This is a genomic window from Microbulbifer agarilyticus, from assembly GCF_001999945.1.
GTDB lineage: Bacteria > Pseudomonadota > Gammaproteobacteria > Pseudomonadales > Cellvibrionaceae > Microbulbifer > Microbulbifer agarilyticus_A.
Window position 1 is genome coordinate 1,153,428 of sequence record NZ_CP019650.1, and the last position, 57,671, is coordinate 1,211,098.

The 57,671-nt window shown below is 53.2% G+C and carries 45 protein-coding genes (1 of these 45 only partly in view); 27 read left to right on the forward strand and 18 right to left on the reverse strand.

What is annotated here, in order from left to right; genetic code table 11:
* The first annotated feature begins 3 nt into the window (after positions 1-3).
* The 6 genes from Mag101_RS04695 to Mag101_RS04720 all read left to right on the forward strand — a co-directional run bounded on the left by Mag101_RS04695 (position 4) and on the right by Mag101_RS04720 (position 4,990).
* Entirely contained in the window at positions 4-906 is a 903-nt protein-coding gene (locus Mag101_RS04695; protein ID WP_077401500.1) for a septal ring lytic transglycosylase RlpA family protein, read from the forward strand.
* A 97-nt stretch (positions 907-1,003) separates the two neighbouring features.
* The gene (locus Mag101_RS04700) at positions 1,004-2,152 is read left to right on the forward strand and encodes a D-alanyl-D-alanine carboxypeptidase family protein (RefSeq protein ID WP_077401503.1); all 1,149 of its coding nucleotides are present in this window, start codon (positions 1,004-1,006) and stop codon (positions 2,150-2,152) included.
* Between the two features lie 187 nt (positions 2,153-2,339).
* On the forward strand, positions 2,340-2,621 hold the full coding sequence (locus Mag101_RS04705; protein WP_077401506.1) for a YbeD family protein: 282 nt from the start codon (positions 2,340-2,342) through the stop codon (positions 2,619-2,621).
* Complete coding sequence (gene lipB, locus Mag101_RS04710; RefSeq protein WP_077401510.1) at positions 2,621-3,343, forward strand: lipoyl(octanoyl) transferase LipB; 723 nt, start codon at positions 2,621-2,623, stop codon at positions 3,341-3,343. The genes Mag101_RS04705 and lipB overlap by 1 nt, the downstream gene beginning before the upstream one ends.
* Positions 3,336-4,403 (forward strand): lipoyl synthase, encoded by a 1,068-nt coding sequence (gene lipA, locus Mag101_RS04715; protein WP_232325135.1) that lies wholly within the window; start codon positions 3,336-3,338, stop codon positions 4,401-4,403. Before lipB ends, lipA begins: the two co-directional genes overlap by 8 nt.
* Positions 4,404-4,471: 68 nt before the next feature.
* Positions 4,472-4,990 (forward strand): Lrp/AsnC family transcriptional regulator, encoded by a 519-nt coding sequence (locus Mag101_RS04720; RefSeq protein ID WP_077401514.1) that lies wholly within the window; start codon positions 4,472-4,474, stop codon positions 4,988-4,990.
* On the opposite strand, the gene Mag101_RS04725 is transcribed toward Mag101_RS04720, so the two are convergent.
* Entirely contained in the window at positions 4,987-6,306 is a 1,320-nt protein-coding gene (locus tag Mag101_RS04725; RefSeq protein ID WP_077401517.1) for a purine-cytosine permease family protein, read from the reverse strand. The genes Mag101_RS04720 and Mag101_RS04725 overlap by 4 nt on opposite strands.
* A gap of 285 nt (positions 6,307-6,591) precedes the next feature.
* On the opposite strand from Mag101_RS04725, the gene Mag101_RS04730 reads away from it, so the two are divergent.
* From Mag101_RS04730 to Mag101_RS04745, 4 genes are all read left to right on the forward strand, one after another.
* On the forward strand, positions 6,592-8,733 hold the full coding sequence (locus Mag101_RS04730) for a TonB-dependent receptor (protein WP_077401521.1): 2,142 nt from the start codon (positions 6,592-6,594) through the stop codon (positions 8,731-8,733).
* A 77-nt stretch (positions 8,734-8,810) separates the two neighbouring features.
* Positions 8,811-9,911 carry a DUF917 domain-containing protein gene (locus Mag101_RS04735; RefSeq protein WP_077401524.1) on the forward strand — a complete coding sequence of 367 codons (1,101 nt, stop codon included), beginning with the start codon at positions 8,811-8,813 and terminating at the stop codon, positions 9,909-9,911.
* Between the two features lie 659 nt (positions 9,912-10,570).
* The gene (locus Mag101_RS04740) at positions 10,571-13,045 is read left to right on the forward strand and encodes a PKD domain-containing protein (RefSeq protein ID WP_157520166.1); all 2,475 of its coding nucleotides are present in this window, start codon (positions 10,571-10,573) and stop codon (positions 13,043-13,045) included.
* Between the two features lie 447 nt (positions 13,046-13,492).
* Positions 13,493-14,761: a sugar MFS transporter gene (locus tag Mag101_RS04745; RefSeq protein WP_232325136.1), complete on the forward strand. Its 1,269-nt coding sequence runs from the start codon at positions 13,493-13,495 to the stop codon at positions 14,759-14,761.
* On the opposite strand, the gene Mag101_RS04750 is transcribed toward Mag101_RS04745, so the two are convergent.
* Positions 14,736-15,026 carry a DUF1540 domain-containing protein gene (locus Mag101_RS04750; protein WP_077401530.1) on the reverse strand — a complete coding sequence of 97 codons (291 nt, stop codon included), beginning with the start codon at positions 15,024-15,026 and terminating at the stop codon, positions 14,736-14,738. The two genes, Mag101_RS04745 and Mag101_RS04750, sit on opposite strands and share 26 nt — an antisense overlap.
* A 218-nt stretch (positions 15,027-15,244) precedes the next feature.
* Between Mag101_RS04750 and Mag101_RS04755 the strand changes: the two genes are divergently transcribed.
* Complete coding sequence (locus Mag101_RS04755; RefSeq protein ID WP_077401533.1) at positions 15,245-15,595, forward strand: DUF4212 domain-containing protein; 351 nt, start codon at positions 15,245-15,247, stop codon at positions 15,593-15,595.
* Between the two features lie 2 nt (positions 15,596-15,597).
* Positions 15,598-17,298 (forward strand): sodium:solute symporter family protein, encoded by a 1,701-nt coding sequence (locus Mag101_RS04760; RefSeq protein WP_077401536.1) that lies wholly within the window; start codon positions 15,598-15,600, stop codon positions 17,296-17,298.
* A gap of 39 nt (positions 17,299-17,337) precedes the next feature.
* Here Mag101_RS04760 and Mag101_RS04765 read toward each other — a convergent pair whose 3' ends face one another.
* From Mag101_RS04765 to Mag101_RS04775, 3 genes are all read right to left on the reverse strand, one after another.
* A complete protein-coding gene (locus Mag101_RS04765) occupies positions 17,338-17,886 on the reverse strand; it encodes a GNAT family N-acetyltransferase (RefSeq protein ID WP_232325137.1) in 549 nt (182 codons plus the stop codon).
* 108 nt (positions 17,887-17,994) lie between these two features.
* Positions 17,995-20,367, reverse strand: a complete 2,373-nt coding sequence (locus tag Mag101_RS04770) for an autotransporter outer membrane beta-barrel domain-containing protein (RefSeq protein ID WP_077401539.1) — start codon at positions 20,365-20,367, stop codon at positions 17,995-17,997.
* A 235-nt stretch (positions 20,368-20,602) separates the two neighbouring features.
* The gene (locus Mag101_RS04775) at positions 20,603-22,588 is read right to left on the reverse strand and encodes a BCCT family transporter (RefSeq protein ID WP_077401542.1); all 1,986 of its coding nucleotides are present in this window, start codon (positions 22,586-22,588) and stop codon (positions 20,603-20,605) included.
* 146 nt (positions 22,589-22,734) lie between these two features.
* Here Mag101_RS04775 and arfB point away from each other — a divergent pair, with 146 nt between their 5' ends.
* The 3 genes from arfB to Mag101_RS04790 all read left to right on the forward strand — a co-directional run bounded on the left by arfB (position 22,735) and on the right by Mag101_RS04790 (position 25,650).
* Positions 22,735-23,151 carry an alternative ribosome rescue aminoacyl-tRNA hydrolase ArfB gene (gene arfB, locus Mag101_RS04780; protein WP_077401545.1) on the forward strand — a complete coding sequence of 139 codons (417 nt, stop codon included), beginning with the start codon at positions 22,735-22,737 and terminating at the stop codon, positions 23,149-23,151.
* Positions 23,152-23,210: 59 nt separating this feature from the next.
* Positions 23,211-24,263: an Ldh family oxidoreductase gene (locus Mag101_RS04785; protein ID WP_077401549.1), complete on the forward strand. Its 1,053-nt coding sequence runs from the start codon at positions 23,211-23,213 to the stop codon at positions 24,261-24,263.
* A gap of 112 nt (positions 24,264-24,375) precedes the next feature.
* Entirely contained in the window at positions 24,376-25,650 is a 1,275-nt protein-coding gene (locus Mag101_RS04790; RefSeq protein WP_077401552.1) for a purple acid phosphatase family protein, read from the forward strand.
* A 43-nt stretch (positions 25,651-25,693) separates the two neighbouring features.
* On the opposite strand, the gene Mag101_RS04795 is transcribed toward Mag101_RS04790, so the two are convergent.
* The 3 genes from Mag101_RS04795 to imuA are packed head-to-tail and all read right to left on the reverse strand — an operon-like array spanning position 25,694 to position 31,103.
* Positions 25,694-28,792 (reverse strand): error-prone DNA polymerase, encoded by a 3,099-nt coding sequence (locus Mag101_RS04795; RefSeq protein ID WP_077401555.1) that lies wholly within the window; start codon positions 28,790-28,792, stop codon positions 25,694-25,696.
* A 35-nt stretch (positions 28,793-28,827) separates the two neighbouring features.
* Positions 28,828-30,333: a Y-family DNA polymerase gene (locus tag Mag101_RS04800; RefSeq protein ID WP_077401558.1), complete on the reverse strand. Its 1,506-nt coding sequence runs from the start codon at positions 30,331-30,333 to the stop codon at positions 28,828-28,830.
* A gap of 32 nt (positions 30,334-30,365) precedes the next feature.
* Positions 30,366-31,103 carry a translesion DNA synthesis-associated protein ImuA gene (gene imuA / locus Mag101_RS04805; RefSeq protein ID WP_077401561.1) on the reverse strand — a complete coding sequence of 246 codons (738 nt, stop codon included), beginning with the start codon at positions 31,101-31,103 and terminating at the stop codon, positions 30,366-30,368.
* A gap of 195 nt (positions 31,104-31,298) precedes the next feature.
* On the opposite strand from imuA, the gene dcd reads away from it, so the two are divergent.
* The 11 genes from dcd to Mag101_RS04860 all read left to right on the forward strand — a co-directional run bounded on the left by dcd (position 31,299) and on the right by Mag101_RS04860 (position 40,921).
* Positions 31,299-31,868 carry a dCTP deaminase gene (gene dcd / locus Mag101_RS04810; protein WP_077401564.1) on the forward strand — a complete coding sequence of 190 codons (570 nt, stop codon included), beginning with the start codon at positions 31,299-31,301 and terminating at the stop codon, positions 31,866-31,868.
* A gap of 12 nt (positions 31,869-31,880) precedes the next feature.
* On the forward strand, positions 31,881-33,077 hold the full coding sequence (locus tag Mag101_RS04815) for an NAD(P)/FAD-dependent oxidoreductase (protein WP_077401567.1): 1,197 nt from the start codon (positions 31,881-31,883) through the stop codon (positions 33,075-33,077).
* Positions 33,078-33,794: 717 nt separating this feature from the next.
* On the forward strand, positions 33,795-34,013 hold the full coding sequence (locus tag Mag101_RS18280) for an Imm27 family immunity protein (RefSeq protein WP_077401571.1): 219 nt from the start codon (positions 33,795-33,797) through the stop codon (positions 34,011-34,013).
* A 520-nt stretch (positions 34,014-34,533) separates the two neighbouring features.
* Entirely contained in the window at positions 34,534-34,908 is a 375-nt protein-coding gene (locus tag Mag101_RS17765) for a hypothetical protein (RefSeq protein WP_157520169.1), read from the forward strand.
* Positions 34,909-35,353: 445 nt separating this feature from the next.
* Positions 35,354-35,683: a transposase gene (locus Mag101_RS04825; protein ID WP_077401574.1), complete on the forward strand. Its 330-nt coding sequence runs from the start codon at positions 35,354-35,356 to the stop codon at positions 35,681-35,683.
* A 32-nt stretch (positions 35,684-35,715) separates the two neighbouring features.
* Positions 35,716-35,997: an IS3 family transposase gene (locus tag Mag101_RS18285; protein WP_418287762.1), complete on the forward strand. Its 282-nt coding sequence runs from the start codon at positions 35,716-35,718 to the stop codon at positions 35,995-35,997.
* Positions 35,998-36,051: 54 nt separating this feature from the next.
* Positions 36,052-36,522, forward strand: a complete 471-nt coding sequence (locus Mag101_RS18290; protein ID WP_198040092.1) for an IS3 family transposase — start codon at positions 36,052-36,054, stop codon at positions 36,520-36,522.
* 794 nt (positions 36,523-37,316) lie between these two features.
* Positions 37,317-37,721, forward strand: coding sequence for a hypothetical protein (locus tag Mag101_RS04835; protein WP_077401577.1), 405 nt, complete (start codon positions 37,317-37,319; stop codon positions 37,719-37,721).
* Between the two features lie 1,685 nt (positions 37,722-39,406).
* Entirely contained in the window at positions 39,407-39,688 is a 282-nt protein-coding gene (locus Mag101_RS04850; RefSeq protein ID WP_077401585.1) for a hypothetical protein, read from the forward strand.
* 90 nt (positions 39,689-39,778) lie between these two features.
* Positions 39,779-40,219, forward strand: a complete 441-nt coding sequence (locus Mag101_RS04855; protein WP_077401588.1) for a phosphate-starvation-inducible PsiE family protein — start codon at positions 39,779-39,781, stop codon at positions 40,217-40,219.
* Positions 40,220-40,375: 156 nt separating this feature from the next.
* Positions 40,376-40,921 carry a sugar O-acetyltransferase gene (locus Mag101_RS04860; RefSeq protein WP_077401590.1) on the forward strand — a complete coding sequence of 182 codons (546 nt, stop codon included), beginning with the start codon at positions 40,376-40,378 and terminating at the stop codon, positions 40,919-40,921.
* A gap of 120 nt (positions 40,922-41,041) precedes the next feature.
* Here the strand turns inward: Mag101_RS04860 and Mag101_RS04865 are convergent, their stop codons facing one another.
* Positions 41,042-43,030 carry a S9 family peptidase gene (locus tag Mag101_RS04865; RefSeq protein ID WP_077401593.1) on the reverse strand — a complete coding sequence of 663 codons (1,989 nt, stop codon included), beginning with the start codon at positions 43,028-43,030 and terminating at the stop codon, positions 41,042-41,044.
* Positions 43,031-43,624: 594 nt separating this feature from the next.
* Here Mag101_RS04865 and Mag101_RS04870 point away from each other — a divergent pair.
* Positions 43,625-44,374, forward strand: a complete 750-nt coding sequence (locus Mag101_RS04870) for an alpha/beta family hydrolase (protein WP_077401596.1) — start codon at positions 43,625-43,627, stop codon at positions 44,372-44,374.
* Positions 44,375-44,501: 127 nt separating this feature from the next.
* Here Mag101_RS04870 and Mag101_RS04875 read toward each other — a convergent pair whose 3' ends face one another.
* The 9 genes from Mag101_RS04875 to Mag101_RS04915 all read right to left on the reverse strand — a co-directional run.
* Complete coding sequence (locus Mag101_RS04875) at positions 44,502-46,205, reverse strand: protein adenylyltransferase SelO (RefSeq protein ID WP_077401599.1); 1,704 nt, start codon at positions 46,203-46,205, stop codon at positions 44,502-44,504.
* Positions 46,206-46,259: 54 nt separating this feature from the next.
* The gene (locus Mag101_RS04880) at positions 46,260-47,159 is read right to left on the reverse strand and encodes an aspartoacylase (protein WP_077401601.1); all 900 of its coding nucleotides are present in this window, start codon (positions 47,157-47,159) and stop codon (positions 46,260-46,262) included.
* Between the two features lie 271 nt (positions 47,160-47,430).
* On the reverse strand, positions 47,431-50,175 hold the full coding sequence (locus Mag101_RS04885; protein WP_077401604.1) for a nitrate/nitrite transporter: 2,745 nt from the start codon (positions 50,173-50,175) through the stop codon (positions 47,431-47,433).
* Positions 50,176-50,240: 65 nt separating this feature from the next.
* Positions 50,241-50,447, reverse strand: coding sequence for a hypothetical protein (locus tag Mag101_RS04890; protein WP_077401607.1), 207 nt, complete (start codon positions 50,445-50,447; stop codon positions 50,241-50,243).
* A complete protein-coding gene (locus tag Mag101_RS04895; RefSeq protein WP_077401611.1) occupies positions 50,440-51,393 on the reverse strand; it encodes a peptidylprolyl isomerase in 954 nt (317 codons plus the stop codon). The genes Mag101_RS04890 and Mag101_RS04895 overlap by 8 nt, the downstream gene beginning before the upstream one ends.
* A gap of 14 nt (positions 51,394-51,407) precedes the next feature.
* Complete coding sequence (narI, locus tag Mag101_RS04900) at positions 51,408-52,160, reverse strand: respiratory nitrate reductase subunit gamma (protein ID WP_077401614.1); 753 nt, start codon at positions 52,158-52,160, stop codon at positions 51,408-51,410.
* A gap of 22 nt (positions 52,161-52,182) precedes the next feature.
* On the reverse strand, positions 52,183-52,875 hold the full coding sequence (gene narJ, locus Mag101_RS04905) for a nitrate reductase molybdenum cofactor assembly chaperone (protein ID WP_077401617.1): 693 nt from the start codon (positions 52,873-52,875) through the stop codon (positions 52,183-52,185).
* On the reverse strand, positions 52,875-54,401 hold the full coding sequence (gene narH, locus Mag101_RS04910; protein WP_077401620.1) for a nitrate reductase subunit beta: 1,527 nt from the start codon (positions 54,399-54,401) through the stop codon (positions 52,875-52,877). Before narH ends, narJ begins: the two co-directional genes overlap by 1 nt.
* A gap of 102 nt (positions 54,402-54,503) precedes the next feature.
* Positions 54,504-57,671, reverse strand: partial view of a nitrate reductase subunit alpha gene (locus tag Mag101_RS04915; RefSeq protein WP_077401623.1) — the 3' portion only. The gene runs 546 nt beyond the window's last position; only the last 3,168 of its 3,714 coding nucleotides appear in the window; the start codon falls outside the window, past its right edge; its stop codon occupies positions 54,504-54,506.

The following is a 57,671-nucleotide window of genomic DNA, read 5'->3' on the forward strand; positions in this document are numbered from 1 at the left end:
ATCATGATAAAACCACTATCTGGGTGTTCGACCCGAATCGGCGCTGCATGTCTGTTGGCTCTTGCGTCCGCCTGTAGCACGGTTCCCATAGAGCAAAAACGCACATCCAAGGTGGGACCGGGAGATATCCCTTTCGATCAAGTGCGCGATAGCGGCCCCGCGGTACCGGTAGATATGCTGGCCACCCCGGAAGTGACCCCCATGCGTGAACCCATCGGCGTTGCGGGCAATAAGTCCCCATACGTGGTTAACGGCGTAAAGTACCGGGTTCTCGATGGTGTGAAGGGCTATCGCGAACGCGGGCATGCTTCCTGGTATGGCACCAAGTTCCATGGCCGCAAAACTGCCAATGGCGAGGTGTACAACATGTACGCCATGTCTGCCGCGCATAAAACTTTGCCGCTGCCCAGTTACGCGAAGGTCACCAATCTGGATAATGGCCGCAGTATCATCGTACGTGTGAACGACCGCGGTCCGTTTGTGCCCGGGCGCATTATTGATTTGAGCTACACCGCGGCGCAGAAGCTCGGATATATCGACAAGGGGGTTGCCCGCGTCGAGGTAGAAGCACTGGATCCCGCGAGCTTGCCAAGCGCGATGGAGACATTGGCGGTAGAAAAAGACGCTGCTGCGCGCAACGGTTTGCCGGAAGATGCCAGCTTCAAGTTGCCAGACAACACCTTTCTGCAGGTAGGTGCTTATAGCTCATCCTCGCAGGCTGAGCAGATTCGCGCGCAGCTGGCTGCCACATTCGGCTATCCTGTTACCGTAAGCCCGGTAAACCGCGGCGGAAAGATGCTATATAGGGTACGAATTGGGCCAATAGAACAGCAGCGTGCGTTGGTTGCGCTGCGAGAATCCGTTGAACAACAGAATTTCGGTCAACCACAGGTGGTTGTGGATTGAGCCCAGTCATTACGGATTAAGTACAGTTTCGACACTGTATTCTCCCGATGGAAGTCGGGATTTGACACTTTTAGAACGCAAGGAATAAGAGATACCCATGTTCAAACGCTTATTTGCCTGTCTGCTCCTGTTAGTCGGCGCCAACGTCGCCCAGGCCAATAAACCGCTGATTCCCGCGCCGCCGCAACTCGCGGCCTCAGCCTATATCCTGGTCGACGCGCACACCGGCCAGGTGCTGGTGGAGCACGATGCGGACAAGCAGATTCCGCCCGCCAGCTTGACCAAAATGATGACCAGCTACATCGTTTCCGAGGAACTGGAAAAAGGTGTCATTAAAGAGCAAGACATGGTGAACATCTCTGAGAAAGCCTGGCGTAAAGGCGGTTCGAAGATGTTTGTTAAAGTCGGCGACAAGGTGCCGGTGATCGATCTGTTGCGGGGTGTAATTGTCCAGTCCGGTAACGACGCCAGTATCGCGTTGGCCGAGTATGTTTCCGGCAGTGAAGAAGTCTTTGCCGAAGTGATGAACCAGCAGGCCGAGCGTATGGGCATGCAGGACACCAACTTCGTCAATGCCACCGGCTGGCCAGCCGATGGGCACCTCACCACCGCCCGTGACCTGAGCACACTGGCGCGCGCGCTGATTAATGATCACCCAAGCCACTACGCGCTGTACTCTGAAAAGTATTTCCGTTTCAACGGTATTAACCAGCCCAACCGCAACCGCCTGCTGTGGCGCGACCCCGCGGTGGACGGCATCAAGACCGGTCATACTGAAGAAGCTGGCTACTGTCTGGTGGCCTCAGCGGTGAAGCGCGGCATGCGCCTGATCTCTGTGGTGGTTGGCACCGATAGCGATGAGAAGCGTGCGGCGGAGACCCAGAAGCTGCTCGCCTACGGCTTCCGCTACTTCCAGACTCACAAAGTCTACGGCAGTGATGATGTCCTGCAGACCGAACGGGTATGGGGCGGCAAGGCCGACTCCGTGGGTATCGCCGTGTCTCGCGACGTATTCGTTACCATCCCGCGCGGTGGCGAAGAGAACATCAAGGCCGACCTGATTATCGACGGCGAGCTGAAGGCGCCGCTGGCGAAAGGCCAACAGGTGGGTAAAGTGGTCGTGAACCTCGATGGCGAAACAGTCGCGGATGTGCCCGCGGTGGTAGCCGAAGATGTGGAAGAGGCTGGCTTCTTCAAGCGCGTATGGGATTCCATCAAGCGCTTTGTCATGTCGTTCTTCAAGTAAAATCCTGATATGGCCCGGCGAATCTCGTCGCCGGGCTGCTTGAAGGTCCTCCCAAAGCAGTTTCGTCTGCAATCTTTCCTCCCTGTCCAGTGCCCCATCGGCACTGTATAATTCCCGCCCGGCCGCAATCCTCGCCGGGCAGATACCGGCAAATCCACCATCTGACCTGCGGCCATGTGAGCGTGGTATGACCCAGGATTCAGAGCAGCAGCCTCCTAAAATCGAATTTCCGTGCGAAGACTATATGGTCAAAGTGGTGCGAGACGCCGACGACCAGGTGCACGATTTTGTAATGGGTGTGATGCGCCGGCACGCGCCGGGCTTCGATGAAAGCAAGTTGAAGCACAAGCCCAGCCGCAACGGCAAATTTAACTCAGTGACCTTCTACATCCTCGCCACCGGCGAGCCGCAACTGAAAGCACTGTTCGAAGAACTGAAGGCCCACCCGGGCGTGCATATGGTGCTGTGATGGCAGGTTCGAAGCCAGTCATCTGCAACCTGGGCCGGCGCGACTACGAAAGCGTATGGCGCGCCATGGCCCATTACACCGACACCCGCGGCAACGACGCCGTAGACCAGATCTGGTGTGTCGAACATCCTCCCGTATTTACCCAGGGACAGGCCGGCAAGGCCGAGCACCTGCTCAATACCGGTGATATCCCGGTGGTGCAGGTAGATCGCGGCGGCCAGGTGACCTACCACGGTCCCGGCCAATTGGTGGTGTATCCACTGCTGGATCTGCGTCGCAGCAAAATTGGTGTGCGCGATCTGGTGACAGCGCTGGAAGAGGCGACCGTGGCCATGTTGGCGCAATACGGCATCAGTGCCTCGCCCCGTGCCGATGCTCCGGGTGTTTACCTGACCGAGGGCCCGCGCGCGGGTAACAAGATTGCGTCCATTGGCCTGCGTGTGCGCCGTGGGTGCAGTTTCCACGGTATTGCCATCAATATCGATATGGATCTCGGCCCTTTCTTGCGCATCAATCCGTGCGGTTACGCCGGTATGCAGATGGTGCAGATGGCCGAAGTGATTCAACCCACACCCGCGTGGCAGGATGTCGCGGAAAAATTTGTTGCAGCGCTGCAGCAAAAGCTGGGACTGCCGGAAGCCAGCTGGCATCCGCTGGATGAAAACGTATTTGAGGTAGCTGCACAGGCGCAGGCTGCCGAACCAGGAACAAGTAATGTCTGAACGATTTGACGCCGACCAGTCTGAAGTGAAGGCGACTGAAGTAACGCCCGCTGAGGTAAACCCGAGCGAAACCGCTAAACCAGATCTCGTGCCGGTAAAACGCACCCGCCGTTTGCAGCAGGGTGAAAAGCTGCGCGATGGGGAAAAGGTTGAGCGGATTCCGGTGAAGGTGATCGCCAGCGACCAGACCCTGCGCAAGCCAGACTGGATTCGCGTCAAGGTGCCATCGGTAAAGGCCTCCAAGGAAGTGGAGCGCATCAAGAGCATCCTGCGCTCGCAGAAACTGGCCACCGTGTGTGAAGAAGCCAGCTGCCCGAACCTGGGCGAATGCTTCAGCGGTGGTACCGCCACGTTCATGATCATGGGTGAAATCTGTACCCGTCGCTGTCCCTTCTGCGATGTGGGCCACGGCAAGCCCAATCCGCTGGATCCAGACGAGCCGCAGCAACTTGCTGAAGCCATTGCGGCCATGAGCCTGCGCTACGTGGTCATTACCTCCGTAGACCGCGACGACCTGCGCGACGGTGGTGCCGAACACTTTGCCGAATGTATCAAGCAGTCCCGCGCGCTATCTCCCAACCTGCAGGTGGAAATCCTTACCCCGGACTTCCGCGGCCGTATGGACGTGGCACTGGATATCCTGGAAGCCGAGGCGCCAGACGTGTTCAACCACAACCTGGAAACCGTGCCGCGCCTATACCGTGAATCCCGCCCGGGGGCCAACTACAAGTGGTCTCTGAAATTGCTGCAGGAATATAAAAAACGTCGCCCGGACGTCCTGACCAAGTCCGGTCTGATGGTGGGCCTGGGTGAAACCAAGGAAGAGATTTTTGAAGTACTGGACGATATGCGTGCCCACGATATCGACATGCTGACTATCGGCCAGTATCTGCAGCCGAGTAAGGAGCATTTGCCGGTACAGCGTTACGTGCACCCGGACGAGTTCGAAGAGTACCGCGTGTATGCGGAAAAAATTGGCTTCAAGCACGCCGCTTGTGGACCGATGGTGCGCTCTTCTTACCACGCCGACAAGCAGGCCCACGGCGAAGAAGTTAAGTAGTGCTACGTTAGCAGTGGGTGAGGGGAGAGACCCGCTGCTGCTAGTTCCCCGATCGCGAGTATGGATGCATGGACAAGTCGGATTTCAAGTTTGATCGTGTGAGCAAACGGATCATCCAGGAGCTTCAGAAAAATGCGCGTATCAGCAACCGGGACCTGGCGGAAAAGGTCAACCTTTCACCGAGCGCCTGCCTGAAGCGCACCAAAAAGCTGGAAGAGCAGGGGTACATCCGGCACTACACCGTTGAACTGGATCTTAACCGCGTCTGCACCAGCGTAATGGCCATGGCGCAATTGGCTATCGGCGACAACCGCGGGCGCGCAGCGGAAGTGAATATTGAAGCCGCTATTCGCAAGCTGCCCCAAGCGGTAGAGTGCTTTAAAACCAGTGGCGAGTATCAGTATCTCGTACACTTTATTTGCCGCGATCTCGAAGAGTACAACGAGATCAGTAACCGCCTGCTAGAACAGGACCTGGGTATCTCCAGGATTTCCAGTAATTTCGTCCTCTCCACTCCCAAGCCATTTCAGTCCTACCCCCTCGGCGAACTGGAGTGGTTAAACGATATGGACGAGCGCGGTAGTTAGCGCCCGCGCTGCCTCTTCGCTACCTCTCCGAGTTTTACCAGTACTACATATGTCAGTGCCGATGTAATTAGTGCATCGAATGCGGGGATTTGTGTAAGTAGCACTTTTTCCTGGCTGGTAAGAAACGCCACACCCATGCCGGCGAGCCACGCCAGCATCGCCGGCCAAGAGAATCTGGTCGGCCCCTCAATTTGCGATCCTTTTTCTCCAACTAATCGTTCACTTTTCACTTCCAGAATATAGTGTGCGGTATAGATCGCGCCGACCGGCATAAAGATAATTCCGAGCGAAAAAATAAAGTCGATAAAATGATCGGAAATTCCCGCGAAGGCGACGGCGGTTCCGGCAATACCGGAAAAGATTACGATCTGCCACTCTTTAAAGCGCGGCACTATCGCAGCAATACTCAGCCCACAGCCATACAGGTTTACCGCATTGGTAATCGTGCTGGAAAAAATCACGAATACCAGTGCCAAGATACCAAGGCCGGCCGCCTGTAGCATGGCGAGCACATCAGTCTCCGATAGCCACACCGCGGTAGCTGCGCTGATGCAGTACACAAGCGTGGCACTGCCGAGAAATGGCAGGAAAGAAGCGATCGCAGCATCCTTGGTGGATCTGCCGTAGCGCGTGAGGTCCGGCATCACCAGCGCGGAAACGATAAAACTCCCCACGACCGCGGAAACGGCTTCGCCGAGCCCCATACTGGCCGTGCCGCTGGCTAAGAAAATGTCTGTCAGGCTTGCCTGGTCCACGAGTTTGTACAGCAACACACACAGGACGAGCAGCTGTATGGGCACGATGATGGCGGCGAGTTTCTGGATCGACTTGAATCCGAAGATGGCCGATGCGGTCATTAATACACCCCCGCAAACCGGGGTCAGCCATTGGGGCAGGCTGATGTCGCTAATGTCAGCCAGCAGGTACTCCATCGCGGAGCTGAACAGCACAATGTTCACCCCAAACCAGCCAAACATGGACAGGGCAATGCACAAATTGACGATATTCGCCCCGCGGCTGCCGAACGAATCTCTGATCAGCATATAGGAGCTGACACGCTTGCGGACACCCACAATTCCTGTGGCGAAGCCCACAAGGGACAGCGCCAGGCCGCCCAGCAAGAATGCCCACAAAGCGGTCACCATACCCGCTTCTGCGACCACAACAACCCCGGTCATCACACCGGGCAGGGAGAAGGCGAGGGCAGAGTTAACCTCGGAGATCTTGCCTCCGCTGACGCTGATATACGCGGGAACCGGCTCGGTCGCGTAATCCTGAAGCAACTGCTCCAGATCGGTGTTGGGTTGATTGTGCATACGTCGACTACCTTTTCGCCCAGCTTACCCATCTGCTTGTAGAGCCCGATAAGTAGTACTCTGGATTGGCACTTGGCCATTCTTATCATTCAGCCCTAACTATACCTCCAATACCCGGAAACAATGTTTCCCCGAGAGTGGGTAGATGTTCATAAAGTTTCGTCTCGGGTGGTGCCGTCGCGCAAAGGTTTCCCGCCCTGCATGGTAATTTTTTGAGCAGGGTTCGGGGGCAGCTGGTACACGCTCTCCGTCGCTAGATTTCGAATAACGATTAAGGAGCGGAAGATGCCAGAAGGCAAAAAATGGCTGCGGATGTTCAGCTTGTCCATTCTCGGGGCGGCCATCGCGGCCGAAAGCTACGCGGACTACACCATTGAGGAAGTCCAGGTTACTGCGCGCAAGCGTGCCGAAAGCCTGCAGGAAGTGCCGGATTCCATCACTGTGCTGAGTGCTGCACAGATCGAGTCCGCCGGCATCCGGGATTTGAAGGGCGTTGCAGCGCTGACGCCAAACCTGAGCATGGACGACAACTACCGCCCGGGTACTGCACGTATTTCCATCCGGGGCATGATCACCCCACAGGTCGGCGACGCCCCGCTCGCATACGTCGTTGATGGCGTTACTGCCCCAAGCATGGACTTCATTAACCAGGATCTGCACGCGGTCGAGCGCATCGAAGTGATCAAGGGGCCCCAGGGCGCGCTCTATGGTAAGGGGGCTGTGGGTGGAGCGATCAACATCGTCACCCGGGAACCTACCAATGAAACCGAAGGCTCATTCGTGGTTGGCGCAGGCAATGGCGAGAGCGTCAATGCCGAGGGCTTCCTGTCCGGTGCGCTGGTTGAAGACTCACTGTATTACCGCGTGGGCGCCAAACACTCCGATAGTGCGGGCTTTATTGAAAATGAAGTGACCGGGCAAATGGTGGATGCCCGCAAAGTCTCCACGGTATCCGGCCTGCTCTCCTACCAGCTGAGCGATCAGGGCAAAGTAGACCTGCGCGCGCGCTACTCCGACAATCAGGCCGGGGTGGGTTATTACAGCGTGGTTGATTCCCCGTACGCGATCGGAGACGACGTTTGGTCCCGCCAGTCGTCCAATATTCTGGGCGGCAGTAACCGCGAGCTACTGGAATTGTCTGGCAAGTTTGAATGGTCTGCAGACTACGGCGATTTGTTGTTTGTCGCGGGCTACAGTGAAGTAGACGACCTGTCTTTTTCCGACTCGGATTACACCGGAATGCCGAGTGACTTCGACCTGCTGTTCGCCGGTGCGCAGGAAACCCAATACGGTGTAAAAGCCTATACTTCTGAACTGCGTTTCACCGCGCCTGCTGATCACGCAGTGCAGTGGCAGGCCGGTGCTTACTATCAATTGCGAGAAGTCGAATCCACGCTGCATTTGTGGGATGACTTTGACGGTGTAGGTGTACGTACACGGGATAGCTTCGATATTCCCAACGATGAATTTATCGGTAGTAACCTCGACCCGGATTTTTTCACCGAATATCTGTATTCCATCGTAGATTCCAACACCAGCGATGCATGGGCAATTTTTGGCCAGGCGGCGTACGACTTGACCGATACACTGACGGTCTCTGCCGCACTGCGTTACGACATGGATAAACGGGAATCCTACGATTGGCGCGATGTAGAAGGCACCTTTGCCAAGCGCGACTTCTCCGAACTGCAGCCAAAGTTCCAGCTGTCATACGATTTATCGGAAGACGTGCTGACCTATGTGTCTGTTTCCCGAGGCTTCCGCAGTGGTGGTTTCAACGAACCGCACCCCGATGTCGAGCGCGTCTTTGATCAGGAAATTTCTGACAATTTTGAGATTGGCTTCAAGTCTGATTTTCTGGATCAGAAACTCGTGCTGAACGGCGCTGCGTTTCATGTGAATACGCAAAATACCCAGTATACGCAGTTCAATGTCGAGACCTTTACCCTAGAAAACTTGAGTATTGACCGCTCCATTTCTCAGGGCCTTGAGGCGGATTTCCAGTACCTGGTTAGCTCATCCCTGCGCCTGCACGGTGGTGTTGGTATGGTGAAGTCTGAAATCGATCAATACGCTGCGAATCCGGATCTAGAGGGTAATCGAGTGCCCGGTGTCTACCGCTCCAATATCAATCTTGGTGCTGAGTATGTGCGTGCACTGCAAAGTGGTTCCGAGCTGGAGTTCCGGGTGGACTACCTGCGCAATGGACCCATCGCCTGGGACCTGGAAAACAGCCTGGAAACCGGCGCTACCAATATTGTGAATGTGCGCGCGAGTTACATCTTCGATCAAAGCCGCATTACGCTGTTTGCGGAAAATGTCACCGATGAAGCGACCATTTCTGACGCATTTGTATTGGACTACGGATATGGCCGACAGCCGGGGCGTCCCCGCTACTACGGCGTGCAATTCGGATATTCCTTTTAATTTTTGACTTTACCCATATTAGGGCGCCGCTCGGTTTCCGGGCGGCACCTTGTGTATCTGTAGTGCGAGACGGAACAATGCGAGTACTGACAAGGCAGGATCTGGAAGACATTCTGTATGGGTGTGCGATCCTCGGAACCGGCGGCGGTGGCGAGCTGGATGAGGGTTTTGAACTCATCGATGAAGCGTTGGCGCTGGGCAAGGAGTTTGTGCTCGCAGACCCGTCGGAAATTCCTGACGAAGCGATGATTTGTACCCCCTATATGCTCGGAGCTATCTCAGAGCTGCCGGCGGGAGAGGAGGGTAAGTACGCGCGTTTACCTATCGGTGAAGTGCGTCCCATTCTTGCAGCTTACCAGCGTATGGAGGCTTACAAGGGAACAAAGTTCAGTGGCACCGTCGCCTGTGAACTGGGTGGGTCAAACACGGCAATGGCGTTTTACGTTGCCGCCATGACCGGTGGCTACATCGTCGATGGTGATCCGGCCGGTCGCGCAGTCCCGGAAATTACTCATTCCACTTACTACCTGAACGACCTGCCCGCGGCACCCATTGTGACTGCCAATGCATTCGGTGAGTGCATGGTTATTGAAAATGTGGTTGATGACCTTCGCGCAGAGGAAATTGTCCGCGCGCTATCCATGGCGAGTGGCAATGATATTGCTGCAGTCGATCACGCCCTGCGTATGCAGGAACTGCGCGGCGCGCTGATCGGCGGCACCATCACCAAAGCACTGGAGCTTGGCAGAACCTGGCGCGCTACCAAGGCAGATGGCGGCGATATTCCAGCAAATATTGCGGCACAAGGTGGCGGAGATGTGGTGTTTCGTGGAGCTATCTCCACGTGCGACTGGAAGACCGCTGAGGGTTTTACGCTTGGCAATATTTCAATCTCTGGAGAAGGGGATTACGCTGGCTCGGATTATGCGATCTGGCTCAAGAATGAGAATATGATTGCGTGGTGCAACGGCGAAGTGCACGCCACCATACCGGACCTGATTTGTCTGCTGGATATGGAAACCGGTGAGCCGGTAACCAACCCCAACTATCGCGTGGGCCAGCAAGTGGCCGTGGTAGTTCTACCTGCACCCAATGCATTCCTGAGTGAGAAGGGGTTGGAAATATTTGGGCCGAAGTATCTTGGTTATTCCTTCGAATACCGCAGCGCTTTGGTGTGATTAACTTTTTCTGATCTCTAGAAGATACAGGACTTTGACTTGTCGCGGTTCTGTATCTCATCCTTCTATGTAGCCTTCTCATCACATGTGAGCAATTTCGTGGTTACTTGGCGTCGACGGTAAGTCGCAGCCAACTTTTTTGAAACTTATTCCCCCTCACCTAGCGCAATTCGGTCCGAAAATCAGGCTAGTAGTCGATCGAAGTCGTAACCAAAGTAGGTTCTGTAGAACTGCTCAATTGAGTGGTATCAAATCAATATTGTCACGCCCATAGACACCTCCTGAGTACTGCGGTCGATGCATTTTATTTGGTCAATGTTTCGTCAGGGATGAGCCGTGTAGAGGTTGATTAATCAGCCATAAATTAATCCGACCCTATTTCTCAATCCCGTTTCCCAATGCTATTTCTCAACCTTGTTTCTAATTAGCTTTTCAGCAATGTCGCAAAAATGTACCATATTGTTGACAATCTATGGAGTGGGATACTAAGAAGAGGAGTTTGGCGACAATTATCGGCGAACGCCTTTGGTATTCCCTGTCTGAGGTCCTGAGAGTTTTGTTGCGGGAGAGAGGTATATTCCCCTGGCTGTGCAGGGCTCCGTCCAACGGTTATTGCAGGCTTTATCGTATGGATAACTTTCCAAGTCGATCGAAGGCCAGTGGAAAAATTATACGAGATCTGGACGAACATTTATTTAGGGGGAAGGATGCAAAGGCGTATTTATCTATCATTGATGTTGAGCGTTGTTCTAACGGCTTGTGGCGGCGGTGGCGGGGCGGATTCCTCTTCTAGCGGGGGTACCACACCTCAGAATCAAGCGCCTACGGTTTCCATTGCCGGAGTATCTGCGGTCGACGAAGGAAATGAGATTGTCTTAACCGCCAACGCATCGGATAGCGATGGTTCAATTGCCAGTTATGCCTGGGCGGTGTCCTCTACCGAAGCTATTGATTTGACTTCAGTGACCGAAGCAGAAACTTCTTTTGTTGCGCCCTCTGTTACCGAAGACAAAACCGTAGATGTCACGGTGACAGTGACCGATGATGACGGTGCTACGGCCTCTGCAACGATTACGGTCAATATTGTTGATTTCAAGCCTGACTTCTCCATCTCTTACGAATCGAGCGTTACTGCCGGGGGCGGGTATTACGCTTATATTCAGTCTGATTTGGAGATTAATGACTATGAAATTAATCAGAGTTCTTTTCCGGCTGTTTCAGAAGTGCAGTATAAAGACCCTGATGAATTCAACCGTATAGTGTACTTTTTAGAACATAGTGAAAGCAGTTATACCTTGGCGATGGATGTGAGTGTCCAGTTTAAGGGGCATGAAGAATGGTTTACTAAGACGATTTCTGTTGAGGTTGCTTCGTCAGTAGATTTTGAACGCATCCAGCTCAACGCTGGAGGTTCTCATACGGTTTCCTTCGATGAGTTTCAAGAAGCAAATATACATTTGCCCTTTGAGATGCCGTTTGCTGAAATTTCGATTTCAGAAGCAGGTCTGGTACTGAGTGCTGCAAATTTCTACTCTAGTGAACTCAATTCAAGCTTTTATCTACAGGGTACATTGAATGATGGCCGACCTTTCAAGACGGTTTACCAGGTAACGACTGTGGTCGGAGGTGAGGCTGTTACGGCTTCGGGAAGGGTGCTTTATGAAGATGTCGAACTCGGTAGTGTTTCAACGGTGCCGGTGATGGCTGGAAGCATTGTAGTTCGTGATAGTAGTGATTTAATCGTATCTTCAAGCTCAATTTCTGATGATGGTAGCTATCAAGTAGATATCCCGAAAGGGGTCTCAGTAGACATTAATTATGAGCCGATGTTTTACAAGAACGGGGCTCTGATCCGTGTCGCTGATAATACCGATACCAATTTCCTCAATACGGTGGAGGAGGTTGGCCTGCATATTAGCCAAAGTTATGCTGATCGATTTTGGTCGCTTCAAGCAGTTAAGCCGCCAACCTATCGCTTTGCCATTGTGTCGTCAGAAGTCTTTGACGTGAATACACCCTTCTCCGATTTGGTTTTAGATAGTGGCTATGAGGCGGGAGTTTATGACCCTGAGCGCGAGTCTGCGGCTGCAAATATCATCAGTAATGTCCGTCGGGCACTTCATTGGGTAGATGACGGCGATCTTCTTGGCTGGGTCGACCTGGATATTTATTGGTCCCCTACAGCCCTGGATAGTAGTTATGCCTGGTATCAGGGTGGATTGGATACCAGTCAGGCCTATGCCAGCTGTCGAAGGAATTGTGCGGGATATAACAGTGCGAGAATCGAGATTGAGCCCGTCTACCATGAGTTTGATGACTGGACGATTACTCACGAGCTCGGTCACTACGTGATGGGTAGTATTTCGCAAAATGATAGCAGTGGCGGGGAGCGAAGCATTGCGGATTATTTAAATCCAATGACAGCTTACTCGGAGGGCTATGCGGATTGGTTTGCCGAAATCGCACTGGATAACTCCTTTGACAGTCAGACACCGGAAGAGCCCTATGTCGGTTGGTTTAACGAAATAGCCGTTCAAAATTCGCTGAATGAGCTGTTCAATGCGGTTGGTAAGGATGTGGCAAAGTTCCATCAGGCAATGATAGATAGTGCCGATTCGCCAGAGTTTAAAACGATTTTCACATTTATTGATTCACTGCATACGCTTGATCCAGGTGCTGTTGAAGGCAAGCTGGGTGCACTTTCTCAGTGGGGTATAAATTCCATCGAGCCAGATGGCCGCGGCGAATTTTATGCGATTCCTAATCACCTCAAAATGGATCCCGAGGCACAAGATGTATATTTGCCAGTGCATCAGCGCATCCACTTGGGCGAGCTCAGTGAGGCCTGCGTTGACTCAAGAAATGCGGGTTCACGAAACCGATTGGGTGCATCTCATTTGGGGTTGATTGAGCTGGAAAGTGATGGCCTTTACTCGATCACTCAAGAAGGTGAGGGCCTGAACCCGTCGATACTCATGACGGACGCCTATATGAATTCGCGGTCTCTATCGCCGGTGAATGGGCAGCTTTGGTTGCCAAAGGGTGAGTATAAAATCCTTGCAAGTGATTATGATATTTACTGGGGGAGCAAGATAGGAATTCAGTGTTTTTCCTATCAAGTGAATAGGCATTAAGTTAAGAGCCAATAAATGGAAATAAATTTATTCTGACTATCCTGTTTTTCATATGGAGTTTTATCACTTAGCTCAATGAGATTCTGGTGTAGTACGGCAAGGCAGTATTGACCTCAGTTATACCCAGGACATACTGGTGCAGTCTATGTTCTTAGGCGCCTGCTCTAGATTTCGCCACCAGCTGGCGCTCTGGTGCGCCTTATCGGGCTTAGGTAGGGGGGGTACATGGATGTGCGACCCTCGGAACCGGTGGTGGATCTTCCCGCGCCCAGAGCATTCCGAGTGAGGAAGGGCTGGAAATTTTTGGATCCAAGTATCCCGCATATCCATTCGACTATCGATGCGCAGTGGCGTAAAAAGCGCTTATTTGAGTATTTGCAGCGTTGCGCGGACTCTTTCTCTGACTGTCTATGATGAATAGAGGGGTTGTCAGGAGTTGAGGTACCTGTGTCAGGAGCGAAGTCGACACACGACAGTAAGGACCAAGGTGGCGTACAGGAGAATCACCGGTTTGCTCTGACCGCACTGACCATCCTGTTTTTCATGTGGGGCTTTATCACCTGCCTCAATGACATTCTGGTGCCGCACCTCAAGGCGGTATTTGACCTCAGCTACACCCAAGCCATGCTGGTGCAGTTCGCCTTCTTCGGCGCCTACTTTACGGTTTCGCTGCCGGCTGGTGCCCTGGTGCGCCGTATTGGCTTTAAGTACGGTATTGTGTGCGGGCTACTACTAGCAGCGCTCGGTTGTTTGCTGTTTTATCCCGCTGCAGAGGTGCAAACCTACCCGCTGTTTTTGGGGGCGCTGTTTGTATTGGCTTCCGGTGTTACCCTATTGCAGGTCTCTGCCAATCCCTATGTCACGGCTTTGGGGGATCCTGCCACGGCGTCCAGTCGCTTGACCCTGACGCAGGGCTTCAATGCCTTGGGTACCACCTTGGCGCCATTTTTTGGTGGTGCACTCATCCTTTCGACGGCGGTAACCGCACTTCCCGATCCAAGCCATTCCGCGAAGTCGGTCCAGCTCCCCTACCTGATTCTTGCGGGCACTCTCGTATTACTCGCGGTGACCTTTTACCTACTTAAATTGCCGCGTGTTTTGCCCGAGTACACCGGCAAGGTAGTGGGGGAAAAGTCCCTCTGGTCGCATCGACATCTGGTACTCGGGGCGCTGGGGATATTTCTGTATGTTGGCGCGGAAGTGGCCATTGGCAGTTTTATGGTCAACTTCCTAGGCTTGCCGGAAGTGATGGGGATGGAGGAAGCGCAGGCGGCGAACTACATCGCGATCTACTGGGCCGGTGCCATGGTGGGGCGGTTTATCGGTGCTTTCGTTATGCGGGTCGTACCACCGGGAACTGTGCTTGCGGTAAATGGGGTCGCTGCGATTGTGCTGATATTGGTGGCAATGTTCACCAATGGGGCAGTCGCCATGTGGTCTTTGTTGCTGGTGGGTTTGTGCAACTCGATCATGTTCCCGACGATTTTTAGTTTGGCGCTGCAAGGGATGGGGGTTCAATCTGGCCAGGCATCTGGACTGCTGTGTCTGGCCATTGTCGGGGGTGCACTGGTACCGCTACTTCAAGGCGTGCTCGCGGACGCGATTGGTCTGCATCACTCCTACTTCATACCAGTGATGTGTTATCTCTACATTGTGTATTACGGCGTATTGGGCTGGCGCGCAGAGTCGCCTAGTGCGCGTAAGTCAGGCAGTTAACCGTATCGCCGCTATAGCCCAGTTCAATCTTGTCCGCGCTGCATTCAAAATCGATGTTGTGGCTGCAACCGGTCACCTTACAGGCGCCAACACCCGCATTGCGTTGTCGGCTGGTGTGGTGGCTGTTGCTGAAAAACGTATCGCAGTCCGGGTGTTCACCATCGCCAACAGTGATGGCACGTGCGTGGCATGAGGAATCGGTGTTGTAGGCGCACTCCGTTGCAGCGCAGCTGGAAACTTCAGGCATATCGGTGGCGATGATCATGGCGTGATTCTCTGCGGTTTATTGTAAAAAGACCAAACTCCCGCCCTGAGCCTAGTACAGACCTATTGCTTGTCAAATACACGGCTCGTCAAACATCGGATCGAACTCTTCAGCTGGTCACGGACGAGCGCTTATCTCCTGTGTCGCTTTTTTGTACGTGCGGATCAGGGTAGAGTAGTCCACTCGAATAAGAATAATTTGACGTTAGGAGTCGTGCGATGAGCTTTGCCAATCGGCAACAGGCCGCCCGTTACTGGAGAGAAAATATTCGCCTGATGCTCAGCTTGCTGTGTGTCTGGTTTGTGGTGTCTTTCGGTTGCGGAATACTGTTTGTAGAAGAACTGAACCAGATCCGATTTGGTGGCTTCAAGCTGGGATTCTGGTTTGCCCAGCAGGGCGCCATCTATGTGTTCCTCGGTTTGATTTTTTTCTACGTCTACAAGCTGAACCAGCTGGACAAGAAGTACGGTGTGTATGAAGGCGATGAACCTGCTCCGTCCGCGGAAGATGCTGCACCATCTGCAGGGAATAGCGGCCCCGTCGGCCAGCAGCTTGAGGGAGGGCAGTGAGCATGGATGTACAAAGCCTTACCTTCCTGATTGTTGGGGCTACCTTTGTCCTGTATATCGCCATCGCCCTCTGGGCCCGCGCGGGATCCACTAACGATTTCTATGTGGCAGGCGGAGGGGTGCACCCGGTTGCCAACGGTATGGCCACAGCGGCGGACTGGATGTCGGCGGCCTCGTTTATTTCCATGGCCGGCCTGATTTCCTTTATGGGTTACGACGGTGCGGTATATCTGCTGGGTTGGACCGGTGGCTATGTACTGCTGGCCCTGTGTCTTGCGCCCTACCTGCGTAAGTTCGGCAAGTTCACCGTGCCCGATTTTATCGGCGATCGCTATTACTCCCAGGCGGCGCGCACGGTGGCAGTGATTTGTGCCATTTTTGTCAGCTTTACCTATGTGGCCGGCCAGATGCGTGGTGTGGGCGTCGTGTTCTCCCGCTTTTTGGAAGTAGATATTGCCACCGGCGTGATGATTGGTATGGGGGTAGTGTTTTTCTACGCGGTGCTCGGCGGTATGAAGGGCATTACCTACACGCAAGTGGCCCAGTACTGTGTACTGATTTTTGCCTATATGGTGCCGGCAGTTTTTATTTCCATCATGATGACCGGCCATGTTTTTCCCCAGGCGGGCTTTGGTGGCCTGCTTGCCGATGGCACCTATCTACTGGATAAGTTGGATGGGTTATCCACAGAGCTTGGGTTTGCCGAGTACACCTCGGGTAGCAAGAGTACTGTGGATATGTTTTTCATTACCGCTGCGCTGATGGTCGGTACCGCGGGCCTGCCGCATGTGATCGTGCGCTTCTTTACCGTGCCCAAGGTGCGTGACGCGCGAAAATCTGCCGGTTGGGCACTGCTGTTTATTGCGCTGCTGTACACCACCGCGCCCGCCATTGCTTCGTTTGCCCGGGTAAATATGATCGACACTATTAACGGGCCGGACGGGCAAGGGACACCGCACGCGGAAGCCCCGAGCTGGGTTGCCAATTGGGAAGAGACTGGCCTGATTCAGTGGGACGACAAGAATGCCGACGGCAAGATGTTTTATTCCGGTGACGAACGCAATGAGATGCAGGTAGATCGCGATATTATGGTGTTGGCGAATCCGGAAATTGCCAATCTCCCTGCGTGGGTAATTGCACTGGTTGCTGCCGGTGGTGTGGCTGCGGCCTTGTCTACTTCGGCCGGGCTGTTGCTGGTTATTTCGACGTCCATTTCTCACGACCTGCTCAAGCGCAACCTGATGCCGCGCATTACCGAAAAGCAGGAACTGGGTTATGCCCGGGCCGCCGCCGCTGTCGCCGTGTGTATTGCGGGTTATCTCGGGATTAATCCACCGGGTTTTGTCGCTCAGGTGGTGGCCTTTGCCTTTGGGCTTGCGGCCTCATCATTCTTCCCGGCCATCATCATGGGGATATTCTCCAAACGGATGAATAAGGAAGGTGCGATCGCCGGCATGCTATCCGGAATCCTGTTTACGGCGGCGTATATCGTTTACTTCAAGTTTGTGAATCCGGCAGCGAATACGCCCGACAACTGGTGGTTTGGTATCTCGCCGGAAGGTATCGGAACCCTGGGCATGCTGCTGAACTTTGCCGTGGCGATTGGCGTGGCGAAATTTACCCGTAAGACGCCTGACGATGTGCAGGAAATGGTGGAAAGTATTCGCTTCCCGCAAGGCGCCGGTGCAGCCAGTGCACACTGAGTGTTGGTGATGTAAAAAAGCGAGCCTCGGCTCGCTTTTTTATTGTTTGTTCGGTTCGCTTTTCTGGTTCCAGGCGAGGAGCGCGAGTTCTTCGTTGGTCTCCGGGAATATGAAAACGTCTTCCTTGCTAAAACCGAGTTTTTCCAGCAGCTGGATGGAGGCATGGTTCTCGGGCGTGGCGATGGCGAGAATGCGCGCTAGACCGAGTGATTCTTTTCCCCATTGCATGGCCGCGGTGGCCGCCTCCAAGGCATAACCTTGCCCGCGATACTGGGGCAGATAGGCGAAGCCGACTTCGACATTATCCAGTTCGGCGCGGCGCATCAGTCCAGATTGTCCAATGGGGGTTCCGTCCTTCAGTTCTACACAACACATTCCAAGCCCGTGGGATGCATACATGGCTATGGGACCGCGCAGGAGATACTGACGCGCATCCTCGAGTGTGCGCACGCCGCGGTCACCGATAAAACGATGGAAGTCCGGGTCGTTCACCAGCTCCAGGGTGAATTGCGCATCGGCATCGCTGTCGGTGAGCTTTCGCAGGCGCAAGCGTTCGGTAGTGATAGTTGGTATTGGGGAGCTAGACATCGTATGGGGGCACTTCAGGTAACCGCTGAAAAGTAGAGAATACGCAGGTTTAGCCACAAATAAAAACGCCCACCGAAGTGGGCGTTTTTGTTCGGCTACGTGCTTGTATCAGAAGCGGTAGGTTACATTGATGGAACCGTGCTCCGAGTTCGGGCGCGCAGTAAGGTTTGCACTCACCCCGATAGCCTCCGCCGCTTGCCAACGCAAGCCAACCAATGCGCCGGCACCGTCTTCGAAGAGTCCGGTGTCTTTGCTGGCGTAGCTCGGCATTGCATTCATATTGCCAGTCATGGACTTGACGCCCACTTCCAGCATGTCGTTTTCGGTACCGGTGGTGTCTTCGTACCACAGCTGCGCGTGTGCACTCACATCACCCCAGGCTTTATCGGCGAAAGCACCGAAACGCATGGTGGTGTAGCGGCGCTCTTGGCTGCCGAAGTTCATACCAAACGGGTCGGCCTGCTGGTTGTCGGCACTGGCATAAGTGAACCCATCAATGGCTGCTTCGGTGTATCCATCCACATCGGCGGTCACCTTGGTTACGCCGGCGAATGGACCAAAGCGGGCTTCACCACGGGAAATGTTGAGGCCAGCGGTGAGGTCCAGAGTGGTGTTTTCACCACTGGTTTCGCCGTACAGGGTATCCGAGAACTGATCACCCAGCTGGAAGTGACGGCCGATACGGTCGTAATCCACATCGGTAATGGTCGCGCTGGCGTCAACGAAGAAGCCATTGGCGTGGTAGCGGGTGAACAGGCTGTAGTTGGTCGAGGTGGACTCGATGTCACTCTGGTTGTTTTCCAGGGACAGGTCAGAGCGACTCACCGCGAAGCCCAGTTGCAAATTGTCGCGTAGCGCGTAACCAGCACCGATCAGGCCGCCGTTGCCATCGCCACTGGCGGAAGGTGCCAGGTTGTTGTCGTAATCGCTGCTACCGAATACGCCGCTCACAAACACGCCGCTTTCCGCAGTGCGGTAGCGGCTGCTGGCGAAGCTTTCTTCCAGCGCGGCGGTGTGGCTGCGAGAAGCCTGTACGCCCATGTCGGGCAACTGGCCTGCGACTTGCGCGGCGTTAACCACAGAGGTGTAGTAATCCGCGAGCAGTTCCTGGGCTGCCTGGGTCGGGTGTACGGAATCGTTAAACAGCAGTTTGCTGGCGTCCGGTGCACTGCCGTTCTCGCCGTATACCGGGTGCTCGATACAGCCGTTGCCGTTGTAGCACAGGGTGCTCTGGTCAAATTCATCGGAGAAACCAAGCGCTGCCGGGTTCGCCTGCGCGATGGTAACGATACCTTCCATATCCACCATCAACACGCCGTCGATATCGCGGGCGTCGCCCAATAGGGTGGTGTTAAACAGAGTTACAGCATTGCTGGCTTGAGACAGCGTACCGTCGATGGCAGCCGCGAGCTGCGCGTCAGCTTCTTCCTGGGTGAGCAAACCGCCGGCAACCGCATTGGCGAGCTGCGCCGCTTCCGGGCTGGCTGCTACGGCCTGAGCAACGGCGGCGTACATACCCGGGGTCTTGCTAATGTCGGGGGCGTTGGCCACGAGGATATAGTTGGCGCCGGCATCGGATAGTGCGCCGGCACTGTCTGCCAGCATATTGGCGGCGAGACCGGTCTGTGCTGCAAACTGTTCGGCGGTAATGGAACCACTTAGAGACGCAGTGAAGCCGCTCAGCAGGTCATTGCCGCCGCCGTTAATCCAATACAGCGCTTTGCCATCGGCGCGGCCGCTTGTAGTTTCGAGGTAACCCAGACCCAGTGGGTGGGGATTACCGGTGATGCCGGAGTCGGCGATGATATTGCCAGGTGCTGCGTTGACCGCCGCTTGCCAGGCATCGGCTTCGGCGTTCAGTTGGGCCGCAGTGGCTGCGTCACCGGCCGCTTCCGCCTGAGCCGCGCCCGCGCGCAGTTGCGCAATAACATCCGGGCCCTGCAGCAGGGTCACAAGTTGGGTCAGGTCGGCGTACAGGCCGGTCGCGGTTTCACGGGTGGGGTCCGGCAGCAGAGCGCTGACAAAGTTGTGTGCATTTACGTCGAGGGAACGTCCCTGCGCGGCGAGGTAATCCATATAACCGCGGGTGCCGAGCACGTTAAGTAGCACGTCTGCAGCGCGGTGGCCGCCTACAGCCCAGCCGCCGCCAACGTTTGGCAGAGAAGCTCGTACTTGGGCTTCCGCGGATGCCAGCAGTTCGGCCTCACTTAGGCTTGGGTCTACATCCGGAAGACACAGGTTAAGGCCGGCACAAGACGGGGTGAGCGGCCCCAAGCCGAGCTGTTGCGAGAGAATGTCGATGGCTGCCTGCTTGTCGTCACCGCTGGTGAATACGCCGGCGTTGCCCACATCGGTGAGGCTGTCGCCAAAAGCGACCACTTGAGAAAATGGGGATTCGTCGGCAAGGGCGGTGGTGCTCAAACCGCTGGTGATTGAAGCAAAAGCAATCGCGGCCGCCAGGTTGCGCTTGGCGTTGGGCATGGTTATCTCCTAGCATCGCTACGCGCAGCGCAATCGCTGAGTTTTGTCAGCGTAAGACCTGTGCGTGCATCATTATTTTTATCTGTTAGTAGTCCCAGAAAAACCAGAACTCGTCCGATACTAACCGAGGAAAAAAACAGAGTGAACGAAAAGTCGAAACTAAATCTGTCTGATTGGTCACGGCTGGTGGCGCGTGTATCTCGGTAACATTTGCGGTGAATTGGGGGGTGCCGAGCTAGCGCAGTGTGTGCAGGAACTGCATATGGCGCTCGTATTGGGAAACCATGTCGGTAAGTAGTTGCTCCGCGGTCCAGCCCATCACATCGTAGTCCTGGCCGCCCTCCTGAAGGTGTACTTCTGCACGGAAGTACACATCGTCCGAATCGTCATCAAGGTCGTTATCCAGCTCGCGCTCGGGATGAGCGGCATCTGGTTTCAAGGTGGCCTTGGGGTGCAACCCGTAAATGAAACTGACCTCGCTCCCTTGCGTTACCTCCAGCTGAACCACGTGATTTTTACGTTCAGTCACCGAGGCCTGATAACCATTCTTTTGCATTTCTGCAGCAAACTCTTCCAGGGCCGGTTTGCCCGTGTTGTCTATAAAAGCCTGAACTTCGGCCAGGCTGGAAAGCAGTAAGGCGTTTTCCAGTCGCTCCTGCCAGGCCACAGGATTGCGTGCGCTGATGGGCGCTACCGGCGCGTGCTGGCTAATGCGTTTGGCACTGTCGGTACGCAGGGCGGTAATCAGCCCGTACATGGCGATCAGCAAGATTGCGGAAAAGGGCAGTGCGCTCACAATGACTGCGGTTTGCAGCGAACCGAGTCCGCCGGCCAGCAATAGCGCAATGGCCACGGCGCCGATCAGGAAGCACCAGAAGATTCGCTGCCACAATGGGGTCTCATCCCGTCCGTGGGACGACAGCATGTTGACCACCATCGCCCCCGAGTCCGCCGAGGTCACGAAGAACACAATGACCATAATTACCGCGACAAACGAAAACACCGAGGAAAACGGAAACTGCTCAAGGAACTGGAACAGAGCGACGGACTGATCCTGGGAGACGACTTCTCCTAACTGGGTAAGTCCCTGATCGAGGATCATGTGAATGGCGGAGTTTCCGAAGAAAGTCATCCACATCATGGTCACCAGCGCCGGTACCAGCATCGCACCGATCACAAACTCGCGAATGGTGCGCCCGCGGGAGATACGCGCAATAAACAGCCCAACAAACGGCGACCAGGACATCCACCAGCCCCAGTAGAGAATGGTCCAGCCGCCCAACCAATCTGTGGGAGCGTATGCGTAAAGATTGAAAGTCTTGTTGATGATCTGTGAGAGGTAGCTACCGAAATTCTGCACAAATGCCTGCAGCAGATATACGGTACTGCCCAGCAGTAGCACCATCAGCAGTAGCAGGACCGCCAGCACCATATTGAGCTGAGAGAGCCGCTTGATTCCTGTATCCAGTCCGGTAACTACCGATACGGTGGCAAGCAGAGTGGTCAGCACAATCAATGCCACCTGTACGCCGTCGCCAATGGGTAACCCGAACAGATGGTTCAGGCCGGAGTTGATTTGCAGTACCCCGTAGCCCAGAGTGGTCGCCACACCGCAGACAGTGCCAACGATGGCAAAGACATCCACGGCATGGCCCATTGGGCCATAGATGCGTTCGCCAATCATTGGGTATAGTGCTGAGCGCAGGGTGAGTGGGAGTTTGTGGCGATAGCTGAAATAGCCAAGTATCAGCGCCACAATTGCGTAGATCGCCCAGGCGTGAAACCCCCAGTGGAAGAAGGTGAGTACCATAGCCTGCCGCGCAGCAGTGACCGTACCGGTATCGCCCACAGGCGGGTCCAAGTAATGCATCACCGGCTCGGCGACACCAAAGAATAAAAGGCCGATACCCATGCCTGCAGAAAACAGCATGGCGAACCAGGATAGATAATCGTAATCTGGCTCCGCATGCTCGGGCCCAAGCTTGATTGCGCCAAACCTGGACATGGCGATGGCGATCGTGCCTATCAACACGATGGCCACGGCGAGTACGTAATACCAGCTCATGTGCTCCACGACCCATGTCTGCAGGTACTTAAACGTGGAGGTGGCGTTATCCGGGGCTAGGACCGCGTAGGCCACGATCAGCAGAAGTACTGCCGTCGCCGAATAGAAAACCGGTGGATTGAAGTGCGCCAAGTGTTTACTGCTGTTTCGGCTCATGCCTGACTCGTGTCGCTCTTCGTGTGGCTCGTTGTGTGACTTTTCGAGGATTTAAGGTGTGAGTTTGGTATTATTTTTTCTTTGCCTCGAATAAGCATAGACGAACTTACTTGCTATAAACGTGCGGAATATAGAAGCACCCTCTTATGTTGTTTATTTCTCGTAACCTGGCGCTTCCGCTCGATGAAGTGGAAATGCATGCAATGCGCTCCGGTGGCGCTGGTGGTCAGAACGTAAATAAAGTCTCGACCGCCATCCATCTGCGCTTCGATATCGATGCGTCCAGCCTGCCGGGCCCGGTAAAGCAGCGTTTGCTGTCGCTGCGCGATCAGCGTATTACCGACGAAGGTGTGATCGTGATCAAGGGGCAGCGGTTTCGCACCCAGGAGAAGAATCGCGCAGATGTGTTGGAAAGACTGCGGGAAATAATTGCCAGTGTTTTGGTGACACCGAAGAAGCGTATTCCCACCAAACCTACCAAAGGCTCCAAGGAACGTCGTCTCAATAGCAAAGCTCGTCGCGGAAAAATTAAATCTATGCGCGGTAAGGTTTCGGATCACTGAACTTACTGCCTGAAACATTTACTCGAAAGCTTCATTCGCACGCACTTCAAGAAAAAACCATGAGCACACGCTACAACGCGCAAGCGCTAAAAGAATTTGCCAGTACCTTATTTGCCTCAACCGGGATCGCATCCGACCGGGCCGATACCATGGCGGAAGTGTTTCTGGAAGCCGACCTGATGGGCTTCACGACCCATGGTCTAAATCGAGTAGCATCCAACCTACAATGGCTGCAAAGTGGTGTGTCTCGGCTTGCGGGTGAGCCGCATGTCTTGTTAGACCGGGGTAATATTCTGAATTGGGATGCCGAGTTCCTCCCCGGGCCCTGGGTCGTTTCGCAAGCGATTGATGAAGCGCTCGCGCGGGTAGAGCAGTTTGGTGTGGTCAGTATTACGATTCGCCGCAGCCAGCATATTGCCTGCCTGGCCGCGTATCTTCCTAAAATCCTTGAACGTAATTGTGTCGGGATTCTCACCTGTTCCACGCCCGCTGAGCGTACCGTTGCCCCTCAAGGCAGTAAAACACCGCTGTTTTCTGCCAATCCAATTGCCTTTGGCGCGCCCGCTGGCGACTACCCGCTGCTGTTTGATATCAGTATGTCGGCTACCGCCGGGGGCTATGTCGCGCGTGCTGAACGGGAAGGAAAAAAATTGCCACACCTATACCTGAAAGATTCCGAGGGTAACCCCAGTGACGACCCGGCAGCGTTTGCCAATGGCGGCAGTATTTTGCCGGTGGGTGGCATGGATCACGGTTACAAGGGCGCGGCGCTGTCGGCGATGCTGGAAGTACTTAGTATGGGGCTTGGTGGCTACGGGCGCGCGGATGACGTCGCACAAGACGATGAAGCGAACTCTGTTTTTTTACAGGTAATTGATCCGCAAGCATTTGGCGATGCACAACACTTTTTGCGGCAGACTGAGGCGCTTACTGCACTGTGGTCGTCCTGTGAGTCGGACGGCGACGGCGAGGTACGTGTACCCGGTAAGCGAGCCTGGGGATTGCGTCGTCAGCAATTACAGCAGGGAGTTTCTCTGTATCCATTGATTGAGGGAGATTTGAAAGCATTGGCCCGGACCTATGGGGTGCCTTTCCCGCAGCCCATTGGTTGATTGGGCTGCCAAGAGGAATCAATGTAATGCCCTTTTCATCTTCACGTTTTAGGTTCTGGTTTTAGGTTCTGGTGAGCTTTGCGCTTTAGCGGAAATCCGCCTTGGGGGATATATGCGCGTTTATTCACTTTTCTTTGCGGCTTTACTGGGCAGCTTTGGTGTGCCAAGCGTGGCCCATTTTGATGCCAGAGCACTGCAGAAAATCGAGGTTGATGCCTACCGGCCGAGCCCAGTGCCCGACCGTATCCTCATGAGCTTGTCAGGAGACCCAGCTACTGAGCGCGCGGTGAACTGGCGCACGGACAATAATGCGCAGCAGGCGCGCGCACAATATACCCTAGCCGATGGTGGTCCTGATCAGGAAGCGCGTGCAGCTACCGTCGATGCCGCAACCGAGATACTGGAAACTGGAGAGTACCGCTCCTTCCACCACAGTGTTCGGTTCAAGAGCTTGCGCCCAAGTACCCAGTACATTTATCGCGTTGGTGACGGGCAGGTGTGGTCTGAATGGATGCAATTTCGCACCGCCAGTACCGAGGCCGAGCCCTTTGGTTTTATCTATTTTGGTGATGCTCAGAACGATCTGAAATCACGCTGGTCGCGTGTCGCGCGCCAGGCGTACACCGGTATGCCAAAGGCAGATTTTATTTTGCACGCCGGTGATCTGGTGAACAAACCGGAGAATGATCAGGAATGGGGACAGTGGTTTTACGCAGCCGGTTGGATTAATGGTTCCACCCCCTCCATAGCGACGCCGGGCAACCACGAATATAAGGATGACAAACTCGCCAAGCAGTGGCGACCGCACTTCACCTTGCCAGAAAACGGCCCCGATAATGCGCTCCTAGCGGAGTCGGTGTATTTTCTCGACTACCAAGGTACCCGGTTTATATCCCTCAATAGCCAGTCCCTGAGTGTTGATTCCGAGGAAACCGCGTTGCAACAGCGGGACTGGCTCGAACGGGTGTTGAGTGACAACCCCAATCACTGGACGGTGATTTTCCATCATCACCCGATGATGCCGGCAACCAAACGGCGCACACCCCATGAGGGGTTAAACGAATACTTCAAACCATTGTACGAAAAGTTCAATGTGGATCTGGTTCTTCAAGGGCATGACCACAGCTATGCCCGTGGCGAAAACCTGTCCTCAGGCGGCACATGGCTGGGGCAGCAGAGCCCGGTGTATGTGGTGTCGGTAAGCGGGCCAAAAATGTACGACGGTGGCGCTTCCTGGCCGAAGGTGGCGGGGAGGGACCTGCAACTCTATCAATTGATCGAAGTAGACCAGAACCGTATTCGCTATCGTTCTTACCGCGCGGATGGAGTGCTGTTCGATCAGTTTGTACTTGAAAAAGATGACAAGGGGCGTAGGCGGGTAGAGTAATAGGTGATTCTCGAGAGGTCCCTTTATTTTTATCGATGTTTTATTAGTGAAAACTCCGCACGTGCTGTATTTCTTTCCAGGCCAGACAGTCGAGCCTTTTTCCAATCAGATGGATGACCGAGAGTTGTTGGGTCTCGGCGTCCCGGCTGATCTGTAGATTGCCTTCAATCAATAGCATCTTGCCGCGCAGGATCTCCTTGCGATAACGCTCCTGTACCTGCTTCCATAGCACCACATTGATTACCCCGGTCTCGTCCTCCAGTGTGAGGAACAGTACCCCTGCGGCGCTACCCGGGCGCTGGCGGCAGGTGACCAGGCCGAGCACCTTGATTCTTTCACCATCTCTGAGCGCATCCAGATCGCAGGCGCGGGCCAGGTTGTCAAAGCGGCGTTGCTTGCGCAATAAGGAAATCGGATGCTCGCGCAGAGTCAGGCCGGTGGTTTGATAATCGCTGTAGATATTGTCCGATTGGCTGGTTTCCGGCTGGTGTTGTGGCGGTGCGGTATGCTCCAACTGACTGTTTAATGCCTGCCAGGTACTGTGGAAACGGTTTTCCGAAATACTGTAGAAGCAGTTGGCGTGCGCCAAAACGGCGCTCTGCGCGCGAGGGATATCCACCCGCTGGGCAAAGTCCTGCTGTGATTGAAAGTCGCCTTCCAGCCTTTCGGTCTCAATGGCTTCGGCGGTTTCCTCGGCCAGTCCTTTTACCAACCGTAGGCCAAGGCGAATGGCTGGTAAAGAATGTTTTTCCAACGACAGGCTGTGATGCCATCCACTGTGGTTCACATCCAGTGGCAGTATTTTTACATTGTGACGTTGAGCGTCGTACACCAGCTGGGCGGGGGCATAAAAGCCCATCGGCTGGCTGTTCAGCAGGCTACTGTAAAAGGCCGCGGGGTGGTGGCATTTAATCCACGCGGAGAAATAGGCGAGCAGGGCAAAGCTGGCGGAGTGGGATTCCGGAAACCCGTAGGAGCCAAACCCCTTCATTTGCTCAAATAATTGCTCTGCCAGACTATGCTGGTAACCATTGGCGAGCATGCCGTCGATCAGCTTTTCGCGGAACTGCATCAGGTTGCCGTTTTTTCCCCAGCTGGCCATGGCCCGGCGCAGAGCATCTGCCTGGCCGCCGCTGAAACCTGCGGCAACCATGGACAGTTTGATGACCTGTTCCTGAAAAATGGGTACTCCCAGGGTGCGCTCCAGCACCGGGCGCAAGTTCTCATGTGGATAAGTGATGGGTTCCAGCTTCTGTTTGCGGCGCAAATACGGGTGCACCATGCCGCCCTGGATCGGTCCCGGGCGCACGATGGCGATCTCGATAACCAGTTCGTAAAAACGGCGCGGTTGCAGGCGCGGTAACATACTCATCTGCGCGCGGGACTCAATCTGAAAAACACCCACCGTGTCTGCCCGGCACATCATGTCGTACACCGCCGGATCGTCCGCGGGAATATCCTGCAGCCGCATCCGGCGTCCATACAGCGCCATATAGTTGAGTGCCTTGCGCAGGGCGGTGAGCATACCGAGGGCGAGGATATCGACTTTCATCAGCTTCAGGTCTTCAATGTCCTCCTTGTCCCACTGCACGATGGTGCGGTCTTCCATGGCCGCGTTTTCAATAGGCACCAGCTGGCTGAGCGGTAGCTCGGTAATCACAAACCCACCTACGTGTTGTGACAGGTGACGCGGGAAGCCATAAATCTGTTCCAGCAGCTTGGGCAGCATGCGCCCGGCGACGCTGTTGGGTGCAATGCCTACTTTTTTTAACTGATCGGGGAAGTCCTCCAGCTTGTCCCACCAGCTGCGTTCGGCCTGTAGTTGTTCAATGATTGCGGCGCCGAGTCCCAGCGCCTTGCCGAGGTCACGCAGGGCGCTTTTGAAGCGGTAAGTAATTTTGGTGGCTGCCAGCCCGGCGCGCTCACGACCGTATTTCTGGTAGATGTACTGGATAATCTCCTCGCGCCGTTCATGCTCGAAATCCACATCGATATCCGGTGGTTCGTTACGCTCACGGGAAATGAATCTCTCGAACAGCAAGCCGATTTTGTGTGGGTCAATTTCCGTAATAAACAGGCAGTAGCACACCACCGAGTTGGCCGCAGAGCCACGCCCTTGATAGAGAATATGCTGCTTGCGCGCATACTGGACGATGTCGTAAATAGTGAGGAAGTAGTGCTCGTATTTCAGCTCCGCAATCAGTGCGAGCTCGATTTCAATTTGCTGGCGTATATGCGCTGCAGGCCCTTGAGGCCAGCGGATCGGAATACCGGTTTCCACCAATTCCCGCAAGTATTCACCGGCAGTTTTATTCTTCGCGATCACCTCCGCGGGATACTGGTATTGCAGTTCACTCAGGCTAAAGGTGCACTGCTCAGCAATGCGCAGGGTATTGTCAATCGCACTCTGTGGATAAAGTGCCGCGATTTCTGGCAGGCTGCGCAGGTAGCGTTCGGCATTCTGTTGCAGGCGATAGCCCAACTGATCCAGAGTGCAGTTATGATAATTTGCGTTCAGTACATCCTGCAGGGGTTTGCGGCTGCGGTTGTGCATCAGGACCGCATTAGTGGCCACCAGCGGGAGCTGTTCGGATTTGGCAAAGGCAATCAGCGCCTGCAAACGCTGGTTTTCGCCGGGCAGTAAATGGTGATGCAGTGCAATATATAGGCGTTCGCCAAAATGCTGTTTCAGTTCCCCGGGAATATTGAGTGGTACTTTTTCTTGTGTACGTTGTTGCGTAGCTTGTGGCGGAAGCCACAGGCACAGGGCGTGTTGGCATTGTTGGATGATGTCCGCGAGGAAAGTCTGGTACTGGCCTTTCTCCGCACGTAGGCGCGAGCTGGAAATCAACTGGCAAATTTCACTATAGGCCAACCTGTTCGGGGCCAGTAACACCAGTTGCTGGTGCTCTTCCTGCAGGCGAAACAGGCTGCCGCAAATTAACTGGAACGGACGCTCGTGCTGTTCAGCAAGATTTTTCAGTTCAGAGTAGGCGCGTACCACGCCCGCCATGGAGCACTCGTCGGTAATCGCCAGCGCACGATAGCCGAGCTTGTACGCGGTCGCCACCAGCTCCTGTGGATGAGAGGCGCCCTGTAGAAAGGAGAAATTACTCTGACAGAAAAGTTCGGCGTACTGCATACCGATACGTGTCCGCTATGGTCTTACCGGCTTGCTCAGGAATAAACCCCGTGCAGAAACCAGCTTTCTGAGGTCAGGTCCTGGAAGACCCAGTAGAGGCTGCCGTGGCTGCCACGGGCGATGTAATAGTCGCGAGCGTGGCGGCGCTGTTGCCACCAGTAGCCATCGATACGTTCCGGGCCCTGTAGTAAATGCAGCTCGCCATCGTAAAACAGTTTGTGATCGCGCTGCTGGATACGGTCCGGCCTTGGCAGCAACCAGTTGGGGCGGGGCGCCCGGACCGGGGTGAGGTGATGACCCTTGGCCTTGCTCTGCAAGGTGAGGCTGTCGGCATTTTGCCAGGCCTGCTCCGGCAGATAGCTCTCTTTGAGGGTGACACCGGAGAGTGCCTGATGCCCAAGGCGCGCCTTGAGCTTATCGATGAGCTGGTAACTTTCGTTGAGCTTGCTGCCTTCGTCGAAGAAGTCTTCGCGCAGGTTCTGGTTTTCAATAGGTTGCAGCTGCTGGCATTTGAGCGTCAATGCCTGCACCGGTTCTTTCAATTCCACCCGTTCAAACTGCAGCTTGGTCAGTGCGATCAGGCGTTGTGGGTCGAGCAGTGGGCGGGATACCTCCACATTGACCTGCTGCTGGCCGCGGCTGCCGTAATCCAGCACCCAGCAAAGTTGCTGGCTGTATAGTTGGCGGCGCTGCAGTTGCCGGCAGAGCTCACGTATCAGGCGGCCGGCGGGGAAGAGCAGTTGCTCGCTGTTATCCAGTGGGCTGGGGAAAAACAGCTCGTTGTGAAACTCCGCCGGCGGTTCAAAACTGGGCACCGGGTCTGGGCGGGTGCCGTTCAGTTGCGCCAGGTAGCTGATGAAGTTGCGCCCGAAGCGGCTGCCCACTTCCGACAGCGGAATGGCCAGCAACTGGCTGACCCGCTTGATACCCGAGGCATACAATTTGGCTATGGCCTTGTGGTTGCAGTCGAGCAATTTACTGGGTGCGAAACTGATCCACTGGCGCCACTGCTGTGGGGTCGGGGCGTGTTTGGTTTCCACCAACCACTGGCGGTGTTCGGGCAGCTGACTCAACAAGTGCGCCGCACTGGGACTGTGCCCCAGGCCCATAAAGTGGCTTATGCGCATTTTGCGCAGCTCTTTGCCTAACTGTTGCAGCAGTGGACGCAGGCCCTGATGTGCCTTGAGGCAGCCACTGATTTCCAGGTACAGGCAGGCAAAATGGTTATCCGGCTGGTTGTGTTCCCGCTCGGCGCTGCGCGGGGAGACCACCGGGGTAAAACTGTAGGCCCATTGCGCCAATTGCTGTAGTAGTTGTTCTTCCCGCTCCGCATCCCGCTCCAGTAGTTGCAAGTCTGCACAGTAAGCACAGGCGGTAGCAATGCTGAGCCCGGGTTCCACATTCTGTTTATTGGCAGCCTGGTTGGCCTCAATAATCAAACTGCTCTGAGCCACTGCCAGGGGTGTGCTGTCCCCGGCACGGTGTGCACGAGTCAGTGCTTCAAGGGGAAGCTTGGGGAGCTGGATACAAAGCCAGAGCATGAGTGGTTCCTCTTTGTCCTCAGGTGGGGCGATCAGTGCAGTGGCTGATCGTGGCGCACCAGATCCGGGTTGCGCGCCAGATGCACACGCTGGCCGGACTTGCCGCTTAGCTGTTTGAACAGGTGCAGCGCCAGTTGCTCGCCATCGCTCTTCAGTTGCAGGCGCAGGGCCGCCGGCGACGGTGTTTTTACACAGGAGCCGGGGCGGAAGTGGAAATGCAGGCAATCGCCATCGCGGGCGGCGACTTGCAGGCGACGCAGGTCTTTATCTGCCGGGGTTTCCTTGCCTTGCCACTGGATCAGCGCACCGCAGGCACCGGATTGCAGGGACTGTTCTGCTGCCCACAGCTGGTCCCGCTGGCCCCGGGGGTGCAGAACCAACAGCTTCTCCAGCTGTACTCCCGCCTGCACCAGCGCCGGAGCGTAGGGAATCAGCGGTGGGTTCACCAGGATCACCATCTGCCCCTGGCGGGTGAGCTCGGCCAAAGTTGGTAGGATCAGCGACATCTCACCGATACCCGCCTTGTCGATCAGTAGTTCGGTGGAGGCGGCGCGCGGCCAGCCGTGCCCAGTGAGCAGCGCATCCAGCCCGCGGTAGCCGGTACTGATACCGGTGCGGCTGCGGCCCTGGCCACTGGCCAGTTGCCAGATGTCCGGGCGCGTCAGCAACTGCTGCAATGGCTGGGCCTGCTCTTGCCCTGGGGGTAGAGGCTCGTTGTTGGCCTGTTCAGCTAACTGCTTGTTTTGCAAAAAGTTTTCGGCGCTGTTCACGATTGGCTCGCTCCACACGGGTGGTCTGTCAGTGTTTAACTGTATGTGTATACAGTTGTTACTGGCAATTTATACAGTACTCATCCAGTATCGGCAAGAGCGTACCGAATTCACTGGCACTTTTTTGAACAGGGTAAAACCGCTATGATTCGGCCTCTTTAATGACCGCCAGATATGAACAAGTGAGGGGACAGGGTGAGTATCAAATCCGATAAGTGGATTCGTCGTATGGCTGAAAATGAGGGCATGATCGAGCCCTTCGAGCCGGGCCAGGTGCGCCACGGGGCCTCCGGCGACCGCCTGATCTCTTACGGCACCTCGAGCTACGGCTACGATGTACGCTGTGCCAGTGAGTTCAAGATCTTCACCAACGTGCACTCCGCCACCGTGGACCCCAAGGCCTTTGATGAAGACAGCTTCGTCGACGTCGAGGGTGAATACTGTGTGATCCCGCCCAATTCCTTCGCGCTGGCGCGTACCGTAGAGTACTTCCGCATCCCACGCTCGGTATTGACCGTGTGCCTGGGCAAGTCCACCTATGCGCGCTGCGGCATTATTGTGAACGTGACCCCGCTGGAACCCGAGTGGGAAGGGCACGTAACTCTGGAATTCTCCAACACCACCAACCTGCCGGCGAAGATCTACGCTAATGAAGGCGTGGCGCAGATGCTGTTCTTCGAGTCTGATGAAATCTGCGATGTTTCCTACAAGGATCGCGGTGGTAAATACCAGGGCCAGCGCGGCGTAACCCTGCCGAAGACCTGATTCGACTGAAGAATGACAGACCTCCCCACCCAGGCCGATGTACTGATCATCGGCGCCGGCGCCGCCGGCCTGATGTGTGCCTCGGTGGCGGGCAAGCGTGGCCGCAGCGTATTGGTGCTGGACCACGCCAATAAAGTCGGCAAGAAAATCCTGATGTCCGGCGGCGGCCGCTGCAACTTCACCAACCTGTACACGGCGCCAGACAACTTCTACAGCGAAAACCCGCACTTCTGTAAATCCGCACTGGCCCGCTATACCCAGTGGGACTTCATCGCGCTGGTGGAAAAGCACGGTATTCCCTACCACGAGAAAACCCTCGGCCAGCTGTTCTGCGATAACAAGTCCCGGGATATTGTCGACCTGCTGTTGGCAGAGTGCCGCGAAGCCAAAGCGCAGATCCGTACCCGCTGCGATATCCAGCGAATCGAACCCCTCGAGCCACAGGGCTTTGCCGTGCACACCTCCTTGGGCAAGGTGCTTTGTACCTCGCTCGTGATTGCCACCGGTGGCCTGTCTATTCCCACCATGGGTGCTACTGGCTATGGCTACGAGGTGGCACGCCAGTTTGGCCACAATATTATTCCTACCCGTGCCGCACTAGTGCCCTTTACCCTGAATCAGCGCGCGTTAAACCGGCAACAGGAGTTACCGGGTACATCACTCGCAGTAACCGCCAGTTGTGCACAGGGTGCCTTTCAGGAACAGATGTTGTTTACCCACAAGGGGTTGAGTGGCCCAGCCGTACTCCAGGTTTCCAGCCACTGGAAAGAGGGTATGCCGGTAACCTTTGATTTGGCTCCGGGACTGGATTTGTCAGATTGGCTGGCTGAGCAACGCAGCAACAAGCCGGAGACCTCCCTGCATACAGCACTGGCGGAACTGTGGAGTAAAAAACTAGTGCAGTTTTTCCTGCACAGAAACGGCCTGCAAACGAAGCCACTCAAGCAATACACCGATAGCGAACTGCGCACGGTGGCAGAAAAGCTGCAAATTTGGACGCTAACACCAGAAGGTACAGAAGGGTACCGTACTGCAGAAGTCACCCTCGGTGGTGTAGATACCAATGAAGTGTCATCCCGCAGTATGGAAAGCATGAAGCAGCCGGGGTTGTATTTTATTGGGGAAGTGCTGGATGTAACTGGCTGGCTCGGTGGGTTTAACTTCCAATGGGCCTGGGCTTCCGCACACGCCGCAGGTGGTTTGGTTTAACCGCCTGTTTTCGCAAAATAATAAGGCCTGAAATTGCGCCCGAATAGCCCGAAATAATAAGCCGTGGCTTACATCCAAAGAAAAACTTCTCTAAGTTATTGATTTTCTTAGGCGAATAATGTGTTCAAGAGCCCTCTGTAGGAAAAGGCGACTGAAGCCAATGGCTCGCTATTTCCGCTTATGATTTAATCAGTGCTCTATAAGTTGTTGTAAATGGTGGTATTTTCTTTGACGCCAGTATGGCTGGCTCCAGAAATAGTAGCCAAAAATATATAAAGCCTTAGGCTTATGAATAAACTGTTAGATTTGGTCGGGGGCGGAGTACTTGGCCTTTTAATGATAAAGTATTTTTCGAGCTGTATGTAAATACAGTATGGAAATAATAACTAAACATATACAGTGGTATTTATTCTAAAAGGAAGATGACGATCAAAAATTTTTCGTGTTACCGTGAAGCGCTGCTTCCGCACGCAAGCACGAGTGGTTGCGGACGTAAGCCTCTCTTCACGGCAAGGAATTTTGTCGCATCTACTATCCCTTTCAGTAGAAACTCCACTTTCATACCGTTCGTTAAGTTCTGCTTAAGCAGAGGCAAGTAGGGCCGGAGATGACGATAAACGAATACAGTTCGCTCCGGCTAAAATCTAACAAGTCGCCGAACGATACCCTGCGAAAAGCGCAGGGATCGTTGGCTGATCTTTAAATGTCAGATCAAGAATGAAGCAAATTAAAGGAAATCGAGTAAAGGAGTATTTGGAGGCTAACTGTGTTGAGCTTGCTACGGATGAATCTGGGTGGGAGTCACTCTACCAAGATAAATCAACCAAGGAGCTATGGATTCGCACATTTCCCGATTCACACCTTCATGGCGGTGGCCTACCTTTACTCACACTGCTCTCTGAGTCAGAGGCTAAAGCAAAGTTTAAGACACTATGAGAGCTAAACATTTAACAAGCAAAGGCACCACCGCCCTTCGGGCTGGACGCGCTAACGCGCGCCGCTGCTTTGGGCGTTATAGGTGCCGATCAGTATTTTTTAGTTTTTCGAAGTTGTTCAAAATCCAGTGCTCAAAATGGCATCCAATATTGAGCTGTTTAGGCTGGTTGCTATTCATTCAAGTTCGTTCCTAGAGTGTTCGTTCGAGATCAGTAGAAGTTGGCAGTCCGGGTAATCTTTTGGAGTGCCTATAAGATAAAAAATGGTTGGGGAAAGTGCGATATTCTTTCCCCATAAATTTCGGGCAGTGGCCAGCCAAGTAGTGGCTGGCAAAGTGCTAGTAGCTGTTTCAGAGTGCGGCCGCAATAACGAGGCCAGGCAGTAAAGCTCCGGGCCTGCGGCCCTCCGCGGGACAGCTTACCTTGTGCACCTTTTGCGCAGGTCGCTACGCTCCCATTTTTGCGCAAAACGCGCACAAGGTAAGCTGCCCCTGCTGGCGGCGTTATGGAAGATACCAATAATGAAGATACTGATAATTATTTTTTCGACGCTCGCAGCTGCATGTAGTGGTATAACATTCAGTACAAATTTAGGCCCGTATGCTGAAAATAGGGTGAAAGGTACTGTTGTAAAAGAGTACTCGCCCACTCAAATTGCTAAGTATGATGCCGTGATGCTGGGCTTTGTCGAAGCTTCATATTGTCAAGAGCGTATAGATCAACCAAAACCGAACAAGCGTGGATTGGTAAAAGATCTAAAAGTAAGGACACACAGTTTGGGCGGTAATGGTGTCGTTGTAGAGGCTTGCAGTAAAGTAGCAAGCGGAATGTGCAATCAGTACATGGAGTGCCGTGGTGTTGCTTACTCCGTTCCTCAGCGACAGAGTAAGCCATAACAAAGCGCTGCAGGTGACGGCTTACTTTCTACACTTTATTGTGCTGTCGCTTCGCTCCCATTCTCGTCCAAAAAAGTGCACAAAGTAAGCCGCCCCAGAGCGCGGCGTTATATGGCTAACCTAATTTCGTAATTTTTAGAACCATTTGAATAACGATGAATATGAATTTGGCATTCTTTCCATACTGGTTTCTCTTTGCATCAGTGCTTCCCGCGGTGCTTGCATTTTGGGTGGCGCGTAAGCAAGGTCGTTCTTCAGTAGCGTGCGCATTGGTGGCGCTTGTACTCGGCCTAAGTTGGGCTGGCGGCTGGCTGTACCTGGCTGTTCTCACCCTTTTGTCACCGAAGTCGGCTGAGACCTAGGGCATATAACAAACACGGGCAGTAAAGCTGGAACCTAACCCGCTTTTGCACACACCTCCACCTAACTGGTATGGAGGTGTCTTATGGCACGAAGAAAGCACTACAATCGTTACGACGACGATTTTAAAGCAACAGCGGTTTCGCTAACCGATATCCCTGGTGTGCTAGCCAAACATGTGGCTGAAGCTCTCGATATCCATGAAGTGATGCTTTATCGTTGGCGCATGGAGATACGACGGGGGCAGATCATGGCTAAGAAGAAAAACATACACATAGATCCAGAGATAAAGTCGGAGCTGAAACGTCTCAGGAAGTTGGAGCGGGAGCATAACCTGCTTCAGGAAGAGCATTCCCTTTTAAAAAAAGCCATCCAATTCTCTTTGCAACAAAAAGGGAAATCTTCGAGTTCATAGATCAAAATCGAGAGACACATAGTATCGCCATGATGTGTCGTATCTATGGCGTCACCCGAGAAGGTTACAACTCCTGGCGTCGACGTGGTGTATGTCAACGTCGTCAAGAAGATAGTGAGTTGTTTGTACATATAAGATCGATTTTTAACCGGCATGATGGCTGCTACGGCAGTCCCAAGATCACCCAAGAGCTTAAAAAGAAGGGTATTAACGTTGGTCAAAAGCGGGTGGCTAGGATAATGCGAAATCATGGTCTCAGGGCCGTAAAATCGAGGATCTACACAGCTAGGCCAGGCACCTACAGGCATGTTTAAGGAATCACGTGCAAGATAGAGGGCATCAAACTGACGCGACCGAACCAGCTGTGGGTGGGCGATGTCACCTATATAAAGCTCAGAGATGGCAGTTGGCAGTACTTATCGGTAGTCATGGATCGCTACAGTAGGAGGGTTGTCTCTTGGTCCCTGAGTGATCGAAGGGATGTCTCTCTGACACTAGCTAGTATCGATAGGGCGGTGCGCAACCGCGGGCATCAGTCGGAGCTGATCTTCCACTCTGACCGAGGCAGCGAGTACTTGTCGGGGCAATATCGGGAGCGACTGCGTCGATATGGGATCTGCCAGAGTATGAATCGAGTAAAGAACATGAATGACAATGCATTCATTGAGTCATTCTTTCATCAATTTAAAACAGAGCGTATTAAGCGCCAGGTATTCGACTCAGCACGACAGTTAAGATCGACAGTGACTGAATATATGCGCTACTACAACAATCAGAGATTACATTCTGCTATCGGGTATTTATCACCTCGAGAATTCGAGTGTAAAATCAGATGCTAACAACTAGGTGTGTGCAAAAGCGGGTTAAGTCCCAAGCGGGTTAAGTCCCAAGCGGGTTAAGTCCCAAGCGGGTTAAGTCCCAAGCGGGTTAAGTCCCAAGCGGGTTAAGTCCCGCTCCGGCCCTTCGGGCCTCCGCGGGACGGCTTACCTTATGCACGTTTTGCGCGGTCGCTTCGCTCCCATTGTTGCGCAAATCGCGCATAAGGTAATCCGCCCCTGCCGTGGGCGTTAAGCATAAGATGAAACCGACCCCCTTTTACATGTGGAGTGCAGTCTTTTATTCTTTCTCTATTTCTGTGCTCGTAGCGTATCCCACCGCAGCGATTAATGTTAACCCGGGATCATCGCCGAGCAATGGACTATGGTTAGGATTTACTCTACTACTAGGGCTTTTACTCGTAATTTACAGTGCAATACCCAAGAGAAAGTCAATTTTTACTGCAAATTGGCTGGTGCTCCCTATTTTAGCTGCCGTATTTTATTCCATTTGTAAGTTTGTAAACCCACAAGCGGTAACTGAAAATGCTGGAGCACTATTACTCTTTTCAATATTTACATTTGGTGGACCGTTGTGGCTGCCTGTAATTTGTTGGTTTGTACATCTATTCGCATGTATTGCCGCCGGGGAATCAGATACTTAACAAGGCCAGGCAAAATACTCCGGGCCTTCGGCCCTCCGCGGGACAGCTTACCTTGTGCGCCATTAGCGCAGGTCGCTCTGCTCCCATTTTGGCGCAAAATCGTTGCAAGTTGAGTAGTCCCTGCCGCCGCGTTATACATTCAAGGAGAGATAATTGAAAAGCCTAGTTATTGGATTGGCGATCGGTATTGCCATAGCGTATTTGGGTGTGTATTTCACTGGCTTCTCCGCAGCGATTGCGGTTCCACAAGAATTGACTAAAGTACTATCTGGTAAAATTTTTCTAATCTGGGAGATTGCAGTAACGCAATTCCTAGGTTATGGAGTCATCGCGTTTCTACTTGTATTTTTCTCCATAAAAATTTTACAGCTCAGTCCATGGGTTACTGCAATAGCGTCATTATTTTCGTGTGAAGCATTGTTATTTGCTACATATACAAGTCAATACACTATTTATTTTCCGCATTTCATTGTGCTTGTTGGTTGTGGGACTCTTGCTGCTTTTATGGCCAGCCGCAAGAAACATGCACAACAAGCGCAAGCAAAATGCACGCCCTGAGGGTCTTCGTGCGATACCCAACGCTATTGCGTACATTAGTTGATCATATTGCTCAGATGAAATACGCGTATCTAATTGTTTTGTGTATGCCTTTGGTTCTATCTGGGTGTACGATTGTTGGTCTGATCATCGGTCAGAAAAATAACAAAGAAAGAAATAAGGATAAATCTGTTTTCGATGCTAAAACATATGATTATTCTAATGTTAAGGTTGGTTTCGAGACTGATAAAAAGATCGTAAAAGCAATCCTCGAATCAACTGGTAGAAAGGATGATGAGGGTGGGGTAGGCGATAGAAATGTCCCGATACACTGTAAGCCTCCTTTAGTACAAGTTTGTTCTGTTAAGGAAAATTTATGCATCTGCATAAAGGATAGTCAGTTCAATTAGCAAGGTCAGGTAACTTTCTCCCGACCTGCGGCTCTCCTCTGGACAGTCTTCGGGATCGTCGTCAGTGCCCGCCGTTGACCCGCGGCGGACACTCATCAAATTTAGAATTAAGAGAATCTTATGGTGACTTCATGGAATATGCAGCTTTCGTGTTCGGAATACTAGGCCTGGTTGCATTTGTACGAGTTGAAAAATTGGTAAAGACATTGAAAGAGCAAGGTCTCTTGGATCGAGACTACAAAGAATAGTGATGTCATCTAATTTGAAATAGGGCAGACGTAAAGCGAGTTTATTGTCTGCTGGTGACTTGTGGAAAATCCCGAATTTTTTCTTGATGAAGAAAGTGTACGCGTAATGGGTGTCGGAGCATGTTGCCCTAGAGCAAGGCCGGGAGATTTTTTGTGGGACTTCGGTGCTAATTGTTTTCCCTTGGTTCGAAAATATTTTCATTGTTTCAAGCATCAGATTTTTTGTGGCGTAAAAATATCGTGTTGCTGAAATATTCTATGTTTTGGCGTTGGTACGTGTAATAGTATTCATTATTAAGCTGGTAGTTATGTTGGGTCCTGACGGAATAGCTGTCAAGATTACTCCACCGATTGGGTTATATCTTTGGGCGCATTCCTCGGTAGTTCAATTTTGGGTTATTGTGTCCCGGCGCTGGAGTGATAAAGAACATGCTTAACACAATCGTGCAACGAGGCTGCGGGCCTCTTGCCTTCGCAAGGCAACTGACCTTGTGCACCTTTCGCCGGGTCACGTTGGTCTTATTTTTTCGCGAAAGGTGCACGAGATTAGCTGTCGTTGCTAGCAGCGTTATTTTTCAGGTCAAAAGAGTTGCAAAGGAATGATTGAATGTACGGATACATAAATCTAAAAAGTAAAAATTTGAATCCACTATTAGCCTTCGTAAAGATAATCCACGCTGTTTCGATTGCGCTATTCGTGCTAATACCGTTAAGCGTTATACCTGCGACTTTTGCTGGTATTAGCCAAATATATGTGCTGTCATTTTTGGTTTATCCATTTTGGGGTTATTTACTAGCTGGAATTCTCGCCGTTCTCATCGCATTTTAAGAAAGCTATAGAGTTCGTACCGAGCGTATGATACGCCCCGAAGTGAGTCCAACTAACATTCACAGGCAATGAACCCTTGGCCCTTTGTGCATCCATGGGGCGTCTTAAATTGTGCACCTTTTGCATAGGTCGCCATGCTCCCATTTTCGTACAAAGTACGCACAACGTAGGCAGTCCCTACCGGCAGTATTGTGTATCCATGCTTATCAAGGAATAAGAATGAAAAGATTAGCTGCTATTTACCCATTTTTATTGTGCGTCTTCATCGGCTCGGTGAGTGCCCAAACACAGATGCCGCCGCCTCCCAGTGCTGGCCCGAATATGAAAATGCTAGTTCCTATGCTCAAGGCTCAGCTAGAAGCACTCAGTAGCCCTGAGCTTCTTGAAGCTCAATCAAAATATTATAGAGAATTGTATTTATCCCTGAAGAAGCAAGGGTTCACTGACGAGCAGGCTATGCAGCTACTAGTGGCCTTGGCATCATCAGGGAATTCTAAGTAAGCGCCACAGCGCCACATAGCAAGTGTAGGAAATGGATCTCCGCCTCTTCGGGCCTCCAGGGGCGCGTTACAATTAGGAAACATTTTTTAAATGAGTAAAAGCATCGATAAAGCTGTTTCTTTGATTGATACCATAAAAAAATGGATGTCTTTTTTGGTTCTTGTTCTGATGACAATTGTGGTAAGTATCTCAGTAGTGGAGCTAGGTATAATTCTATACTTTGATATATTTGATCCATCAGATGATATTCTCTTCCTTGAAATAGATGAGTTATTTCGAATTTTTGGTTTCTTTTTTATTATTCTCATAGGTTTTGAGCTGATAGAAACTATAGAGATGTATTTTAAGAAAAACGTCATTCATGCCGAGGTCGTTCTTCTCGTTGCAGTAATTGCAGTCTCGCGAAAAGTAATCCTTCTGGATCTGGAAAAGTATGATCCCTTAGCTGTGATAGGGCTAGGTATAGTTATTGTCGCTCTGGGAGCTTGTTACTATCTCATAAAGCTGAACTCTAGAAGTGAAAATACATAAGAGCGCAATCAAGTGTGTCCACATCGTGTCCGGCCCCGCACAAGGCGCCAATCTATAGCCAATTTTATTGAAATCCGGCCTGATAAGGCACCAGCGTGTCTCGCTGATAAGTAATGGATTGCATGCATCAATTAATACGAATGATGAATGTGAGTGATGACTGAAAAAGAGAAGATGCTAGCGGGATTGCCTTACGATGCATGGGACGAGACTCTGTTAAGTGAGCGCATGGCTGCCAAGTCGATCTGCCATAGGTTTAATACTTACGATCCAACTAAATTAAATGAGCGAATGGCATTGTTGTCAGATTTTTTGACGATGAAAGGAAGTGCGCACATAGAGCCCAATTTTTATTGTGACTATGGTTACAATATTCGATTAGGGAATAATTTTTACTCAAATCACAACCTAACCATTTTGGATGTATGTACGGTAGATATTGGAGACAATGTTCTTCTAGGTCCCCAGGTTATGATTTCTACCGCTACACATCCAATTGATGCCCTTGAACGTAGTACAACAGAATACGGAAAGCCCATTTCAATCGGAAGTGATGTTTGGATTGGAGGGAATGTTTCAATTCTCCCAGGTGTTTCTATAGGTAGTAATTGTGTGATAGGTGCTGGTAGTGTTGTGAATAAGAATATTCCAGCTAATTGTGTAGCTGTAGGCAGCCCCTGTAAAGTTGTTAAGTCAGTTTAACTAGCGCATAAAAGATATATCTTTATTCTCGAACGATGTTTTGCCCAAGAGCATGCTCGGTAATGGGGTAAAAAAATAGCCCGCAAATTGCGGGCTTTTTTTAGAGGATTTACTAGTCAGTTACATGCTTTCACTTTCACCATGATTTTCACTGAGTGGCAAGTGTTCATTTAGGAAGCTTACATAAGCTTCCGACGCAGTGATGCGATTCACCTTCTTGCGGAAGCCGTGGCCCTCATCCGGGAACAGCACATACTCGACCGGTACATTATTTTTGCGAATAGCCTCGACCATTTCGTCGCTTTCAACCTGCAAAACACGCGGGTCGTTTGCGCCTTGTACTACCAAGACAGGATTATCGATTTTGTCGGCATGAAACAGTGGGGAAATGCGGCGATGGCGCTCGGCATCTGTTGCCGGATCACCCATTTCGTCATGCAGCGCTTTCTTGAACGATTCCCACCAGGGCGGGATACTCTGTAAGGTGCGTTCCCAATTAGTGACGCCGAAAATATTAATCCCCGCTTCAAATTCATCGGTGAACGCCATGGCTGCCATCGTCAGGTAACCACCGTAGCTGCCACCAATGACCGCGATCTTGTCCTGATCTACCCAGTCCAGGGACTGCAGGTACTTCTTGCCGTAGACAATATCCTGCAAATCATCTTCCCCGTGCTTTTTATCATCCAGGTGGAAAAAGGTCTTGCCGTATCCGGATGAGCCTCGGTTGTTTACTGCAAACAGGGCGTAGCCTTGATTAACCAGGTGTTGCTTGGCGGCGCTGTAGCCCGTACGGGACTGGCCACCGGGGCCACCGTGAATCCAGATCAGCGCTGGGGCTTTATTCTCGGCACTGGCTCCCTGCGGTTTGTACAGAAGGCCGGGAATTTCAAGCTCATCAAAACTCGGGAAGCGCACCACATCACTGGCAACTAGGTTTTGCTCGCTGATTTCCGGGTTAAGGGTATCTGTCAGCCGGCGTACCTTGTCTGCACCAAACTCATAGCTATACAGGTTTGAGGGTGCAGTATCGGAGTTCACATAGAACACCATGGACTTGCCATCATTGGCAAAGTTCACACCGCGCAGATCCCCGGCGGGTAGATTCGGCAGGGCCAGGGCCTTACCTGAGCGCTGGTCGACAATGTCCAGTTTGGTCTGGGCATCTTCATTGGTACCGATTACGCGGAAATTGCCATCTTTGGAGTAGTAAACGAAGGATACATCCCAATCTGCGCTGAACAGGGGAGAGCGCTTTCCGGTAGCAATATCGTAAGTCCATGCCTGGCGATACTCGGTAGCTTCATTGGTGCCATACACCAGCTTGCTGCTGTCTGGAGTAAACGTATAGGCAGAATGCTCTACGTTGCCTTCATGCGGAGTGATATGTACTGCAGTTTTCTCTTCCGATTGCAGGTCTACCAGAAAGAGGTCAGAGTCCGCATTGCTGTTCGCCTTCGTCATGACCAGCCAACGTCCATCGCGGCTCACTGTATCCAGATTCAGTGTATCGGTATTCTCGAATACGCGGGCTCGCTCGTACCCGTCTGTGGAATAGGCATAGAGATCGAACGCGCGCTCGTCTCGCTCGTTCGTTGCAACATAGAACTGCTTATCGTCCTGATGCCAGCCGAAAAACTGGGCTTTGAGCTTGTCACCGGGTGTCAGATCTTTCGCTTCGCCGCTTTTCTCCAGAACATACAGGTGGTTCAGCTCATTACCGCCCTGGTCCGCGGTGTATAGAATTCGCTCATCTAGTGGAAACCAGCTCACACCGTAAATCGTGTCCTTGTCAGACTGCGTTAGTGCCACGGGTGCCGATCCATCTAAAGGATAGCGGTAAGTGTTGAATACTCCGGACGCATCGCTGCTTACCAATACCGCAGAGTTGTCATGGTTGATAGATGAGCCGAACACCGTGGTGGTTTGGAAAAATTGCTCTGCGGAGTAGCGCTCAAAAGCGGTGGCAGGCTCGGTGGTATCTGCAGCAGCGGTGGACTCAGCAACTCCGGACTCTACATTGCTGGTGGCGCCAGACTGATCTGGGGTACAGGCCTGGAGGCAAAACAACAACGCTCCAAGGGATATGGCATTAAGGGTTGTTTTCATTGTGAAGCTCGGTGGATTGAAGTAAGTCACTAAGACTAACAAACAAGTGTTTGGAAAGTGTGATGGCCCTCACAAAGGGTTGGCGGTATCGATTGGGTCAAGAGACATGAGTATTCTTCACAGCAAATTACGCTATGTATCCCGTTGCGAGTCTTGCAGAGTTTCTTTTAAGAGGATGCTTGAAATTTAGTACTGCTATTTTTCGGGGAGGTTTAAATGCCCTGCCACTCCTATTGGCAGAGCTTAGTTTGTCGCCCAATCTTTATTTCCTTTCCTGTTGCTCGTGTCTTTTCCCGCCAGCACTACCCGCATAGATGGCAATAAGTCACAGGTTTTCTTTTTTTGGTCGAAAAGTCCGCCATCAAATCGATTTCATCCCCTTTTTCCTCTTGCAGTAATGACACGTGCACACGTATAAAAAAAGATATATTGATATGTAGATATGTTGTTATATCAATATATTTTAATATTGATTGTATCGCCCGTCATTCTGCTGCTCCGTTAACACAGGAACTTAATCGTCTCCCTTAACCCAGGGTGGCAAAGGCTTGATATGGCGTCATAAAAATAATCAGCAGTCTCCAGGAGAATATTGTGATTTTGACCAAATTGATCAGAGGTTTTGTATTCGCGAGTGTTTTGTTTTCTTTCCATCAGGTGGCGGTAGCCGATGCCCAAAGTGAAGTGGATACTGCGATGACTTCATCGCCGTCCGTTGCGGTGTTTCAGAAGCGCAACTTTGTGGGCGTTTCCCTGTTCTTTGGTTTTGAACCGGTTGCCCCGATTTCAAACCGCGGCGTGATCGTCTATCCCGGTGCGTTCCAAGACCCACGCGCCTACGCGCCGATAGCCCGTCATTTTGCTGACCAGGGGTACTACGCTGCGGTCGTTACCCCACCATTTAACTTCGGCTTCCTTGGTACCCACTACGGTACCTATGTGAAGAATCACTGGAGGAACGATGTTGCGGATTGGGTTGTGGCTGGGCATTCGCTGGGCGGTACAGTGGCTGCTCTATGGGTAGACAACAATCGAGCACCCTCAGACGGTATTGCCGGATTGGTCCTGCTCGCTGCGTATCCAGACGCTTTGACCAACCTGTCTGATATACAAATTCCAGTTACTTCAATCTGGGGCAGCGTGGATGGTCTCACTACTGAAAGCGATATTGAGGGCAGTAAGGACCAGCTGCCGGCCAATACCAACTATGTACGTATTGAAGGTGGTAACCATACACAGTTCTATTACTCCGATACCCTGCAGAATAATGACAACCCTGCGCAAATCCCTCGAGAGGAACAGCAGCTGATCGTCGAGCGAGAAATAGCCGCGATGCTGCACTAAACCCCAGATAGAGACGATAAAAAAACCGGTGCCATGCACCGGTTTTTTTATGGAACTGTATGTACCGCCATAACCTATTAGTTAGTAGCTGCGATCTGATCAAAAAGCTATGCCCCGATGATCCGCTTCAAGATGAACAGCTGTAGTGCGAAACGCCACCCGAATTAAAGTATTCCTTCGGTCTGAGGCGGTAGTATTTTACTTCCATTTCTTTTGACTGCTCATCATAGGGGCGGCTCAGGACTTCCTGAAGTTCCTCAATGAGCGAGTAATCACCTTGGGTGGCTTGTTGATAAGCTGGGACGATTAGCCATTCTCGCCACGCATATTTGGGGTTGACCTGCTGCATCTTCTTGGCCGTCGCCGAAAGGTCACTGCCGGTCTTCACCAGTTCGTGCCAGCGGCCTAACCAGGATTGCCATTGCTCATCGAGTTCTGATGACGTTTCGAAATAAAAGCTCGTTTTCAGTGCAGATACATTCTCCGGCATATGTGACAGTTCGCGAAAGAACATTGTGTAGTCCACTTCCGAATGGCTCATGAGCTTTACCAGCTCCTCAAATAGCGCGTGATCGAATTCCCGCAGTCCAAGCTTTTCTGCCCACATGTCTTGCATCTGCGTTTGCATGACGTTTTGGAAGCCGCGGCGTATTTCGTCGAGTTTTTCTAGCGCCTCTTGATTATCTTCGAGCAATGGCCGAATTGCCGACCAGAACATATGGAAGTTCGCCTCGGCTGCCGTCGGTTGATTGAAAAATGAAAAATGATGACCACCACCGGTCCAAGGCTGAAATTGTGGATCGAAAACTTCACAAAACCCAAAGGGGCCATAGTCGAGAGTAAAACCACCAGCGGCGCAGTTGTCGCTATTGAAGTTTCCCTGACAGTAGCCAACGCGAACCCAGTTGGCGACCAAGCGCGTAAGGCGCTCCCGGAATAGCTGTGCCAGCTCGATCAATTTATCGGAAAATGCAAGCTCGGAGTCAATCTCATCTTTGTATTCTCGTTCGATAACATGCTGAACGATCATATGCAGCTCTTCGAGTGCTTGATTGTGTGCATTACTGCGCACGCGCCGCGCGAATAGCTCTATTTGGCCGACGCGTAAAAAGGAGGGGGCTACGCGCGTGGTAATTGCGACCGGATTTTCCGTAATAATATCTGGGTCAAACGAGTGGGATTCTGGTGAATACCAGGGGCGTGCTACCGTTTCAGTCTTGGATACGTAGAGTGTTAATGACCGCGAGGTTGGTACACCCAGCGCGTGCATATACTCCTGGGCTAAAAACTCTCGCACGCTGGAACGCAAAACTGCACGTCCATCGGCACCGCGGCAATAAGGTGTTGGACCGCCACCTTTTAACTGCATTTCCCAGCGTTGGCCGTTGAAAACACCTTCGAAGATTGAAATTGCGCGGCCGTCGCCATAACCGTTGCCGGTACCAAATGGGCACTGTTGAGTGTATTCCGTGCCGTAAATAGAAAGTGCGTAACCTGTTGCCCAGCCCACATGGCGCATGGGGGGCTTGGCTACTGAAACATCACCGGAGAATAGTTGGCTGAATGCTTTGTCTTGTGCAAGCTCGTCGCTTAATCCAAGGGTGCGAAAGAGTGTCTTGCTGTGGATAACATATTCCGGCCGAACAATGGGCGTGGGAGTTACCGGCACAAAATGGCCAGAGAATACTTGGCGGGAACGATGGTCATCGCCATCGGTTGTGGCATCGGGGTCGGCATGTAAGCTATCCATCAATGAGTAATCTGCCAACTGTGTAAATTCATCAAAGCTTGTTACACGGGAGTTGGCTGGTGAATTGGACGACTGTGCCATTACTGGAGATGCCTAATTGCAGATAACTAACGAAAAGATTTGGGATTTATCGGCTTAATTTACGTCATTCAGTGTGATATCGACTTCTCGCATAAAGCTCAGACCAATGTGCTGATCGTAATACGCGGCTTCATTAATAAACGCACCGTATACGGTGGTATCTCCTTGATAGGGAATCGTTTCACCAGCGAGGGTAATAAACAGAGGGTCGCCCGGATTAATCGGGTGATAGTCCTTGTCCTGCAAATTGGGGTGAACCATAGCAGTTATTTCACCAGTGGAATCTTCAGGTAGCCGGATCTTTTCAATAAACTGATAACCGCTCATCTGTCTTGGCAGATCGAGCGTGCCACCCGCATTCACTTTCTCCAGATAATCCAGCGCATGCATTACTGCGGTGCGGGTTTCCGAATAGACCTGATAATTCAGCAGGCCCTGAGCGACCGGTCCAGCTTCAATAAGAAAACCATTGAAACGCCCAACAGATGTCAGGAAGTTGTCTTCCAGGCGGTCGCTCGGATGAAAAAACAGCGTGGCGTGGGGCATCTTTTGCTTAATGTAAAAGGCCATACCTACCACGAATGGATCACTGGTGTTGAATACCAGTGACATGCCCATATTTGCCGTTGTGGTATGCAGGTCGATGACAAAATCGACTCTAGGATCTTCCTTGGGACCTAGCAGTGTATTCAATGCTTTAGCACGCTGCTGCTCACAGCCGTCTAGTTCCGGATTGTTGAGGTCCTGGATATTGAATTGGCGGTTCAGGTCCTGATCAATATAGCGTCTGACCTGTTGATTGGCGCTGGGGTTGGTCAGGTGCAGTTCGGTCGCAAAACTATCTCGTTGTACTTCCTCAGGGCAGGATGACCAGTGTTTAATCAGATACACGCCGGTTAATTCGTTGCCGTGTGTACCGCCGGTAATGGCGACCTGCTTAATTGCGTTCTTCATAGGAAATCTGCACCAGATCCATTATAGAGGAGGGCATGCCACTCTATTTGCACGTTGTTAGTCGAAAGCAACTCAGAGTCTAACATTCGGGATGTCTCGTTGCCCAACGGGTCAACGATAGCGAGAGGTACTCTTCGACGGTTTTCAGGCTGATAGTGATGTGTAGATCTTGGATTGAGTGAATATGGAGGGGGAATAGGCCGAATATGTTGAGAAACCGGCTACTTTGATATCTCCTGAAATTTTCAGAAAAGTAGCCGGTTGGAGTCCGCTAGCCCTTGTTCTTGTTGTGCTCAATCTCGTACAGCATACCGCGACGAGAAGAGTAGAAGTGCCAGGTGAGGAACAGGCAGATTACGTAAAAAATCAGGAATGCCCAGAGCGCAGCCATAGGGCCACCGGTCATATTGATGGAGGTGCCGTAGGCTTTGGGGATAAAGAAGGCACCGTAGGCGGCGATGGCACTGGTAAAGGCAATAATCGCCGCGCTCTCACGATCTACCTGTTTGTTTAGGTCTTCTCCTTTCAATTGTGGCATTAGCCTCGGAATTTCTTTGCCCATGATCACCGGAATCATCTGGAAGGTAGATGCATTACCGATACCAGTGAGGAAGAACAGGGCAATGAAGCAGCCGAAGAAGCCCCAGAAGGCACCGGACATTTCATTGTTGTTGAGGAAGTAGATTACCCCGAGGGTAGCCACAATCATCAGTGCGAAGGTCCAGAAAGTTACCCGTGCACCACCATACTTATCCGCTAGCCAGCCGCTACCGGCACGGCTCAACGCGCCAACAAATGGGCCGAGGAATACCAGGTGCAGGGTATTCACATCCGGGAATTCGAGTTTGGCCAGTAGCGGGAAGCCGGCGGAATAGCCGATAAAGCTACCGAAAGTACCGGTGTACAGAATACACATCAGCCAGTTGTGCTTGCGTTTGAAGATGATGGCCTGGTCGCTGAAGCTGGAGCGGGCATCGGCAATATCATTCATGCCCACCCAGGCGGCGATGGTCGACAGGATAATCATCGGCACCCAGATAAACCCGGCATTCTGCATCCATACCTTGGTGCCTTCACTGGTGGACTGCGGCTCGCCGCCGAGCACGCCAAACACGCTGATGGTAATCACAATCGGCACCAGGAACTGCATCAACGATACACCGAGGTTACCAAGCCCCGCATTCAGTGCCAGCGCGTTACCTTTCTCCTTGTCTGGGAAGAAGAAGGCGATGTTCGCCATGGATGAAGCAAAGTTACCGCCACCGAAGCCACAAAGCAGCGCCAGGATCAGGAAGATAAGGAAGGGGGTGTCGGGGTTCTGTACCGCATAGCCCATACCAATGGCGGGGAGTAACAGCGATGCTGTGGATAATGTTGTCCACAATCGCCCGCCAAAGATCGGCACCATAAAGCTGTAAAATATACGCAGCGTGGCGCCGGAAAGCCCCGGCAGCGCGGCCAGCCAGAATAGTTGCGAAGACGTGAAGTTAAACCCGATCGCGGGGAGTTTGGCGACGACTACAGACCAAACCATCCACACCGCGAATGCCAGCAGCAGGGCGGGGATGGATATCCACAGATTGCGCCGGGCGATGGCGCGCCCCTTGGTTTCCCAGAACTCTTCGTCGTCTGGGTGCCATTCCTTGAGCACCGTTTCCTTCATGGTACTTTCCCCTTTGTTGAGCAGTTCCTGTGCCTTCTGCTCGGTTACTGCGGTGGATACTCGTTCACTATCGGTTTCTGTCCGGAATTCTGTTTCGTGTGCGCTGTGGTGATCCTCGGCCTGAATCGCGAGGTGCATCCAGATCAGCGAGAACACGACGATGGCAAACAGAATCGCAAAGCAACTGGTATAGATGCCCGTAAGATCCAATGCCATACCAAAAATTATAGGGAGGATAAATCCACCCAGCCCGCCAATCATGCCAACCAGCCCGCCAACGGAGCCCACATGGTGGGGGTAATACACGGGGATATGCTTGAAAACGGCGGCCTTACCCAAGCTCATAAAGAAGCCGAGAATGAATAGGGTGACCACAAACGGCCACAATCCCATTTCTGTGGAGAAGGTGAGTGGGCCATTTTTGGTCTGGATGATGTACTGGGTCGGCGGGTACGACAGCATAAACAGCAGAAACAGCGAAAACCCGAAGGTCCAGTACATAACCGACCGCGCTCCATAGCGATCGGACAGGTGCCCGCCATAGGCGCGAAACAGCGATGCGGAGAGGGAGAAGGCCGCGGCACACATGCCAGCGGTTTTCAGGTCCACCTTGTAAACGTCGATCAGGTAGTGCGGCATCCACAGTGCCAGCGCAACAAAGCCGCCAAATACAAAGAAGTAATACAGCGAGAAGCGCCACACCCGAATATCTTCGAGCGGCTCAAATTGCTCTGTAAGCGAGATTGGTTTGGTACCCGCAGCTCTTCGTGCCACCAGTTGTGGCTCATCTTTGGCGAAAAGGTAAAAAATCACCGCCATCAGGGCGAGTGCGCCGGCCCAAACATACGCTACTGCATGCCAGCCAAAGGCAACCAGAATGAAAGGCGCTAGAAATTTTGTGACCGCCGCACCCACATTACCCGCACCGAAGATGCCCAGTGCCGTGCCCTGGCGTTCTGCCTCAAACCAGCTCGAAACATAGGTAACGCCAATAATAAAGGAGCCACCTGCCAAGCCGATAAACAGAGCTGCGAGCAGGTACATCGGGTAAGTGGAGGCCACGGCGAGCAGGCAGGTGGCGATTGCCGTGAGCAGCATTTGTATGGAAAACACCAAACGGCCGCCATAACGCTCGGTCCATACACCGAGGATCAACCGGGTCAGCGAGCCGGTGAGAATGGGTGTGGCGATGAGAATGCCTAGCTGGGATTCGCTGAGTTGCAACTCTTCCTGGATGGCAATACCGATGATCGAGAAGATTGTCCACACCGCAAAACAGACGGTGAAGGCGATCGTACTCAGCGCGAGCGCGCGATTCTGATCAGACTTTGAGACGGCAGACGGGGCATCCATGGTAAGTTTTCCCTGCGTTAACCAGCCAGTTCAATAGGCTTACACGATATTGCTGTCTAAGACTGTTATGCGATAAAGATAAAGAGTGAAATCAATACGCAAATGATCGCGACCACAATCCATATCACGGGCCACTCGCGTCCTTCCTTACCTGTGGATGAGATGGTCTCCATGGGGTCTCGTCCCTGCTGGTCTGGCCCGTAGGTCTCGTCGGTTTTTGCTCTCAGGTCCGGATTGAGATCGGAATCTTTCGGTGGTTTGCGATCACTCATGTTCTGTACTCACATTGGTAACAGCGTCCGCTGCAGAATCAATTTCCACACCTTCGATATCGGCCCTTTGGGCCAATCCGGCAATGTAGTGGGAGGCGGAATTCACCCAGGCACGGGCTTCCAGCATGTCGAGAATCTTTTCCCGCGCCATATCGAAAGGTAAGGTCCGCCCATCTATCTTTCGATGGAGGCGAATCAGGTGCCAGCCGAAGCGGCTGCGCACGGGTTTACGGTTTAGGGTTCCCTCTGCCAGGGTCTCCAGCACATCGTGCAGTGCCGGCTCCAGTTCGCCACGGCGAATTTGTCCGAGCGAGCCGCCCTGGTGGGCGGTGGGGCAACCGGAATATTGTTCGGCAGCTTCGGAAAATGCCTGCGCATCATCACCTAGCTGCTCAATGAGGCTGCGTGCTGACTGTTCGGCCTCCTGCCAGGCTGATTCGCTTTGCTCATTCGGTTCAATCAGGATATGCGCCGCTTCAAACAGGTCAGGGGTGCGGAAGCGATGGGTTTGCGTATCGTAATAGCGGCGACACTCTTCTTCGCGTACTTTTTCCGGTGTTAGTACCTGCTCCAGCAGTGTGCGCACCCGGGTGTCATCATCGGTTTGCGCGGCGATATTACGATCGTTGGCTTCTTGTAACAGCAGTGTTTTGATTACCAGTGCGCGAGCGGCCGCTTGCCAAGCGTCTTCGGCGCTCTCGGCGCGGTGATGCTGCATTTCCCGCGAGATGACATCCTCGCCGATCGACACTCCATTCACCGTAACCTCGCCGAATGAAAATGTGGGCAACGGCTCACTGGCACCGGTGGCGCAACCGCAACCACCAGTCTCACAGGCTGATGGCATTTGTGGTTCTGGATGTGCATCGGTGACATCCACTGCCGGGATCTCTACCGCCGGGATTTCCACATACTGTACGGCGCTGTCTTTGTTATCACTGCTCATAGAATGCTACTTGCTTAGGATTCTCTGGAGGGGACGGAGGATGGTGCCGAGCTTGGCGGCGGGGTGTTGGTCCTGCGCGCGAGCCGCCGCGAGCGCACGATCTGGTAGCCCGGGCGCAACACGTAGGCGAAAGGTGCGCTGAACACATGCACCAGGCGCGTGAACGGCGTGATAGCCAGCAGGGTCAACCCGAGAATGATGTGCAGCTTGTACACCAGGTGCGCATCGATAATCAGGTTTGCCGCATCGGGATTGAAGGTAATGACACCCTGTGCCCAGCCCATAAACAGCACCATGGCGCTGCCGTCCATATGGTCAATGGTCCAGAAAATGGTGGCGATCCCCAGTAGTAACTGTAACCACAGGAACAGCAGTACCAGAATATCGCCCTTAGATGAACTTTTGCGAATGCGCGGATAGTACAAGCGGCGGTGCAGGAGCAGGGTGCAACCGATAAAGCCCAGGATACCGGCGATACCGCCCACGCTGAGTGCCATCCATTGTTTGAAGCTGTGGCTGATACCCAGCGCGTCGAACACACCGATCGGGGTGAGCAAGCCAACAAAATGACCGAACAGCAGCACGAGGATGCCAAGGTGGAAAAGGTTGGAGCCCCACATCATCTGCTTGCGACGCAGAAATTGGGACGACTGGGATCGCCAACCATACTGCCCCTTATCGAAGCGGATGATACTGCCGAGTATCATGATCGTCAGGGCGACGTAGGGGTACCAGCCGAATAACAGATAATTGATAAAGTCGTGCATGACTATGCCTCGTCTACCTTTTTCAGGTGTCGCTGGAAGACATGATTAATTTACCGGCCGCCTTCAGGCGTTCGACAATCTTGTTCACTGGTTTGTGCGGTTGGGAAGCCATAAACGTCACTTGCTCTTCCTCCCAAACCTCATCAATTGAAGTCTTCTCTGAAGCCTTGGCACGCTCTACCAGTTCGCGCACCGCTTCCGGGTCGGGTTTTTCCTGTGCAAGTGTGAGTAGCGCGTCGAAGATTCCGGCGTACTCTGAATCGCGCTCTTCGAGTCGCTCCTTCAGGGCCGCGAATACATGGGATGGCTGGGATAGCCAGTCGCGGGCCTCGTCGATCTTCAGGCAGGAGGTAAACTCGAGAAACATGGGGATAAAGTCTGGAAGTTCATCCCGTTCGATATAGAAGCCGCGTTCTACATATTCCTCACCCAGGTCGAGCATAGCCTGGCCACGATCACGGCTTTCACCGTGAATGTGCTCAAAGAAGTGAAGAGACAAGGCACGGGAGTTGTCGAATAACTCGGAGTAGTTCATCTGCAGTTCGAGTACCGAAAGCACCTCAAAGTTATGCATCAACCGTTGCAGCTTGGCCAGGATTTCTGGCTTCAAAAAACCCTCGGTTTCCAGTGCTTCGCGTACTTCGGCAAAGTGCGCCTTGAGCGATTCGCTTGGGTAGTCCAGCAGTAGCGCCAGAGCGCGTAGTGTGCGTGTCATCAGGGAGAATCCGTAAAAGGTTTGCGCGGCATTTTCTTGGGGCCACCAAATACATCTTTGTTTTTGGTGCGCCCGTTGTGTGGCTCGGTAAAGCCGAAACCGATATTGCCGCGAAGGTGATAGGTGTTTTCGTTTTTCTCCCGATGATTGGTCGGGATTACATAACGGTCTTCATAGGCGGCCAGCGCCATATACCGATACATCTCCTCGATGGTTTGTACATCGAGGCCCACGCTCTCGGGGATTGAGCTGTCGGTAACGCCGTCGACGCTCTTGGCTCGCATATAGGCTCGCATGGCGAGCATGCGTTCGAGCGCAGTGGCAACTGGCACCTCGTCGCCGGCGGTGAGCATGTTGGCGAGATAACGCATGGGAATCCGCAGGGACTTCACATCCGGCATGCCATTGTTGGTGGAGATCTTGCCGGCCTCTGCTGCGGACTGGATGGGGGAGAGCGGTGGGATATACCAGACCATGGGTAGGGTGCGGTATTCCGGATGTAGCGGGAAGGCGACATCCCACTCCATGGCCATTTTGTAGACCGGTGATTTTTTTGCCGCCTCCAGCCACGCTTCCGGCACTTCGTCTCTGCGCGCCTGGGCGCGCACTTCTGGATCGTTGGGGTCGAGGAAGATCGAACGTTGAGCCTCATACAGGTCTTTCTCATTTTCGACCGCCGCGGCTTCCTCGATACGGTCGGCGTCATACAGCATGACGCCCAGGTAACGGATGCGCCCCACACAGGTTTCGGAGCAGACGGTGGGCATACCGGCTTCGATACGCGGGTAGCAGAAGATGCACTTCTCCGATTTACCGGAGGACCAGTTGTAATAAATCTTCTTGTAGGGACAGCCGGAAACGCACATACGCCAACCGCGACATTTGTCTTGGTCGATCAGCACAATGCCGTCTTCTTCCCTTTTGTAGATGGCACCGGAAGGGCAGGAGGCCACACAGGATGGGTTGAGGCAGTGTTCGCACAGACGTGGCAGGTACATGAGAAAGGTCTGTTCGAACTGACCGTAGATTTCTTTCTCGATACCGGAGAAGTTGTAATCCACTGAGCGCTTGCTGAATTCGCCGCTCAGGTCGTCTTCCCAGTTGCCGCTCCACTCGATCTTGGTGAGTGCCTGGCCGGTAACCATGGAACGCGGTTTGGCCGAGGGCTGGGCTTGCAGTTCCGGTGCCTTCTGCAGCCATTCGTACTCGAAGGTATAGGGCTCGTAGAAATCATCAATTTCCGGTAGGTCCGGGTTGGCGAAGATGTTCGCAAGGATGCGCCATTTGGAGCCAGCCTTGGGCTGGAGCTTGCCGTTCTTCTTGCGGATCCAGCCGCCTTTCCAGCGCTCCTGGTTTTCCCAGTCCTTGGGGTAGCCAATGCCGGGTTTGGATTCAACGTTGTTGAACCAGGCGTACTCAACGCCCTCGCGGCTGGTCCATACATTTTTACAGGTAATGGAACAGGTGTGACACCCAATGCATTTGTCGAGGTTCAACACCATCCCGATCTGCGCGCGGACTTTCATCACAATTCCCTGTGCTGCTTCGGCGTTAATCCGAAAAATTTACTGCCTGTATGCACCAGCGTTTTATTGGTGCGAATACTGCGATTTTCTGACGGTGATTTGTCAGGTGTGTACTTCCTTGTCGAACCAGTTGACTTCGTTCATCTTGCGAACGACGACGAACTGATCGCGGTTGGCACCGACGGTACCGTAGTAATTGAACCCATAGGCGAGCTGGCTGTAGCCGCCGATCATATGGGTAGGTTTCACGTTGATACGTGTCACCGAGTTGTGGATACCACCGCGCTGGTTAGTGATTTCCGAGCCCACAGTATTCACGATCTTTTCCTGTGCGTGGTACATGATGGCGGTGCCCGCCATTATTCGCTGCGAGACCACTGCACGCGCAGTGAGGGCGCCGTTGATATTGAAGGCTTCGATCCAGTCGTTGTCTTCAATACCCGCCTGCTTCGCATCCACTTCACTAATCCATACCACCGGCCCACCGCGATTCAGGCTCAGCAGGATCAGGTTTTCCGTGTAGGTGGAATGGATGCCCCACTTCTGGTGCGGGGTGAGAATGTTCAGCTGGATCTCCGGGTTGCCATTGGGGATCTTGCCGAGTACCTGTTTCACTGAGCGGGTATCGATGGGCGGGCGCCAGGTTACGAAGCCCTCGCCGAACGCGCGCATCCACAGGTGATCCTGATACAGGTGCTGGCGGCCGGTGATGGTGCGCCACGGGATCAACTCGTGCACATTAGTCCAGTTCGAGGTGTAGGACACGTGCTCGCTCTCGATGCCGGACCATGTGGGTGAGGAGATAATTTTGCGCGGCTGCGATACCACGTCGCGGAAGCGAATCTTCTCCTCTTCCTTACCTTCCGCTAGGTGGCCGTGGTCGCGGCCGGTGGCTTTACCCAGTGCTTCCCAGGCTTTTACTGCGACCTCACCGTTGGTTTCCGGCGCGAGCATCAGGATGGCTTCACAGGCCTGAATATCGGTTTCGATTTTGGGACGCCCGGCACAGTCACCGTCTTGATGGGTACCGTTCAGGCTGGCGAGGTTTTTGACTTCGGTTTCGGTGTTCCAGTTAAGTCCCTTGCCGCCATTACCTTTTTCCTCAAGCGCCGGGCCGAGGGAAATAAAACGCTGGTAGGTTGCCGGGTAATCCCGCTCCACCACTGCGACCGAGGCCATGGTCTTTCCGGGCACAGGCTCGCACTCACCGCGCTTCCAGTCTTTCGGTTCGTAGGGCTGGGCGATTTCGCCGGGAGCATCGTGCTGAATCGGTGTCAGCACCAAATCCTTTTCTACACCGAGAACTTCCGGGCACACTTCGGAGAATTTTTTCGCGATGGTTTTGAAAATTTCCCAGTCGCTGCGGCATTCCCAGACCGGATCGACTGCCGCGGTTAATGGGTGGATGAAGGGGTGCATGTCCGAGGTATTCAGGTCATGCTTTTCATACCAGGTGGCGGTGGGCAAGACGATGTCGCAGTAGAGGCTGGTGGTGGACATGCGGAAGTCGATGTTGACCATCAAATCCAGTTTGCCCTGGGGCGCCTCATCGTGCCAGACGACTTCAGACGGGCGCTTGATCGGGTTGCTGTCTTCCGTGCCCACCACGCCGTGCTGTGAACCGACAAAGTGCTTGAGGAAATACTCATGGCCCTTGCCGCTGGCACCCAGCACATTCGAGCGCCAGAAGAACATGTTGCGCGGCCAGTTATCCGGGTTATCCGGGTCTTCACAGGCAAACTTCAGCGCACCGGACTTCAGCATTTCCGGCACAGCACTGTCCGGGTTTGTATCGGACTCGAAGATCGTTTTCGCAACCTGCAGTGGGTTCTGCTGCAATTGTGGTGCAGATGGCAGCCAACCCATGCGCTCCGCGCGCACGTTGTAGTCGATCATCGCGTGATCCCAGTCGCCCTCCGGGGCGGTGGGGGAGAGGATGTCCGACACGGTCATGGAGTCGTAGCGCCACTGATCGGTGTGGGCATAGAAGAACGAGGTTCCATTCATATGCCGCGGCGGGCGGGTCCAGTCGAGTCCGAAGGCGACGGGCAGCCAGCCGGTCTGCGGGCGTAGCTTTTCCTGCCCCACGTAGTGCGCCCAACCACCACCAGACTTACCGCAGCAACCGCACATCACCAGTAGCGCAATAATGCCGCGGTAATTCATGTCCATGTGGTACCAGTGGTTCAGCCCTGCACCGACGATCACCATGGAACGGCCTTCAGTCTGCTCGGCGTTACCGGCAAACTCACGGGCAACCTGAATGATGGCATCGCGCTTCACACCACACACAGTTTCCGCCCAGGCAGGCGTGAAGGGCACATCGTCATCAAAACTAGTGGCGACGTTGTCACCGCCGTAGCCACGGTCGACACCGTAGTTGGCCATAAACAGGTCGAAGGTGGAGGCTACGCGGCAGCTGCCATCCTTTAGCTCTAGTGTGGCCACCGGTACATTGCGTTCGAGTACATCATCGTGATTGGTGGCGACAAAGGTTTCCGGAGCGTCGCTGCCAAAGTAGGGGAAGGAGACCGCCTCGCGGCTTTCCGCGATGTCTTCAAGACTCAGGCGCAATTTGGTATCGCGCCCCTGGCCGTCTCTTTCTTCCAGGTTCCACTTGCCCTGTTCGCCCCAGCGGAAGCCGACGGAGCCGGCGGGGCACACAATGTCGCCACTGTTTTCGTCGTAGGCGACGGGCTTCCAATCCGGATTGTTGGATTCACCGAGTGCGTCGGTGAAGTCTGCTGCGCGCAATAAGCGATCCGGAACTAGCTTCCCGTCTCGCTCAACCAGTTTTACCAGGAAGGGGAGGTCAGAATAGCGCCGCGCGTAATCGATGAAATAGGGTACCTGGCGTTTAACGTAGAACTCGGTAAGCACCACATGCCCGAGCGCTAACGCCAGCGCCGCGTCGGTGCCCTGTTTGGGGTGCAGCCACAGGTCGGCGAACTTGCAGGCCTCGCTGTAGTCCGGCGAGACCACGACGCTCTTGGTGCCCTTATAGCGCACCTCGCTGTAGAAGTGTGCATCGGGTGAGCGCGTCTGTGGAATGTTGGATCCCCACACCAGCAGATAGTTGGAGTTATACCAATCGGCACTCTCCGGGACGTCGGTCTGTTCGCCCCAGGTCTGGGGGGAGGAGGGAGGAAGGTCACAATACCAGTCGTAAAAGCTGAGCAGGGTGCCGCCAATCAGTGACAGATAGCGGCCGCCTGCGGCGTAAGACACCATGGACATGGCGGGGATGGGGGAGAAACCCACAACCCGGTC

Bases quoted from the DNA above. Each gene is read 5' to 3' on its own strand.
- Mag101_RS04695 (WP_077401500.1), top strand. From the start codon at position 4: ATGATAAAACCACTATCTGGGTGTTCGACCCGAATCGGCGCTGCATGT.
- Mag101_RS04700 (WP_077401503.1), top strand. From the start codon at position 1,004: ATGTTCAAACGCTTATTTGCCTGTCTGCTCCTGTTAGTCGGCGCCAAC.
- Mag101_RS04705 (WP_077401506.1), top strand. From the start codon at position 2,340: ATGACCCAGGATTCAGAGCAGCAGCCTCCTAAAATCGAATTTCCGTGC.
- lipB (WP_077401510.1), top strand. From the start codon at position 2,621: ATGGCAGGTTCGAAGCCAGTCATCTGCAACCTGGGCCGGCGCGACTAC.
- lipA (WP_232325135.1), top strand. From the start codon at position 3,336: ATGTCTGAACGATTTGACGCCGACCAGTCTGAAGTGAAGGCGACTGAA.
- Mag101_RS04720 (WP_077401514.1), top strand. From the start codon at position 4,472: ATGGACAAGTCGGATTTCAAGTTTGATCGTGTGAGCAAACGGATCATC.
- Mag101_RS04725 (WP_077401517.1), bottom strand. From the start codon at position 6,306: ATGCACAATCAACCCAACACCGATCTGGAGCAGTTGCTTCAGGATTAC.
- Mag101_RS04730 (WP_077401521.1), top strand. From the start codon at position 6,592: ATGCCAGAAGGCAAAAAATGGCTGCGGATGTTCAGCTTGTCCATTCTC.
- Mag101_RS04735 (WP_077401524.1), top strand. From the start codon at position 8,811: ATGCGAGTACTGACAAGGCAGGATCTGGAAGACATTCTGTATGGGTGT.
- Mag101_RS04750 (WP_077401530.1), bottom strand. From the start codon at position 15,026: ATGATCATCGCCACCGATATGCCTGAAGTTTCCAGCTGCGCTGCAACG.
- Mag101_RS04755 (WP_077401533.1), top strand. From the start codon at position 15,245: ATGAGCTTTGCCAATCGGCAACAGGCCGCCCGTTACTGGAGAGAAAAT.
- Mag101_RS04760 (WP_077401536.1), top strand. From the start codon at position 15,598: ATGGATGTACAAAGCCTTACCTTCCTGATTGTTGGGGCTACCTTTGTC.
- Mag101_RS04765 (WP_232325137.1), bottom strand. From the start codon at position 17,886: ATGTCTAGCTCCCCAATACCAACTATCACTACCGAACGCTTGCGCCTG.
- Mag101_RS04770 (WP_077401539.1), bottom strand. From the start codon at position 20,367: ATGCCCAACGCCAAGCGCAACCTGGCGGCCGCGATTGCTTTTGCTTCA.
- Mag101_RS04775 (WP_077401542.1), bottom strand. From the start codon at position 22,588: ATGAGCCGAAACAGCAGTAAACACTTGGCGCACTTCAATCCACCGGTT.
- arfB (WP_077401545.1), top strand. From the start codon at position 22,735: ATGTTGTTTATTTCTCGTAACCTGGCGCTTCCGCTCGATGAAGTGGAA.
- Mag101_RS04785 (WP_077401549.1), top strand. From the start codon at position 23,211: ATGAGCACACGCTACAACGCGCAAGCGCTAAAAGAATTTGCCAGTACC.
- Mag101_RS04790 (WP_077401552.1), top strand. From the start codon at position 24,376: ATGCGCGTTTATTCACTTTTCTTTGCGGCTTTACTGGGCAGCTTTGGT.
- Mag101_RS04795 (WP_077401555.1), bottom strand. From the start codon at position 28,792: ATGCAGTACGCCGAACTTTTCTGTCAGAGTAATTTCTCCTTTCTACAG.
- Mag101_RS04800 (WP_077401558.1), bottom strand. From the start codon at position 30,333: ATGCTCTGGCTTTGTATCCAGCTCCCCAAGCTTCCCCTTGAAGCACTG.
- Mag101_RS04815 (WP_077401567.1), top strand. From the start codon at position 31,881: ATGACAGACCTCCCCACCCAGGCCGATGTACTGATCATCGGCGCCGGC.
- Mag101_RS18280 (WP_077401571.1), top strand. From the start codon at position 33,795: ATGAAGCAAATTAAAGGAAATCGAGTAAAGGAGTATTTGGAGGCTAAC.
- Mag101_RS17765 (WP_157520169.1), top strand. From the start codon at position 34,534: ATGAAGATACTGATAATTATTTTTTCGACGCTCGCAGCTGCATGTAGT.
- Mag101_RS04825 (WP_077401574.1), top strand. From the start codon at position 35,354: ATGGCACGAAGAAAGCACTACAATCGTTACGACGACGATTTTAAAGCA.
- Mag101_RS18285 (WP_418287762.1), top strand. From the start codon at position 35,716: ATGTGTCGTATCTATGGCGTCACCCGAGAAGGTTACAACTCCTGGCGT.
- Mag101_RS04850 (WP_077401585.1), top strand. From the start codon at position 39,407: ATGAAAAGATTAGCTGCTATTTACCCATTTTTATTGTGCGTCTTCATC.
- Mag101_RS04855 (WP_077401588.1), top strand. From the start codon at position 39,779: ATGAGTAAAAGCATCGATAAAGCTGTTTCTTTGATTGATACCATAAAA.
- Mag101_RS04860 (WP_077401590.1), top strand. From the start codon at position 40,376: ATGACTGAAAAAGAGAAGATGCTAGCGGGATTGCCTTACGATGCATGG.
- Mag101_RS04865 (WP_077401593.1), bottom strand. From the start codon at position 43,030: ATGAAAACAACCCTTAATGCCATATCCCTTGGAGCGTTGTTGTTTTGC.
- Mag101_RS04875 (WP_077401599.1), bottom strand. From the start codon at position 46,205: ATGGCACAGTCGTCCAATTCACCAGCCAACTCCCGTGTAACAAGCTTT.
- Mag101_RS04880 (WP_077401601.1), bottom strand. From the start codon at position 47,159: ATGAAGAACGCAATTAAGCAGGTCGCCATTACCGGCGGTACACACGGC.
- Mag101_RS04885 (WP_077401604.1), bottom strand. From the start codon at position 50,175: ATGGATGCCCCGTCTGCCGTCTCAAAGTCTGATCAGAATCGCGCGCTC.
- Mag101_RS04890 (WP_077401607.1), bottom strand. From the start codon at position 50,447: ATGAGTGATCGCAAACCACCGAAAGATTCCGATCTCAATCCGGACCTG.
- Mag101_RS04895 (WP_077401611.1), bottom strand. From the start codon at position 51,393: ATGAGCAGTGATAACAAAGACAGCGCCGTACAGTATGTGGAAATCCCG.
- narI (WP_077401614.1), bottom strand. From the start codon at position 52,160: ATGCACGACTTTATCAATTATCTGTTATTCGGCTGGTACCCCTACGTC.
- narJ (WP_077401617.1), bottom strand. From the start codon at position 52,875: ATGACACGCACACTACGCGCTCTGGCGCTACTGCTGGACTACCCAAGC.
- narH (WP_077401620.1), bottom strand. From the start codon at position 54,401: ATGAAAGTCCGCGCGCAGATCGGGATGGTGTTGAACCTCGACAAATGC.